This window comes from Marinomonas posidonica IVIA-Po-181 (genome assembly GCF_000214215.1).
Classification (GTDB): Bacteria; Pseudomonadota; Gammaproteobacteria; order Pseudomonadales; family Marinomonadaceae; genus Marinomonas; species Marinomonas posidonica.
Map to the genome: position 1 here is coordinate 1,956,854 of NC_015559.1, position 57,671 is coordinate 2,014,524.

The 57,671-nt window shown below is 43.9% G+C and carries 37 protein-coding genes (2 of these 37 running past the window's edge); 6 read left to right on the plus strand and 31 right to left on the minus strand.

The genetic code is table 11. The features are described 5' to 3' along the window. The 3 genes from MAR181_RS09250 to MAR181_RS09260 all read left to right on the plus strand — a co-directional run. A protein-coding gene (locus tag MAR181_RS09250) for an ABC transporter permease (protein ID WP_013796322.1) crosses the window boundary here: on the plus strand, positions 1-227 show its end. It extends 628 nt beyond the left edge of the window; the window shows 227 of its 855 coding nt (coding positions 629-855); its start codon lies beyond the left edge, outside the window; the stop codon is at positions 225-227. 1 nt (position 228) lies between these two features. Further along, on the plus strand, positions 229-1,047 hold the full coding sequence (locus tag MAR181_RS09255) for an ABC transporter permease (RefSeq protein ID WP_013796323.1): 819 nt from the start codon (positions 229-231) through the stop codon (positions 1,045-1,047). 64 nt (positions 1,048-1,111) lie between these two features. Further along, positions 1,112-1,822, plus strand: a complete 711-nt coding sequence (locus MAR181_RS09260) for an aspartate/glutamate racemase family protein (RefSeq protein WP_041651709.1) — start codon at positions 1,112-1,114, stop codon at positions 1,820-1,822. Positions 1,823-2,075: 253 nt separating this feature from the next. Here MAR181_RS09260 and MAR181_RS09265 read toward each other — a convergent pair whose 3' ends face one another. The 15 genes from MAR181_RS09265 to MAR181_RS09335 form a co-directional block, all read right to left on the minus strand. Next, entirely contained in the window at positions 2,076-2,543 is a 468-nt protein-coding gene (locus tag MAR181_RS09265; protein ID WP_013796325.1) for a YehS family protein, read from the minus strand. Between the two features lie 732 nt (positions 2,544-3,275). Beyond that, a complete protein-coding gene (locus MAR181_RS09270) occupies positions 3,276-8,648 on the minus strand; it encodes a two-partner secretion domain-containing protein (RefSeq protein ID WP_013796326.1) in 5,373 nt (1,790 codons plus the stop codon). A gap of 912 nt (positions 8,649-9,560) precedes the next feature. Continuing rightward, on the minus strand, positions 9,561-9,920 hold the full coding sequence (locus MAR181_RS09275) for a hypothetical protein (RefSeq protein ID WP_013796328.1): 360 nt from the start codon (positions 9,918-9,920) through the stop codon (positions 9,561-9,563). Continuing rightward, positions 9,920-11,251, minus strand: a complete 1,332-nt coding sequence (locus MAR181_RS09280; RefSeq protein ID WP_171810314.1) for a hypothetical protein — start codon at positions 11,249-11,251, stop codon at positions 9,920-9,922. Before MAR181_RS09280 ends, MAR181_RS09275 begins: the two co-directional genes overlap by 1 nt. Further along, a complete protein-coding gene (locus MAR181_RS09285) occupies positions 11,140-11,538 on the minus strand; it encodes a hypothetical protein (RefSeq protein WP_013796330.1) in 399 nt (132 codons plus the stop codon). The genes MAR181_RS09280 and MAR181_RS09285 overlap by 112 nt, the downstream gene beginning before the upstream one ends. 632 nt (positions 11,539-12,170) lie before the next feature. Continuing rightward, positions 12,171-12,992, minus strand: a complete 822-nt coding sequence (locus MAR181_RS18080; protein WP_013796331.1) for an Imm49 family immunity protein — start codon at positions 12,990-12,992, stop codon at positions 12,171-12,173. Positions 12,993-13,010: 18 nt separating this feature from the next. Further along, entirely contained in the window at positions 13,011-28,943 is a 15,933-nt protein-coding gene (locus MAR181_RS09295; protein WP_013796332.1) for a two-partner secretion domain-containing protein, read from the minus strand. Between the two features lie 69 nt (positions 28,944-29,012). Continuing rightward, a complete protein-coding gene (locus tag MAR181_RS09300; RefSeq protein WP_013796333.1) occupies positions 29,013-30,692 on the minus strand; it encodes a ShlB/FhaC/HecB family hemolysin secretion/activation protein in 1,680 nt (559 codons plus the stop codon). A 265-nt stretch (positions 30,693-30,957) separates the two neighbouring features. Continuing rightward, positions 30,958-32,430 (minus strand): coiled-coil domain-containing protein, encoded by a 1,473-nt coding sequence (locus tag MAR181_RS09305; protein ID WP_013796334.1) that lies wholly within the window; start codon positions 32,428-32,430, stop codon positions 30,958-30,960. 157 nt (positions 32,431-32,587) lie between these two features. Beyond that, positions 32,588-35,221 (minus strand): aminopeptidase N, encoded by a 2,634-nt coding sequence (pepN, locus tag MAR181_RS09310; protein ID WP_013796335.1) that lies wholly within the window; start codon positions 35,219-35,221, stop codon positions 32,588-32,590. Between the two features lie 9 nt (positions 35,222-35,230). Further along, the gene (locus MAR181_RS09315; RefSeq protein ID WP_013796336.1) at positions 35,231-36,055 is read right to left on the minus strand and encodes a DUF2797 domain-containing protein; all 825 of its coding nucleotides are present in this window, start codon (positions 36,053-36,055) and stop codon (positions 35,231-35,233) included. Then, a complete protein-coding gene (locus MAR181_RS09320) occupies positions 36,055-36,336 on the minus strand; it encodes a YeaC family protein (RefSeq protein WP_013796337.1) in 282 nt (93 codons plus the stop codon). Before MAR181_RS09320 ends, MAR181_RS09315 begins: the two co-directional genes overlap by 1 nt. A gap of 35 nt (positions 36,337-36,371) precedes the next feature. Further along, positions 36,372-37,256 (minus strand): rhomboid family intramembrane serine protease, encoded by an 885-nt coding sequence (locus MAR181_RS09325; RefSeq protein WP_013796338.1) that lies wholly within the window; start codon positions 37,254-37,256, stop codon positions 36,372-36,374. Between the two features lie 56 nt (positions 37,257-37,312). After that, positions 37,313-38,194, minus strand: a complete 882-nt coding sequence (locus MAR181_RS09330; RefSeq protein WP_013796339.1) for an NAD(+) kinase — start codon at positions 38,192-38,194, stop codon at positions 37,313-37,315. 153 nt (positions 38,195-38,347) lie between these two features. Then, positions 38,348-39,277 carry a 1-aminocyclopropane-1-carboxylate deaminase/D-cysteine desulfhydrase gene (locus MAR181_RS09335; RefSeq protein WP_013796340.1) on the minus strand — a complete coding sequence of 310 codons (930 nt, stop codon included), beginning with the start codon at positions 39,275-39,277 and terminating at the stop codon, positions 38,348-38,350. Between the two features lie 190 nt (positions 39,278-39,467). On the opposite strand from MAR181_RS09335, the gene MAR181_RS09340 reads away from it, so the two are divergent. Continuing rightward, positions 39,468-40,208 (plus strand): spermidine synthase, encoded by a 741-nt coding sequence (locus MAR181_RS09340; protein WP_013796341.1) that lies wholly within the window; start codon positions 39,468-39,470, stop codon positions 40,206-40,208. A 57-nt stretch (positions 40,209-40,265) separates the two neighbouring features. Here the strand turns inward: MAR181_RS09340 and pgm are convergent, their stop codons facing one another. Then, complete coding sequence (gene pgm, locus MAR181_RS09345) at positions 40,266-41,906, minus strand: phosphoglucomutase (alpha-D-glucose-1,6-bisphosphate-dependent) (protein ID WP_013796342.1); 1,641 nt, start codon at positions 41,904-41,906, stop codon at positions 40,266-40,268. A 186-nt stretch (positions 41,907-42,092) separates the two neighbouring features. Beyond that, positions 42,093-43,217 (minus strand): beta-ketoacyl-ACP synthase III, encoded by a 1,125-nt coding sequence (locus MAR181_RS09350; RefSeq protein WP_013796343.1) that lies wholly within the window; start codon positions 43,215-43,217, stop codon positions 42,093-42,095. Positions 43,218-43,423: 206 nt separating this feature from the next. Here MAR181_RS09350 and MAR181_RS09355 point away from each other — a divergent pair, with 206 nt between their 5' ends. Beyond that, positions 43,424-44,566: a patatin-like phospholipase family protein gene (locus MAR181_RS09355; RefSeq protein ID WP_013796344.1), complete on the plus strand. Its 1,143-nt coding sequence runs from the start codon at positions 43,424-43,426 to the stop codon at positions 44,564-44,566. 1 nt (position 44,567) lies between these two features. Here the strand turns inward: MAR181_RS09355 and murI are convergent, their stop codons facing one another. From murI to MAR181_RS09395, 8 genes are read right to left on the minus strand one after another with little or no spacing between them, the layout of a single operon-like run. Next, positions 44,568-45,371: a glutamate racemase gene (gene murI / locus MAR181_RS09360; RefSeq protein WP_013796345.1), complete on the minus strand. Its 804-nt coding sequence runs from the start codon at positions 45,369-45,371 to the stop codon at positions 44,568-44,570. Continuing rightward, positions 45,368-46,450 carry a UDP-N-acetylmuramate dehydrogenase gene (gene murB, locus MAR181_RS09365; protein ID WP_013796346.1) on the minus strand — a complete coding sequence of 361 codons (1,083 nt, stop codon included), beginning with the start codon at positions 46,448-46,450 and terminating at the stop codon, positions 45,368-45,370. The genes murI and murB overlap by 4 nt, the downstream gene beginning before the upstream one ends. Before the next feature lie 25 nt (positions 46,451-46,475). Next, a complete protein-coding gene (locus tag MAR181_RS09370) occupies positions 46,476-46,943 on the minus strand; it encodes a low molecular weight protein-tyrosine-phosphatase (protein ID WP_013796347.1) in 468 nt (155 codons plus the stop codon). Then, on the minus strand, positions 46,940-47,137 hold the full coding sequence (locus tag MAR181_RS09375; RefSeq protein ID WP_013796348.1) for a Trm112 family protein: 198 nt from the start codon (positions 47,135-47,137) through the stop codon (positions 46,940-46,942). The genes MAR181_RS09370 and MAR181_RS09375 overlap by 4 nt, the downstream gene beginning before the upstream one ends. Beyond that, complete coding sequence (gene lpxK / locus MAR181_RS09380; RefSeq protein ID WP_013796349.1) at positions 47,130-48,167, minus strand: tetraacyldisaccharide 4'-kinase; 1,038 nt, start codon at positions 48,165-48,167, stop codon at positions 47,130-47,132. Before lpxK ends, MAR181_RS09375 begins: the two co-directional genes overlap by 8 nt. Continuing rightward, complete coding sequence (locus MAR181_RS09385) at positions 48,164-48,586, minus strand: ExbD/TolR family protein (protein ID WP_013796350.1); 423 nt, start codon at positions 48,584-48,586, stop codon at positions 48,164-48,166. The genes lpxK and MAR181_RS09385 overlap by 4 nt, the downstream gene beginning before the upstream one ends. After that, the gene (locus MAR181_RS09390) at positions 48,583-49,209 is read right to left on the minus strand and encodes a MotA/TolQ/ExbB proton channel family protein (protein WP_013796351.1); all 627 of its coding nucleotides are present in this window, start codon (positions 49,207-49,209) and stop codon (positions 48,583-48,585) included. Before MAR181_RS09390 ends, MAR181_RS09385 begins: the two co-directional genes overlap by 4 nt. A gap of 26 nt (positions 49,210-49,235) precedes the next feature. Further along, positions 49,236-51,152 (minus strand): ComEC/Rec2 family competence protein, encoded by a 1,917-nt coding sequence (locus MAR181_RS09395; protein WP_013796352.1) that lies wholly within the window; start codon positions 51,150-51,152, stop codon positions 49,236-49,238. A 26-nt stretch (positions 51,153-51,178) separates the two neighbouring features. Between MAR181_RS09395 and MAR181_RS09400 the strand changes: the two genes are divergently transcribed. Beyond that, positions 51,179-51,706 (plus strand): DUF2062 domain-containing protein, encoded by a 528-nt coding sequence (locus tag MAR181_RS09400; RefSeq protein WP_013796353.1) that lies wholly within the window; start codon positions 51,179-51,181, stop codon positions 51,704-51,706. 204 nt (positions 51,707-51,910) lie between these two features. Here the strand turns inward: MAR181_RS09400 and MAR181_RS09405 are convergent, their stop codons facing one another. From MAR181_RS09405 to dapA, 6 genes are all read right to left on the minus strand, one after another. Then, a complete protein-coding gene (locus tag MAR181_RS09405; RefSeq protein WP_013796354.1) occupies positions 51,911-52,894 on the minus strand; it encodes a sugar phosphate isomerase/epimerase family protein in 984 nt (327 codons plus the stop codon). 360 nt (positions 52,895-53,254) lie between these two features. Beyond that, a complete protein-coding gene (locus tag MAR181_RS09410; RefSeq protein ID WP_013796355.1) occupies positions 53,255-53,947 on the minus strand; it encodes an ABC transporter ATP-binding protein in 693 nt (230 codons plus the stop codon). Then, positions 53,940-55,184, minus strand: a complete 1,245-nt coding sequence (locus MAR181_RS09415; protein ID WP_013796356.1) for a lipoprotein-releasing ABC transporter permease subunit — start codon at positions 55,182-55,184, stop codon at positions 53,940-53,942. Before MAR181_RS09415 ends, MAR181_RS09410 begins: the two co-directional genes overlap by 8 nt. Before the next feature lie 63 nt (positions 55,185-55,247). Beyond that, positions 55,248-55,964: a phosphoribosylaminoimidazolesuccinocarboxamide synthase gene (gene purC, locus MAR181_RS09420; RefSeq protein ID WP_013796357.1), complete on the minus strand. Its 717-nt coding sequence runs from the start codon at positions 55,962-55,964 to the stop codon at positions 55,248-55,250. Positions 55,965-56,003: 39 nt separating this feature from the next. Continuing rightward, a complete protein-coding gene (locus MAR181_RS09425) occupies positions 56,004-57,086 on the minus strand; it encodes a hypothetical protein (protein ID WP_013796358.1) in 1,083 nt (360 codons plus the stop codon). Further along, on the minus strand, positions 57,083-57,671 hold the 3' portion of the coding sequence (gene dapA, locus MAR181_RS09430; protein ID WP_013796359.1) for a 4-hydroxy-tetrahydrodipicolinate synthase. The gene runs 293 nt beyond the window's last position; the window shows 589 of its 882 coding nt (coding positions 294-882); its start codon lies beyond the right edge, outside the window; the stop codon is at positions 57,083-57,085. Before dapA ends, MAR181_RS09425 begins: the two co-directional genes overlap by 4 nt.

A 57,671-nucleotide genomic window follows, 5' to 3' on the forward strand; every position in this document is an offset into this window, starting at 1 on the left:
GAATTATGGTGGGGAGTATCTTTGTTTTTACACTGGTAATGGGCGATTTTATTACCGTAAAAATTATGGGGGGCGGCATAAAAGCGAATGTGGCGACCTTAATTTATAACGAAATTTCGCTGCTTCAATATCCAGCGGCTGCCGCTGGCGCCATTGTACTTTTGATAACCGTGCTAATGATGCTGATGATTCTATTTAGACTCGTTGATGTACGTAAGGAGCTATAGCATGACTAACAGACCGATGAGTTTCTATTTTCTTGGGGCGTTTTTTATTCTGTTTGTGTTGTTTCTGTACGGCCCCAATATCACGATTGCAATTTTATCATTTCAGGGTGAAAACGGCGGATTGACCTTTCCAATGCGCGGCAGCTCATTACATTGGTATGCTCAACTATTTGAACGTCAAGCGGTTGGGGACTTTTCCAGTGCCCTGTTGCGATCGTTCGTGTTGGGGGTCATGGTCATGATCTGTACGGTTGTGTTTTCATTGCTTGCAGGTCTAGCATTTCGTAAGCATTTTGTTGGAAGCAGTATGGTGTTTTACCTCACATTGGCCAGTCTAATATTACCGTCGATTTTGGTTAGCCTAGGGATTGGATTAATGTTTGACCGCTTTGGCTTCACGCCCAATTGGTTTAGCTCTGGTTTTGGTTCTCACTTGACGTGGACACTGCCGTTCGGTCTGCTCATTATGTTTGCGGTATTTAATCGGTTTAACCCCAGCTATGAAATGGCCTCGGCCGATTTAGGGGCAACGAAGTTACAAACCTTTCGTTTCATTCTTTTACCTTTATTAGCGCCTAGTTTGATGGGCATTGGCTTATTTGGATTCACATTAAGCTACGACGAATTCGCTCGTACCTTAATGACATCGGGGGCATTAAATACCTTGCCTCTAGAGCTGTTCGCGATGACGACCAATGTGACCTCGCCCGTGCTATATGCATTGGGAAGCGTGACGACCTTGGTGTCTCTTTGCGTAATATTACTCACTTTAGTTCTGCTAAAGCAGTTAAACCGAAAACCAAAGCATCAAGGGAAATAACACGTTTCAAAAGCGCAGTGTATTGAGCGAGGCAATGAATGCCCAATATGATAAGGATGAGCCGATGACGATTGCGATTATAAACCCGAATTCATCACACTCCATGACTCAACAAATGCAGGCATCCTGTTTGAGTCTCGCACTTCACAATGAAACTCAATGGTATGAGTGCTCAAATAGCCCTGCAAGTATAGAAGGACACAGTGATGGTGCTCAGGCAGCCTATCATTTGCTTGCAAAGATTCGACAACTCGAAAACTCCGATGCTCCCCCGAAAGCCTATGTGATTGCCTGTTTTGATGACACAGGATTGGATGCAGCCCGCGAAATAACAGCATCCCCAGTCATTGGTATTGGTGAGGCTGCAATGCATGCGGCAAGCTTTGTCAGTCAGAAATTTGTCGTCATGACAACGTTAGAGCGATCTGTTGCGATTCTGGAGCACAATCTTACTCACTATGGATTAGTCAATCGCTGTGGTGGTGTATATGCATCGGGCCTGCCTGTACTGTCTTTGCAAAGTAACCAACAAAGTTACGACCTTGTAAAAAGTGCTGTGAGTAAGGTGCTACAAGAGAACCGAGCAGACGCAATCGTACTTGGCTGTGGTGGCATGAGTCACTGGGTTGAGCGTTTACAACAGGATATCGGCGTGCCGGTTTTGGACGGTGTTCGTATTGCGATTTCCCTTGCAGACAGTTTTATCTCACTTAACCTATCAACGAGCAAGGTGGCTGGCTATGCATGGCCGGAAGCGAAACACCAGCAACAATAAAAGGGTTCAGACTTATATTAACAATCGCATTTATCGTCCATCATTTACGCCATCCTAGCTTGCGTCCGAGTTGACGGTTATTCATCACTTTATGATCAGGTGAATAGGATAATACGCGCCTTTGCCGTTAGGTAAGATAGGATTTAACTTTGCCCCCAGTTATCGGCTAATAATCACCGCCCGCAAAGAGCCATTGCCTAACGATTGGCTATGACTCTTTGCTTAAGTGATACTCTATAAAACTAGAACCGTTTTATAATTGGCTAGGACGATATTTACGCTGAAGGCCCTGCAAGAAATTCCGAAGAATTTGGTCTTTGCACTCTCTATAATGTCTGTTGTCAGGCTTACGAAAAAACGCACTGAGTTCATGCTTGCTTAAATGGAATTCAGCAAGTTTCATAATGTCTAAAATATCTTCCGCTTTTAGGTTCAAAGCGATACGTAGCTTTTGAAATATAACATTATTACTCAAGGTTTCTTCTAACCTAGGCTGCTCGCCTTCACGCTTACCACGTTTTAAATTGATATAACCGTTTAAAAATGCAGCCAACTCTTTGTCGTTCAACTCAACAAAGGAGACATCATCGTCCTTTTTCAACCAGCTGGTGACCTGTTCATCTGTCACATTAAAATCCGCTAGTGCGAAAATCTCTCTCACGACACTGTCTTTTAAATCAAATGTGTAACGTACGCGGCGTAAAATATCATTGTTATTCAAAATGCTTCCTAGTCTTAGGTAAATCCGGCGTTATCAAGGTGATCACCGGCCGATTTGAATTCTATCAGATTTACACCCTAGTCCCTATTCGTTCCAATGAAGAAGATAGGCTTAATCCCCTATCTGAACTGAGCTCTTTAGGAGTTATAAAGCAGGAAACACATCTCAAAAAAGCCACTTCATCATACAAAACCGCTCTACGAAAAAGAAGGACTTATACAGAACAGGTATCTGCTGTTATTTTTTAAAATGAAATTAATCGATTGCAGACAAGATTATTGATTTGGGATAGAGTGATTTTGCTAATACGTGATTAGTGTCGTAAGAAAAACAATGTTCCTTTTGACAAGGACATAGCTTTTAACGCTTGAGTATCAAGACAGCATCTGACCCCAATTGTTCAGATTCTTAGGTATATTTTTAACTGGTTGCCCCCATGCTTTATCAACAGCATCTGACCCATTTCATGCGTCCCTTATTACAGTTATTCTCTACAGCATTTCACTCGCTTGGTCCGCAGCAACCGCATCGCTAGCATCACCTTAAGCAGTGCTGGCAACAGCAATCGAGGCGGCACCAAGAATGTTAGTGAGAGTTTGTTTTAGCAGTCAGATCATTTGGAGTACTGCTTCCATACAACCAGTTGGCTAAGGTGGCGGAGTCTGCTGCCGCGAGACCTGCAGTGGTGGCATCATTGCCCTCTTCTGCAGCCTTAACCTGCTAAATTACTTCCTAATCCGTAATGGTTAAGTTTTCAGTATTGATAGTGCTCTTGGTGATATTAATATCATTGCTAGCTTTTCCATCGTAATCTAGATCCTGAGATAAATCATTTCCACTAAAATCATAAGAAAGACCGACACCAACGCTGACTTCACTAGAACTGGTATGATTATCCAACTCACTTTTACTTAGACTTCCTGTGGTAAGACTATTTAACCCATTGTCTTCACCCCCTTGGGTTGAGGTAATAACGGCCCCCACTAGGTTTGTATGGTTAGCTACTTGAATTTGATAGCCTTGATCTCCAGATATAATTCCGCTTTGCTGAGCAACATTCTGAGAATCAGATTCTGCCTTAGATTGAGTATAACTCAAGCCAATATTTGCACCGCTAGAGGCTAGTCCAGCACTCAAATCTATATTTTCACTGCGGCTTTTGCTGCTAACTTTATCTTTGACACTAACAATATTCAATTTATCTGTATTAATTGATACTTGCTCACCATGTAAAGTCCCTCCCTCGATGTTAAGCTGATCACTGTCACTCACCAATGCCCTAGCTGTTAAGCTGCTGTTTGTAAACTTAGTAGACTGCTGTTGTTTTTCACTCTTACTGGTATTAACACTGCCAGAATAAGAGCCGTTATAACCAAAACTAGCTTTTGCGCTCAAACTTTTAGTTTTAGTATTGGTCTTCTGCTGATGGCTGCTTTCACCTGCTAAGATATTAACTTTATCCGCATCGGCAAGTAAGGTGCCACCTACTGTAACATCAGAGCCTTGTACGGTAAGTGCCTCCCCTCCTTGCATGTTTGCATTGTTGCCCACCTGTATATTTGAACCATTCCATTGGCTCTCTGTTGAACTGGAGTTAGAAACCGTTTCTTTACGAGAATATCCAAAATCATAGGTTGCACTACTCGAAGCAACACTCGCAACCGCATTATCAACTGTTTCACCAACAGAATCACCATCACTGTAAGAAGCGCTAATGCCAAGACTTAAGGTATCTATTTGGGTATTGATTTCTTTTTGTTTCTGAGTGGTGTCTTTACGTCCCGCCACTAAAATACTGGCTGCTTCAATGTTGGCATTTTGTTGAACTCTAGCATCACTAGCAATTACAACCACTTGTTCATTAGCCTTAACATTTAAATCCCCTACATTTAACGAAGAGCCCGTCCAAATATCAGAGGTCTTTTTTGAGGTGTTCGCTTGTTTTACAATGGAGCTTTCTAGCTTAAGCTCGAGATCATGACTGCCTTTTTGTTCTGAATTTTCACCTTTGACATACGCTTTGAGGCTATCTTTTATATTATCGGAAACATTGGAACTTCCCTCACCAGACATCACAGTTGTAGTACTGTTTGACTCTGTCACTATGGTTTGTTCTTTAGCTGCGTCAATGGTGACATCGTTCGCTTGTAAATTAGCAGTACCTCTTGTAGTTAAACCAGCAGCAACTAAACTAATGTTATCTTGTGCAGTGATGTCCAAATCATTAGATGTTAAATTCGATTTTTCATGTGTTATTGAGTCTGTTTGTTTAGAATGTGACTCGCCTATTTTTATTTGAACACCATCACCTCCTGCAATAGAGGCAACAGCCGAACCGACAATAGCGACCCCCTTCGAAATGTCTTTAAATACTCCACGATAGCTTGATGAAGATGACTCCCATTCACTGTTTTGCAAAGCTTGTGTGGACACAGTAACATTACCGGCTTGTTTTCCGTCGGCATTGACATATTGCCCTTGAGCATTTTGAGCCACCGACTCAGTACCAATGGATAAGGTGTCATTGGCCGCTAATGTCGCCCCTTCCAAGGTGATATTACTGCCGCTGTTCATGCTGACGTCTCCACCACCGATGAGCTCGCTGGTCATCGCAGTTTGTTTGACCGAACCTTGGTCTTTGGTTTTAACTTTAATGGTGCCTTTTTTCTGCTGTTGATAACGGTTGGACGTTTGATTGACGGCACTCAGCAGTTGAATGTCGTCACCCGCTTGCAAGCTGATGTCACCTTCGGTAATAGCTTTGGAACCAGACAACACCAGCTCGTTCCCGGTGGCGATGCTTATGTTCCCAGCGGAAGCGAGATTGGTGCCTTGGTTGGTCAGACTCTCAGAACTCGTGGTTGTGGTAGAACGTTTAGAACCAAAAATACCAGACTTTTTCTTCTTCACTTGCTCATAGGATGAGTTGCGCGCCGTCTCCGTGGCCAACACCACATCGCCACCTGCGACTAATGCAATGCCCTCATCACCACTCAAGTTAGAGCCTTTGGAGGTGATGTTGTTCTGACTCACCAGGGTCAAAGCACCACCGGCCTTCAAATCCGTGCCGATGATGCTTTCATTATGACCGCGTTTTTCAGTGGAGTTACCACCACCGCCCACAAAGCTGTGGTTATCCTTAGTGTCTTTTACTGCCTGTAAATCAATGTTGTCAGCGGATAAGGTCAGATCTTCTTGCGCATTCAGCTGAGCGCCTTCACTGGTAAAGGTATTACCCGCGCTGAGTTGAATGTTTGTTGCAGATAAAGAACTTACTTTTTGCTCTGTATTGGATTCATTGAAGTAACTTCCTGCTTTATTATTGTTGGTGACTTCAAGACTAGCAGCTGTAATATCATTACCAGCCTTAGCCAAGAACTGATTATCCGCCTTCACCTCACTGCCGATTAAGTTAATATTATTACCCGCAACTAGCTTGACATTTCCACCTTGAAGCGAAGCAGTTTCCCCAACAAGAGTTTGACTACTTGAGAAAATACCAGATTTGTTTTTAATTTCTTGACTTCGGGTTTGACTAGTAATGCTACCACCTGCAACCAAACTTAGAGTATCGCTAGCCTGTATACTACCAGAATTATTTATGTCTCCAGACGAGATTAATGAAGCTTCCTCACCAGCACTCATATCACCACTGTTAGTAAGACTGTCGCCACTTATAGACAAGTCTGATTTGGCCACAACCGTACCTGAGTTAGTAAGGTCGTTCTCGGCTTTAAGATCAATGTTATTTGCAGCAATCAAAGATCCACTTGAACTTAAGACGAGATCTGATGTATTGGGGAAATACACTTTTGGAACCAATGCTGTCTTGAGGCCATTAGGTGTTTGTACAGTTTCTTCCACCATCCAAACAATCGGTTTTTTTAAATTGGCAAGTTGTGAAGCATCTAAAGACACCCCAACACTCAATTTTAAATCTTTATATTCCTCTAACGCATTATCCATCAAGGTCGAATAAGACGATTCAATATCTACTTCATTTGGTAAGTTTTGATACCCCGTATAAGATAAAATCTGATCTCTCACATGCTGCTGCTCAACATAACCGTCTCCCAATCGAACTGCTTTGTTTAATTGATCATCTACCATAAGCTTATCGAAGAAATAATCCGATGATATAAAGTTTTTATAGTTCGTGAATGCAGAATTTGTCTCGATCAAGTAAAGAGAATCCGGTTGGCCAGAAAATGAGAATAGAGAGTTTTGAATAAATCGATCTACATCAGTATCCTTAAACTTGTCCTTATGAAAATCTGGATCACTGAAAGGCTCTACTTCCTCTTGCTTATTCGTAATGTAGGTTAAGCTTTCTTCTGCCGAATCAGAACTGTCATCAGTTAATGATGTATTTGAAACATCTACAACTTTAACTGCTATACCACCACCCGCACTAATTGTTGCAAAGGCTAACGTTTCTTCTGTTGGTGATACATAATTATAAGATTTGGTCAAACTGCTATATTTGTTCTTACATTTTTTCTTCCCATACCAATTTCTTTTGCACTCCCTCCATGTCTTCTTTAAATACTCTTTACCAACACTTACCTCTTTATTCGTAACAACAGCGCTAGCATTTGTTAAATTTCCTTCCGTTGAGGTTATCTCAATGTTTCCATTTGCACTAATCGTTGAATAAAGATTATCAATATTACCTGTAACATCTATATCGATATCACTACCTGAAAGTATGTAACCTTTTGCAGAATCTGTAGCAATAGAATAATCATAGTGCGTTTTTGTATAATTTCTTTTAGCAGAGTAATATCCACTCTTAGAAAAAGACTCTCCTTTAACCGGTTCATCCACAAAAACGTCTTCTTTCACTGAAAATTCATGCTTTTTATTTATCAGGTTATGAGCTTCTATAGTTAATTTCCCGACAGATTCAATATGAGCAGAGCTGTTCAATAATGCACTTCCTGCAATTAGGGTGGCCGCTCCAAAGCTATAAAACGTACCACCGTTTTCATTGTTAATACTATTACCGCTATCTATATTAAGATCAGATTGGGCTAAAATAAGTGCATTGCTACCCTTATTTACTATATTATCTTCCACATCAAAACTAACAACATCTGCACTAATAGTACCACTGTTAGTGAGGTTACCTTGACTGTCCAACACCATGTCACCAATGGCTTTCAGCTCACCGTCGACATTTACTCCTAAACCTTTTTCGGTACCAATCAAGCGAATGCGGTTGGCGTACATGCCGCCAATGGCCGCCACATCCAACGCGAATTCTTCCCGTTCCCCACTGGATCGAGCGGTGACGGACTTGTCTTGATAGTTAATGCGGTTGTCACCGGTAATGATGGTGACGTTATCGGCCCAGAGTTTGGCATTGAGTTTGACACTGCGCGCCAAGATATCCAATTCGTCGGTGTTGGTATCGTTTAGCCCCTGGCCGGTAATGGCGATGTCGCCACGGGACACATCAAAGCCCGACAAGCCACCCGCACCATCAAACAAGGCTTGCCCTGTGGTCAAGGTGCCACGGGTAGTATTGATGAAACCACAGCCATTACAGGTGATGCCATTTTGGTTGGCGATGATCAGCTCTGCGGACTTCCCTGCGATTTCCATGTAGCCGTTCAAGGCACTGCGACTGTTGCCGGTCACTTCATTGAGAATGATGCTGGCGCTCTTGCCCCCTAAACGGGCATTGCCGTCTATGTAACCAGCGAGTTCGGTTTTGGCGATGTCGGTGGCGTTGTTAAAGATCAGGCCTTTGCTTTCGACATTGAGTGTTTCATATTCGTTACGAGACACACCTTTTGAGGAAGGCGCATTGATGTTGACGATTGGAATGCCGCTGGCTGAAGTATCAAATGCTGGTGCATGTGCGCTGTTTGAGGCAGCAGTCGCACCCTGTGCCAACAAGACACCAGGCGCAGACAAGTAAGCCGACAACATAATCTGAGCGATGTATTTTTGGTTTCGTCGGCAAGGAGACAAAAGTGAAAAATTAGAAGAGGCAGAAGCCAATTTAATGGGCCCTACTAAAGCCACACCTTCAGGCTTTTTTTGCCACGGAATAATATCATAAACACAGCGTTTGATGATTCGCAGTAACGTCAACATAAATCTCTTCCCTAAGAACTCAATAGTTATAAATTACGTCCGTAATATGAACTAACTTGCATCAAAAACAGAATAATCATGCCTTGACTTACATAAATTGACAATATAAAAAGATAAACAACATAGAATTCAAAAGAAACGCCACGGTGCATTAACCCGCCATCCATCTGAGCTTCCCTCGTAATGACTTACAGCTCATTAAAACGGTAATTCACCTGCAAAGAGGAGAAGACGAGCACTGCTAAAAAAATACTATGCACTTGATCAAATGACAAAAATCCGCTTATTCACCTAAAAAGCCAATCACTTAATATGACTGGCTTTAAGAGGTGGGTGGCCTAGTAATTTGGCTATAGAGGTTAATGTCACTCAGTTCTAAGCCAAATTTGTCCTGCGCCAAATGGCCTAATGCCACTACCGATGGCCTTGGTAATTTGGTCTCTTTCAGGAGAAACAAAAAAAGGCTCAATCGCTGAATTGAGCCTTAGAAGAAGTTAAAGGATTCTAACTTATTGAAAAGGTTAAGAACTTAAGGTGGATGTCTTGTTAAATTAAATTGAGCTTGTTCGTCAATGTCTGTGCCACCGACCGTGACATTACCCAGACCAATCGTCGCCTTGGTGGTTTGTTCTTTTTCCGCACCATTAAAAGAAGCGCTATAGGTGGATATCGATGCAGATGGGTGACTGTTGCGGATAATTTATCCAGCACAACCAATAGAAAAACACATTAGCGAATGAAATCCGGAGCATGCCATAGAGAACATAACGAATTATGTTCGCATAAAACCGATCCGAACTTTATCGCACCATTGACACCGGCTGACTTATGGGTGACCCTAATTGTTTGTGCATTTGAATATAGTCAAGAAAACGCTTGCAAAATTTCAATCTTTGTTATGATCCGTACCAGCTAAACTTTCATTCGCTCAATAGAAAGAGCAAACTTTGGCCATGCTGACAATGTAATTTTTTGAATCAAATCTGTTTGCTTCAGTTTAATAAAAATATTTTGGGTACTAGCATCAATAGAGGCTTCTAACAAAAATTCGTCATAAATTTTCACCACCTCAAATTCACCCTGCCATAAAGATAGGCTAAATGAATTGTCTACCAAACCCAAAGTCAGTCTTAGTTTAGAGCCTTCCGAATCTTGAAAAAAGTATTGCTGATAAAGATCAGCATCTATCGAGTAATCACATCCAAAAGTAGAAATGAAATCATCCGAATCAGGAACGCTAATATCATTAGGTTTCAAACATTGGGAAGACATTAACTACCACCCTTAGGAATAATTGTTGACAGAGTTCTCGTACCATCAGCATTAACTTTGAAAGTAGAATTGAACTGTAAAAAGCCACCAGAACCAGAAAACAAAGATTGTCTTGTTTCAAACTTCAGAACTTTACCGTCAACTGTTTTTGTGAATTTATCTGTGATGTTAGAAGGGTCATTAACCACATCATCCAGATGATTCAAGATAACATTTCGGTCTGAAAGTGTATCATGAATACCAACTTTAGCTAGTTCGTCTTTTAGCTGCAAAGATCTAGCTGTGTTATGTGAGCCTGATGTAACCCTACCAAACATATAGTCATATTTACCACTAGCGATTTGGACATTTTTGTTCGTTACTGGAATTACGTTTCGATCAGGAGTAGAAAATTCTCCGTCACCATTAAACGATCCATTATCACCAGAAGCATTCGCTTTGGGTACTTCTTTCTTCGGAATTTGTTTTATTCCAGTACTAACAACTTTACCAGCACCCAATACACTAGTAGCAACTTCAATCCCTAAAACACTCGTCTTGACTTGCCCCTCTCCTTTAAGGACACCGGCTTCATAAAAGTCTCCTGCTCTAGCAGCAAGGTTTGAGGCAATATCTTTCTCTTCAATAGGCTTGACTTTATCTGAAGCATATTGGCCAACATCCGTAATGGCGTCGAACGTTTCGTCTATGATTCCATTGATAACTTGTGGCGCAGTCTCTAATGGATTTGACGTTAATAGATGAATAACACCATCTTTGACATCTTCTGCGGTTTGCTTCGTCTCTTTAAGAATACCCGCTTGACGTCCAAATTCCATTAACGCTTTATCATCGTCCGTTGCACTAATCGGATAGTTTTGATCATAAAACTCTCTTACTACCTGATCACTTCCCGTTTTATCAGATGCCTCCCCAATGAGCGCATCACCACCAATTAGTGAATTATTAAAGGCCAGACTTTGCTTATTCTCGTAATCCTTGACGCCATTGATGACATCTTCAGTACTGTAATTGGGTTCCACAACAGGAAGGTCACCAGTCAAGTAATCATCGCCCTCTAACGACTCAGCCAATACTTCCAATACACTGTCGTCTGGCACAAATCCATTGGCTTTCGCTTTCTCTTGAAAATCCTTATCTACGTAATATCGTAAATTATCGCCTAAGACTTTTTCCGCACGATTTTGCGTAATGCCGGTTTGTTCGGCATAGCCTTTACTCACATCTTTAATCGCAAGAATTTCTGATGCATAAAGCTGCCTGTGATCGACTTCGGCATTGCCAACTTTATTGGCATTATTAGTACCTTGCTGAACGCTGTAGCTGGCCACTTGTCGTTGATTGAAGCACTGCCTCCGGTGCTATCTAAGTCCCCACCCGCGGCTTGGTTGATGCGATCAGCCAGTTGGTTACCAAAGGCATCACCCAAAGCTTCCTGAGTATCTTCGCTATTGCTAAAGAGGATGCCGTTGCCTTTACCCTGAAAATCTTGTGTTTCCAGCACTTCATGACCCAAGGTGTCAATTTGGCTGGTTTTACTTTCTCCGTTCACGTCAAGATACATCTTGCCCGCTTCGCTGCTGTCTGTATCGACAACCACACCACCTTTGACATCCACTAAGCCGGTATCAGCTAAGGAACTACTGGTGGCCTTGGAACTTAAGATGGGTGTCTTGTTAAATTGTTGTCTTAGCTTTTGAGGAGAGTAGTCATAGGAACCTTACCGGCCACCAATGAGGTTCTTAACTTATTGGAAAGGTGAATCTTTTTGGGTGTGTCTTGCTAACTTATTGAAAAAACTAGCTTCTTAAGGTGTGTGTCCCAATAAGCACTCTCACTCACTTTGTAAGCCAACATTGGACGCCAATCTGAGTTATGAAGATAATCCGAGTAGGCTAACAGGACAGGCATGATAAAAACACACGTTTTACTTGGAAAAGTGGTAGAGTAAGCAGATCTATCACATCGATTTCAGAGTAATAGTATTCGACATAGACGCATTTTATCGTTTTCGTATTCAGGAAAACGAGCCATATCAGTAGGCTTAAAAATCACAGCGAAACAATGGCGAGAAGGACTCACACAATGCACAAAAACACTGCGTGAAGCATCGAGTATTTTGACGTGAAATTCGTGGGGATCCCTCAGACTCTGACCCCAATTATTTTTGAAGCAAACTCATCACCTACACCAAGTAGGGTTAACTTTGGTATTTTTGGGAACTCAAAATGAGCATTCTGCGACTATTTGTTATACCTCATACTTTTTCATAAAATCAAATTCATCTTCGTAACATACTAGCCGGTTCACTGGAAGCCACTCTTTAGGTAAATGAGGACTATCAACATTTAACTCATAGCCATATCGGATGGCTAATTTACTGTATTTCAATGCAGATGGCACAACCAAACCTTGCATATAAGCAGAACTGTCCCATCCCTTTCTATGATTCATTTTTCTTGGGCTGACGAGTTCTTTTATGACCGCCTCCATGCCTTGTACATCCCCTTTAGCCAACGCCAAATAAAACTGCTGGTCAATTAAGTAGACTTTTATTCCATTAGTTGGTGGGTTAGAAACAAAACGTTCCGCTCTTTCTCCCAACACATCCAACTGACCTTGCCAAGCTAAAATATTTTGCAACCTTGTAAAAGCTCCTTCTTTTACTATGTCAGTCTTCGCTGGATCTAATTCAATTTCATCCATTCGATGACCAAGCCAATCAATAAGTGGCTCATAGTCGGATAATATAAAAATTGCAGATTCTGAATTTATGTTGTGAGTTTCAAAACTATTATAAGGGGTGTGATTGCCAATATATTTTAATTTAAAAATGTTATAGCAGAGGTTTTTAAAAGTTTCTAGATCACCCCCATGAAACCAATGTGACATGGCTTTGGCTTCAAGGTAACGAGCTAAAAGCCTGAACAAAGCTGGTGAATGCTCTACCCCCTCTTCAATCATTTTACATATTTCTTCTAAACCTTCTGTAGAATTAAAGTCACTATTCACTTCATTATCGCAATGTTGTAAGCGAAACACCATTTTATCGTTTACTACTCTGGGAGTCATTATTAACCTCTTTGCTTATTACTTCGATGTTGTGTCAACTTTCACCGGCACAATTTTCACATCACCGGTCTTTTTATCGACGGCTGTAATCACAGATTTGATTGGAGCTCCATTTTTTATTGCTTGTGTTAGCGCTGTTTTTGCTTCGCCATCTGGTAAGCGACCCGCTGTTGTTTCTAGCCATTGTGAACTTAACTGTATCGTTGGGGCTTCACTATCACCACTTTTACCTAGCTGAGTGCCTCCTGATTTATTGAGTTGTTTTGAATCTACCACAACCATCGTAACACCGTCTTTATCTTGTACAATATGATCTAAACCTTTCTCTCCTGCATATTTATTACCACTTAGCTCTCTATAGCCTGATTGTGCCAAAAGGTCACTGGTTAACGCTTCCGTTTTTACACCACTTTGATCGCCGTTATTAATTATATCTTCTACTAGGGTTTGTTGTGTTTGTGTCTGATCATTCTTCTTAATTGTATTCGCTACTTCGTTAATTTTAGAGGCGTTTACATATCCATTACAGGTAGTTAGAGCACAACTATCGCTATCAAACTTAAAATTGTCTCTTTCAGAATTAATCGCTACTTCGGTCTTTTTCGCAGCTTGCTCTACTACCTCTTTCACAACAACGGCTGGCTTACCTAGATATAATTCTGGCACAAGAGCACCGCTTATCTCGCCAACCTTTCCTATCACCGAAGCATCCGATTGGGCCTGATTGTATCCAGCATTAAAAGCATCTGTACCAAAGATATCTCGTCTATCCAGTTCCGCTTCTATGCTAGCGTCATCGCTATCAGCAAACATTTCTTCTGGATGTTTTAAGGCATTAAGCGTATTCATCATCCCTGATGCCGCTTGTTTTGTTGTCTCTTCTGGGTTGGCAACGAGGGCTACTGCACCTTGAGCAACATCACCGACCAATTCATTGGCACTGTGTAACAGTGATAACGCTTCACCAGACACTTGTTCTGGTAAATCGGTAATAGAAACCGATCTAGGGTTATGTTGATCATAATATTCCCTAACAATTTGATCGTCTCCAGACTGAGATATTGCATCCCCTAAAAGCGGTTCAGCACCAATAGTTCTATCCTCAAACGTATCGGTATAAGTCTCTCCATATTGCTTTATCGCTTCGGTAATCTCATTGTTACTGTAGGAATCCTCATCACTTACAACAGGAACATCATTTAAGTTCGCTATGTAATCATCGCCCTCTAACGACTCAGCCAACACTTCCAATACACTGTCGTCTGGCACAAAACCACTGGCTTTGGCTTTCTCTTGGAAATCCTTATCCACGTAATAACGTAAGTTATCTCCTAAGACTTTTTCGGCATTGTTTTGAGTGATGCCAGCTTGCTCCGCATAGCCTTTACTCACATCTTTAATCGCAAGAATTTCTGATGCATAAAGCTGCCTGTGATCGACTTCGGCATTGCCAACTTTATTCGCATTATTGGTGCCTTGCTGAACGCTGTAGCTGGCCACTTGTCGTTGATTGAAGTCACTGCCTCCGGTGCTATCTAAGTCACCACCCGCGGCTTGGTTGATGCGATCAGCCAGTTGGTTACCAAAGGCATCACCCAAAGCTTCCTGAGTATCTTCGCTATTGCTAAAGAGGATGCCGTTGCCTTTACCCTGAAAATCTTGTGTTTCCAGCACTTCATGACCCAAGGTGTCAATTTGGCTGGTTTTACTTTCTCCGTTCACGTCAAGATACATCTTGCCCGCTTCGCTGCTGTCTGTATCGACAACCACACCACCTTTGACATCCACTAAGCCGGTATCAGCTAAGGAACTACTGGTGGTTTCTTTACCGTCATAGAGATTGATTTCACTTAGCTCTAACCCAAATTTGTCCTGCGCCAAATGCCCTAACGCTACGACGGCTTGGTTGTATTCTTCTTCGTTATCGCTCTTAAGCCCTGCCAGTATCTCGGCATTCTCAGGATTGCGTAACAGGTCGTTTTTAAGCTGTGTACCTTTGGCATTGTTCGCGAGGGTTTCCCCAAGATTTAACAAGCCTAAATCGTCTTTATCGTTGACTGTCGCGAGCGCTCGACCTATGTCTTCACCATGTTCATAGGTATCGGTAAAGTCATTCGCAATCTTCTGACGACCCGATTCCGTCAACATGTTGTTGTCCACCGTAAGGTTGGCGTTTAAGCCACCACGTTCAACGTCTTTAGTGATTTCTTGGCTGTTGATGACGTCTCGATTTAGGTCGGCAAAGGCTGTTTGTTCATCAATGTCTGTGCCACCGACCGTAACATTGCCCAGACCAATGGTCGCCTTGGTGGTTTGGGCTTTTTCATACCCATCGAAGTTAGCCCCAATGCTGGTGCTGTTTTTACTACCAGACAGGCTAATGCCTAAGTTTTTACTCTCATCAATGTCTTCGATATTGGACACTTTTAAGGTGTCAGTGGTCAGTGTCAGCTGGCCATTGTCTTCCCCTTGGGCATTGGTTGAAGCCAATACCGCGCCCGTCAGCTGAGTGTCTTTGGCTTTGATCTTGACTTGGCCACCAGTAATGCCACTTTGTTGAGCGACCCAAGCCCGTTCCGCTGCACTTTGGCTAGCGTTGATGCCAACACTGCTTACACTGCCACCACCGACACCAACATTGCCACCTAGGCTTTTGCTCGAACTACTAGAGGTATCTTGCAGGCTGGTTACAACAAGCTGGTCTGTGGTGATGTCAATACTGCCCGCATCCAGATTACCCCCTTCAATGGTCAGGCTATCACTGTTGCTGACCAAGCTACCAGCAGATAATTGGCTATTGCTGTATTGGATACTTTGGCTGTCACTGCTGCTTTTGCTGGCATTGACACTACCACTGAAGCCGCTGTTGGTACTGTAGCTGGCACTGCTTCCTTCACTGTGGCTTTCCGTACTTTCGGTGTAGGTGTTTTTGCCCGCGGTAATATTGATGTTGCTGGCATTCAGCGCAAGCTGCCCAGCCGTCGCAATGGCAGACCCTTCAACATTCAAGTTGTTATCACTGGTCAGGCTGGTATTACCACCCACCTGAATGCTAGACCCCTGCCATTGACCTTGGCTGGTCGTGGTGGAAGTGGTGTCGGTTTGCGTGGTGACGCCCGCCGTGGCGTAAAAGCCCGTTCCCGCGCTGGTTGCGGCGGCCGCCGCAGCGGCCGCACCGGAAGCCACTACCGCCGTGGTGGCACTGGCCACATTGGCCGTGGCAACGGCTAGGTTGGCTTTGTAGAAATCCAGATCGTTTTTCGGAAGCTTGCCCTCTGCCACTTTTTGTTTGGCTTCTTTATAGGCGGCTTTGGCGTCTTTCACAGCGTCTTTGGCTTGATCCAAGGCTCGCACCGCCAAGTAGATGTCCGCATAAGCGTTTTTCACACCCACGGTTAAGGTCTTGGTTTTGGTGATGCTGTCGTGGGTAGTATCGAGGGTGTCTTCACGACCGCCAACCAAGATATTCTTGCCTTCGATCTTAGCATCGTTCTGTACGCTGACATCACTGGCTATGATGGCGACATTGTTAGTCGCCTGAATGTTCAGGTTACCCGCTTGTAAATTTGAGCCCGCCCAGGTGTTAGCCGTGGTGGTGGTGCGTTCAGTTTGATCTGTTTCGGTCAGGCTGGCCAACGTCAACTCACCTTTTTCCGAAGAGAAGCTGGCGGCCTCACCAGAGACGGTTTGATCCGTGTGAGAAGTGGTAGTAACGCTACGCTCTTGCGCCGCATCAATGGTGACATTTTGTGCCGTTAAGTTGGCAGTATCGGTCACCGCCACCTGTGCTCCGATGAGCGTCAGGTCTTGTTGCGCGGTCAGGTCTAGATCGGTAGCCGCCAAGGTGCTGCTTTGTTGTGTGAGAGTATCCGTACGGGTGGCATCGGATTCACCCACCTTGATTTCCCCATGCACAAGACCCGCTGTCCCGACAGATACCACCGCTGCGATACCTTTGACAATGTCTTTAAACACGCCTCGGAAGCTGGAGGACGATTTACTCCACTCACTGTTTTCTAACGCCTGAGTGGTAATGTTGACGTTACCCGCTTGTTCGCCGTCGGCGTTCACGTATTGCCCTTGGGCGTTCTGCGTCACCGCCTCGGTGCCAATGGACAAGATGTTCTTAGCGGCCAAGATAGCGCCTTCCAAGGTGATGTTGCTGCCGCTGTTTAAGCTGACATTGCCACCGCTAATAAGATCACTGGTGACCGCCGTTTGTTTGATCGCACCTTGGTCTTTGGTTTTGACCTTAAAAGTGCCTTTTTTCTGTTTCTGGTAACGGTTGGACGTTTGGTCCACGGCACTCAGCAGCTGGATATCACCATCTGCTTGCAAGCTAACGTTGCCATCCGCGCTAGCTTTGGAACCCGACAACACCAGATCGTTCCCGCTGGCGATGCTTATGTTCCCACCAGAGGCGAGATTGGTACCTTGGTTGCTCAGACTCTCAGAGGTCGTTGTCGTGGTGGAACGTTTAGAAGACCCCCAGGAGCTTGATGTTTTCTTTTTCACTTGCTCATAGGATGAGTTGTGCGCTGTCTCTGTGGCCAACACCACATCACCGCCTGCGGCTAATGCAATGCCCTCATCACCGCTCAGAGTGGACCCTTTGGAAAAGATGTCGTTCTGGCTCACCAAAGTCAAAGTGCCGCCAGCACTCAAGTCGGTGCCCGTGATACTTTCATTATGAGTGCGGGTTTCAGTGGTGTTACCGCCACGGCCAACAAAGCTGTAGCTATCTTTAGTGTCTTTTGCTGCGAGTAAATCAATGTTGCCAGCGGATAAGGTCAAATCCTCCTGAGCGATAAGCTGAGCGCCCTCACTGGTTAACGTGTTACCCGCGTTGAGCTGAAGATTGTTTGCCGATAATGAGCTAACCTGATGAATTGTGCTAGAATCACTAAAGTAACTTCCCGCCTTGTTGCTATCGGTCACTTCAAGACTTGCAAGGGTAAAGTTGTTTCCGGCCTCGGCAAAAATTTGATCATCAGCATTCAAGTTACTGCCAATTAAACTAATATCGTTACCCGCTACTAGCTTAATATTCCCACCCTGTAATGATGCGGTTTCCCCTACCAAGGTTTGAGTACTTGAAAAGGAGCCAGATTGTGTATTGATAGTTTGACTCTGGGTTTCACTGGTGATGTTGCCACCCGCCACTAAACTTAAGGTGCCGCCCGCCTGCAGATTACCGCTATTATGTATGTCGCCTGTTGTCTTTAGTGAAGCCTCACTGCCTGCACTCATTGAGCCACTGTTAGTGATATTGTCGCCCTGTAAGGATAGGTCAACACTCGCCATCATGGTCCCTGAGTTGGCAATATCACCGTCCACGTCAATATCAATTGTATTGGCCGCAATTAACGATCCATCGGATCTCAGCACCATGTCTGAAACATTCGGAAAATAGACTTTAGGAACTAAGGCTTGCTGCGGCCCGCTGGCCGTTTGAACCGTTTCTTCGACCATCCAGACGATTGGTTGCGTTAACTTGGCAATTTGCCCATAGCCTAACTCAACCCCCGGACTTAACTTAAGGTCTTCATACTCCTCTAGAGCGTTGTCCATTAAGGCCGCATAGGTGGATTCTATGTCCACTTGTTCAGGCAAGTTTTGATAACCTGTGTAGGATAAAATCTGATCTCTTACCAGTTTTTGTTCTAAATAACCATCTCCTAAACGTGAAGCCGTTTTACCGGTTCTGCCCTGATCATCTCCTATCATCTTATTGAGTAGGTAATCGGATGAGATGAAGGTTTTATAATTGGTGAATAATGGATTAGTTTGGACTAGGTAACCTGATTCCGGGTTCTCCGACGCCGAGAAAAGAGCACTTTGAACAAATTCATCGACACTTAGGTCTTTAAATATCTCGTCTCGACGGGATTTAATAATGTTTAAATCCAGCTTATTCACCGATGGTGTATCTTGCTTATCAGCCATTGCCGGTTGAGATTTATCAGAAGACGCAGAGTCTCCAGAGTCCCTTTCTTCGGACATACTTTCATTCAATTGAGTTTGAGCAATGGATGTGTCATCTGACTCGGTTGTGCTTGCCGCCAATTGAGTTTGGGCAATGGATGTGGAATCTGACTCGGTTGTACTTGCATTCAATTTTGCTTGGGCAATGGATGTTCCATCTAACTCGGTCGTGCTTGCATTCAATTCTGTTTGGGTAAGGGACGTGTCATCGGATTTTGTCGTGCTTGCATTCAATTGCGTTTGAGCATGGGTAGTATCACCTGACTCGGTCGCGCTTGCAGCCAATTCTGTTTGGGTAAGGGACGTGTCATCGGATTTTGTCGTGCTTGCATTCAATTGCGTTTGAGCATGGGTAGTATCACCTGACTCGGTCGCGCTTGCAGCCAATTCTGTTTGGGTAAGGGACGTGTCATCGGATTTTGTCGTGCTTGCAGCCAATTCTGTTTGCGCAATGGATGTGGAATCTGAATCATCGATTGAGGCAGTAATAATTTCATCCACTGAGCCAACATTTGATACGTTTCCGGCTTTACCGGTTATCTTTCCGCCAGCAGTAAAAGTAGCAGAGGCCAATGTTTTTGTATTATTTACTGTTTTATTATAACCACGTGTTTTCGTTTCATATTTTCTTTTACATTTTTTCTTGCCGTACCAGTTTCGTTTACATGATTTCCAGGTTCTATAGAGATAATCGGTTCCTTTTTTAACATTTTTATTGGTGACAACTGAGCTAACATTATTGACTTGCCCTGAATTAAAATTCAGATTTCCTACTGCACTAATAGTGGAATACAAGTTATCAATGTACGCATTGATGCTGATATTACCACCGGACAGTATGTAGCCCTGTTTACTATCAGCAGACACAGAATAATTGGTAATGGTTTCGGTATAATTACGTTTTGCATCATAGTATCCACTAGGGGCACTAAAGCTGACATTATTATGATTTTTTGTAGTAACTGTTTTTTTAACGCTAAATAAACGTTTTTTGTTTAGCAATTTTTTCGCGTTAATGATGAGATTCCCACCAGTCTCAATGGTCGAAGAACTGTTTAACAAGGTACTGTTTGTTTTTAAGTTTCCTGTATTAAAGCTATATAGAACACCACCGTTCTCATTATTAATGTTGCCATTGGTAACGATAGATAAGTCATTGCGCCCTAATATTAGTGCATTGCTACCCTTATTCCCCAAAGCATTGGCATGGATAGCAACATTGTTTCCAGCAATCCCACCGGTATTAGACAGACTGGACGAGGCGTCTATGTCTAACGTGCCATTTTTAGCATAAAGTACGCCGTTAGCGTTATTACTGACGCGTTGAGCAACAATCTTAATGTCATTAAGCGATTCAACATTGGCATCAAGATTGTAGAAATTGCCTTTGGTATCAATGGTTAATACATTATTCGCTTTGATCGACGCGCCATTTTCATTTTTTAAATCATTATCTATTTTCAACGTGAGGTCGTTAGTCGATAACAATTCACTGCTGGCCGTATTGTTTAAAAGTGAAGCAGAATTAATTTCCAAATCATGCCCAGAAAGGCGACTCTTATTATCTAAATGCTCCGTTTCAATAATCAATGACTGATTTTGAGCTAAAACTGAACCAGAATTTACAAACTGATGGCTGTTAACCTCAATGCCTTGAACAGCCTCAATATCACTATTCGAATTCGTAAGGTTACCTTCCACATCAAAGGTTAACTGTGTTCCTGCATGAATCAGTGCACCCTCTTTATTCGCCACATCGCCTGTGATGTTGAGATCAAGCTTGTCTGTTGAGTAAACTTTACCGCTCGCCGTGCTGTTGCTCAGTCCTGTCGCATCGATGGTGATGCCTTTGCCCGCCAACGTGCCTTGGTTATCAACTTGGTTGGTTTCAATATTGAGCGCTTTATTTTGCGCAAGGATCGTCCCGGAACTGGTCAGGTTTTGGCTCTTAATATCGACCTGACTCAAGGCTTCAATGGTGGCATCTGTATTGGTTAAATTGCCATCGGCATCCAGAGTCATTTCGCTGTCGGCATGAACTAAAGCACCGTCTGCATTCGTCACGTCGCCTATAATGTTGAGATCAAGCTTGTCTGTTGAGTAGATCTTGCCGCTCGCCGTGCTGTTGCTCAGTCCTGTCGCATCGATGGTGATGCCTTTGCCCGCTAAGGTGCCTTGGTTGGTAACTTGATTGGTGTGTATTGTTAAGCTTTCATTTTGCGCAAGAATCGTCCCGGAGCTGGTCAAATTCTGGCTCTTAATATTAACCTGACTCAAGGCTTCGATGGTGGCATCTGTATTGATTAAATTGCCATCGGCATCCAGAGTCATTTCGCTGTCGGCATGAACTAAAGCTCCATCTGCATTCGTCACATTACCTGTGATGTTGAGATCAAGTTGGTCGGTTGAATAGATTTTCCCGTTTGCGGTACTGTTGGTCAGTTCGGTGGCATTAACCGTGATGCCTTTGCCTGCCAACGTACCTTGGTTGTCAACTTGGTTGGTTTGAATCGTTAGAGCACCATCTTGTGCTAATACCGTACCGGAACTAGTCAGGTTCTGACTCTTAATATCAACCTGATTCAAGGCTTCAATCGTGGCATCTGTATTGGTCAATTCACCCGAGGCGGTGTCATCACCTGCATCCAATGTTAATCCGGTGTTCGCGTGAAGTAACGCTCCGCCAGTATTCGTCACGTCACCTATGATGTTCAGATCAAGTTGGTCTGTTGAGTAGATTTTCCCGTTTGCTGTGCTGTTGGTCAGAGCATTGGCGTTAACAATGATGCCTTTGCCCGCTAAGGTGCCTTGGTTGGTAACTTGATTGGTGTGTATTGTTAAGCTTTCATTTTGCGCAAGAATCGTCCCGGAGCTGGTCAAATTCTGGCTCTTAATATCGACCTGACTCAAGGCTTCAATGGTGGCATCTGTATTGGTTAAATTGCCATCGGCATCCAGAGTCATTTCGCTGTCGGCATGAACTAAAGCACCGTCTGCATTCGTCACGTCGCCTGTAATGTTGAGATCAAGCTTGTCTGTTGAGTAGATTTTCCCGTTTGCTGTGCTGTTGGTCAGAGCATTGGCGTTAACAATGATGCCTTTGCCCGCTAAGGTGCCTTGGTTGGTAACTTGATTGGTGTGTATTGTTAAGCTTTCATTTTGCGCAAGAATCGTCCCGGAGCTGGTCAAATTCTGGCTCTTAATATTAACCTGACTCAAGGCTTCGATGGTGGCATCTGTATTGATTAAATTGCCATCGGCATCCAGAGTCATTTCGCTGTCGGCATGAACTAAAGCTCCATCTGCATTCGTCACATTACCTGTGATGTTGAGATCAAGTTGGTCGGTTGAATAGATTTTCCCGTTTGCGGTACTGTTGGTCAGTTCGGTGGCATTAATCGTGATGCCTTTGCCTGCCAACGTACCTTGGTTGTCAACTTGGTTGGTTTGAATCGTTAGAGCACCATCTTGTGCTAATACCGTACCGGAACTGGTGACGTTTTTCGCGGTGATGTCGATCTCATTAAGCGCTTCAATGGTACTGTCAGTATTCGTGAGGTTGCCATCGGCGTCTAACATTAACGTTGAATCGGCATGAACTAAGGCACTGTCTTGGTTGGTGATATTTCCTTGAATATTCAGATCTACTGCATCGGTTGAGTAAATCTTACCGCTCGCCGTTCTGTTGGTCAGTTCCGTGGCATTAATCGTGATGCCTTTGCCCGCCAACGTACCTTGGTTGTCAACTTGGTTGGTTTGGATGGTTAGGGCACCATCTTGTGCTAGAACAGTACCGGAACTGGTTACATTTTCCGCTGTGATGTCGATTTCATTGAGCGCTTCGATGGTGGAGTCAGTGTTTATCAGATTGCCATCGGCATCCAGAGTCATTTCGCTGTCGGCGTGAACTAAAGCACCGTCTGTATTCGTCACGTCGCCTGTGATGTTGAGATCAAGCTTGTCTGTTGAGTAAACTTTACCGCTCGCCGTGCTGTTACTCAGTCCTGTCGCATCGATGGTGATACCTTTACCCGCCAGCGTGCCTTGGTTGTCAACTTGGTTAGTTTGGATGATTAAAGCACCATCTTGCGCTAAGACGGTACCGGAACTGGTGACGTTTTTCGCGGTGATGTCGATCTCATTAAGCGCTTCAATGGTACTGTCAGTATTCGTGAGGTTGCCATCGGCGTCTAACATTAACGTTGAATCGGCATGAACTAAGGCACTGTCTTGGTTGGTGATATTTCCTTGAATATTCAGATCTACTGCATCGGTTGAGTAAATCTTACCGCTCGCCGTTCTGTTGGTCAGTTCCGTGGCGTTAATTGTGATGCCTTTACCCGCCAGCGTACCTTGGTTGTCAACTTGGTTAGTTTCAATATTGAGCGCTTCATTTTGCGCAAGGATCGTCCCTGAGCTGGTCAGATTCTGACTCTTTATATCAACCTGATTCAAGGCTTCAATCGTGGCATCTGTATTGGTCAATTCACCCGAGGCGGTGTCATCACCTGCATCCAATGTTAATCCGGTGTTCGCGTGGAGTAACGCTCCGCCTGTATTCGTCACGTTTCCAGCGATGTTTAGATCAAGATTTTTTGTTGAGTAAACTTTGCCATTAGCCGTGCTGTTGCTCAGTTCCATGGCGTTAATCGTGATGCCTTTACCCGCTAAGGTGCCTTGGTTGTCAACCTGGTTGGTTTGGATGGTTAGAGCACCATCTTGCGCTAAGACTGTGCCAGAACTGGTTACATTTTCCGCTGTAATGTCGATCTCATTGAGCGCTTCGATGGTGCTGTCAGTATTCGTGAGGTTGCCATCGGCGTCTAACATTAACGTTGAATCGGCATGAACTAAGGCACTGTCTTGGTTGGTGATATTTCCTTGAATATTCAGACCTACTGCATCGGTTGAGTAAATCTTACCGCTCGCCGTTCTGTTGGTCAGTTCCGTGGCATTAATCGTGATGCCTTTACCCGCTAAGGTGCCTTGGTTGTCAACTTGGTTGGTTTGGATGGTTAGGGCACCATCTTGTGCTAGAACAGTACCGGAACTGGTTACATTTTCCGCTGTGATGTCGATTTCATTGAGCGCTTCGATGGTGGAGTCAGTGTTTATCAGGTTTCCATCAGCGTCTAAGGTCATACTGCTGTCGGCGTGAACTAAAGCACCGTCTGCATTCGTCATGTCGCCTGTAATGTTAAAATCAAGCTTGTCGGTTGAATAGAGTTTGCCGTTTGCTGTGCGGTTGGTCAGTCCTGTCGCATCGATGGTGATGCCTTTACCCGCTAAGGTGCCTTGGTTGGTAACTTGATTCGTCTCAATGTTAAGCGCTTTATTTTGCGCAAGGATCGTCCCCGAGCTAGTCAGATTCTGACTCTTAATATCAACCTGACTCAAGGCTTCTATGGTGGAACCTGTATTCGTGACGTTGCCTTCGGCGTCTAAGGCCAAATCAGTATTGGCGTGAACTAAAGCACCGTTTGTATTGGTCACGTCGCCTGTGATGTTGAGATCAAGTTTGTCAGTTGAATAAACTTTACCGCTCGCCGTTCTGTTGGTCAGTTCCGTGGCGTTAATCGTGATGCCTTTACCCGCTAAGGTGCCTTGGTTGTCAACCTGGTTGGTTTGGATGGTTAGAGCACCATCTTGCGCTAAGACTGTGCCAGAACTGGTTACATTTTCTGCTGTAATGTCGATCTCATTGAGCGCTTCGATGGTGCTGTCAGTATTCGTGAGGTTGCCATCGGCGTCTAACATTAACGTTGAATCGGCATGAACTAAGGCACTGTCTTGGTTGGTGATATTTCCTTGAATATTCAGATCTACTGCATCGGTTGAGTAAATTTTGCCGTTTGCTGTGCTGTTGGTCAGAGCATTGGCGTTAACAATGATGCCTTTGCCCGCTAAGGTGCCTTGGTTATTAACTTGGTTGGTTTGGATGGTTAAAGTACCATCTTGCGCTAAAACCGTTCCAGTACTGGTCAGATTCTGACTCTTGATATCGATCTGATCCAAGGCTTCTATGGTGGAACCTGTATTGGTGACGTTGCCTTCGGCGTCTAAGGCCAAATCAGTATTGGCGTGAACTAAAGCACCGTTTGTATTGGTCACGTCGCCTGTGATGTTGAGATCAAGTTTGTCAGTTGAATAAACTTTACCGCTCGCCGTTCTGTTGGTCAGTTCCGTGGCGTTAATCGTGATGCCTTTACCCGCTAAGGTGCCTTGGTTGTCAACCTGGTTGGTTTGGATGGTTAGAGCACCATCTTGCGCTAAGACTGTGCCAGAACTGGTTACATTTTCCGCTGTAATGTCGATCTCATTGAGCGCTTCGATGGTGCTGTCAGTATTCGTGAGGTTGCCATCGGCGTCTAACATTAACGTTGAATCGGCATGAACTAAGGCACTGTCTTGGTTGGTGATATTTCCTTGAATATTCAGATCTACTGCATCGGTTGAGTAAATTTTGCCGTTTGCTGTGCTGTTGGTCAGAGCATTGGCGTTAACAATGATGCCTTTGCCCGCTAAGGTGCCTTGGTTATTAACTTGGTTGGTTTGGATGGTTAAAGTACCATCTTGCGCTAAAACCGTTCCAGTACTGGTCAGATTCTGACTCTTGATATCGATCTGATCCAAGGCTTCTATGGTGGAACCTGTATTGGTGACGTTGCCTTCGGCGTCTAAGGCCAAATCAGTATTAGCGTGTACTAAAGCACCGTTTGTATTGGTCACGTCGCCTGTGATGTTGAGGCCAAGTTGGTCTGTTGAATAGACTTTTCCGTTTGCCGTGCTGTTGCTCAGTCCTGTCGCATCGATGGTGATGCCTTTACCCGCTAAGGTGCCTTGGTTGGTAACTTGATTCGTTTCAATGTTAAGCGCTTCATTTTGCGCAAGGATTGTCCCAGAGCTGGTCAAATTCTGGCTCTTAATATTAACCTGACTCAAGGCTTCGATGGTGGAGTCTGTATTGGTCAATTCACCCGAGGCGGTGTCATCACCTGCATCCAATGTTAATCCGGTGTTCGCGTGAAGTAACGCACCGTCTTGGTTAGTAATATTACCTAAAATGGTTAGATCGAGTTTGTCCGTTGAGTAGACTTTCCCGTTTGCAGTACTGTTGCTCAGTCCTGTCGCATCAATGGTGATGCCTTTGCCCGCCAACGTGCCTTGGTTATCAACTTGGTTGGTTTGGATGGTTAAAGTACCATCTTGCGCTAAAACCGTTCCAGTACTGGTCAGATTCTGACTCTTGATATCGATCTGATCCAAGGCTTCTATGGTGGAACCTGTATTGGTGACGTTGCCTTCGGCGTCTAAGGCCAAATCAGTATTGGCGTGAACTAAAGCACCGTTTGTATTGGTCACGTCGCCTGTGATGTTGAGGCCAAGTTGGTCTGTTGAATAGACTTTTCCGTTTGCCGTGCTGTTGGTCAGTTCGGTGGCATTAATAGTGATCCCTTTGCCTGCCAGCGTGCCTTGGTTATCCACTTGATTCGTCTCAATGTTGAGCGCTTCATTTTGCGCAAGGATCGTCCCTGAACTGGTCAAGTTCTGACTCTTAATATCAACCTGATTCAAGGCTTCAATGGTGGAGTCAGTATTGGTCAATTCACCCGAGGCGGTGTCATCACCTGCATCCAATGTTAATCCGGTGTTCGCGTGAAGTAACGCACCGTCTGCATTCGTCACGTTTCCAGCGATGTTGAGATCAAGCTTGTCGGTTGAATAGAGTTTTCCGTTTGCTGTGCTGTTGGTCAGAGCATTGGCGTTAACAATGATGCCTTTGCCAGCTAAGGTGCCTTGGTTAGTAACTTGATTGGTATCTATTGTTAAGCTTCCATCTTGCGCTAAGACGGTACCGGAACTGGTGACATTTTCCACTGTGATGTCGATCTCATTGAGCGCTTCAATGGTGCTGTCAGTATTCGTGAGGTTGCCTTCGGCGTCTAACGTTAACGTTGAATCGGCATGAACTAAGGCACTGTCTTCGTTAATGAGGGTACCTTCAACATTTAGTATTACGGCATCGGTTGAGTAAATCTTACCGCTTGCCGTGCTGTTGCTCAGTCCTGTCGCATCAATGGTGATGCCTTTGCCTGCCAGCGCGCCTTGGTTAACCAGATCGCCACTATTGATCGTCAAGGCTCCGCTTTGAGCGAGAATAGTGCCGGAAGAAGTGAGGTCTTGACCTGTAATATTGACCTGACTCAAGGCTTCAATGGTGGCATCTGTATTGGTTAAATTACCTTCGACCTCCAAGATCAGATCGGTGTCCGCATGAACTAACGCTCCGTCTTGGTTAGTAATATTACCTAAAATGGTTAGATCGAGTTTATCCGTTGAGTAGATTTTCCCGTTTGCAGTACTGTTAGTCAGTTCGGTGGCATTAATCGTGATGCCTTTGCCCGCTAAGATGCCTTGGTTATCCACTTGCCCTGTCGTGAGAATCAAGGCGTCGTTTTGTGTTGAGAGGCTCCCCGTATTGATGAGGCTTTGTGCTTCGATGTTCAATGTCTCTAAGGACTCAATGGCCCCGGTGAGGTTGGTCAGTTGCCCTTGTGCTGTTATGGTTAATTGATCATCGGACGCGACGGTAGCGCCATCCTGATTGGTTAGGTCCCCCGTGGTGGTGAGCGTCAATTGATCCACAGCAAAAATCTGGCTGCTTTCCCCAGTATTGTTTAGGGTGCTGGTGTCGACCTTAAGTGTCTTCCCTGCGACTGTGCCTTGGTTCTCAAAATGGTGGCTGGTTAGGCCCACGTCTCCGTTTTGACTAAGCAGTTTGGCACCATCAAGATTCTGTAAGGTTTGTGTTTTCAGAGCCATCGCACTGGTGGCTTGGATGGAGGCATCCGCCCCCTTGTTAGTCATTTCTTCTGTACTGTCTATGGTGAGGCGGTTGGCCAGAATGGCCCCTGTGTTCTCGATGTTATTGGCCTGAATCCTAACCGCATCAGCACTTAAGGTGGCACTGTGAACAAGGTTGCCTTGGGTATCCAACACCATGTCGTCGACGGCTTTGACTTCACCGCCCAAATTGACCCCTAAACCTTTTTCGGTACCAATCAAGCGAATGCGGTTGGCGTACATGCCGCCAATGGCCGCCACATCCAACGCGAATTCTTCCCGTTCCCCACTGGATCGAGCGGTGACGGACTTGTCTTGATAGTTAATGCGGTTGTCACCGGTAATGATGGTGACGTTATCGGCCCAGAGTTTGGCATTGAGTTTGACACTGCGCGCCAAGATATCCAATTCGTCGGTGTTGGTATCGTTTAGCCCCTGGCCGGTAATGGCGATGTCGCCACGGGACACATCAAAGCCCGACAAGCCACCCGCACCATCAAACAAGGCTTGCCCTGTGGTCAAGGTGCCACGGGTAGTATTGATGAAACCACAGCCATTACAGGTGATGCCATTTTGGTTGGCGATGATCAGCTCTGCGGACTTCCCTGCGATTTCCATGTAGCCGTTCAAGGCACTGCGACTGTTGCCGGTCACTTCATTGAGAATGATGCTGGCGCTCTTGCCCCCTAAACGGGCATTGCCGTCTATGTAACCAGCGAGTTCGGTTTTGGCGATGTCGGTGGCGTTGTTAAAGATCAGGCCTTTGCTTTCGACATTGAGTGTTTCATATTCGTTACGAGACACGCCTTTTGAAGAAGGCGCATTGATGTTGACGATTGGAATGCCGCTGGCTGAAGTATCAAATGCTGGTGCATGTGCGCTGTTTGAGGCAGCAGTCGCACCCTGTGCCAACAAGACACCAGGCGCAGACAAGTACGCCGACAACATAATCTGAGCGATGTATTTTTGGTTTCGTCGGCAAGGCGACAAGAGTGAAACATGAGAAGAGGATGAAACAAGCTTTAGGGGCTGTATTTTATAAGAAGCACGGCGAACAGGCTTTTTTGGCCATGGAACAATGTCAGAAATGCAATGTTTGATGACTCGCAGTAATGTCAACATAAATCTCTTCCTTAAGTTTATACTTTCTTTCAATACAATATGATTTCAGCAACATTAACCACGTTCTGCTCAAAATTGAGCAGATAACATTGCACTGACTTTATAATCATGCGCTTTAGCGTATGGGCCATATTCAATAAAGGGTTCAGAAACAGAGAGGTCATAATTCATGCCCATCGCCTGCCCTTTCAAACCAAAGGTTAACCCCATTAAGGTACGACTTGTTTCTTCTTCAGCTCCATCACCGGACACTTGTCCAACATCTAACCCTAAATACGGAGAAAACGAGGATTCCATTATCTTCAAAGGCAGCGTGACATCATTTTTTAAGCGCCAACCATGTTCTGCACTTAATGATTCATCGCTATCAAACCCTCTGACTGTGTATCGCCCACCGTTTGAAAACCAGTCTAAGGAGTAAATGGCCGTGTCCGCATACTGAGCAAACAAACGTCCCGTATAACTCATTGACTGACCAAAGACAGTAAACGGGCTACTTAATGAAACTGACAATGAGTAGAAACGATAATCTGGCTGAGCAGTCTCTTCATCGCCATCTGGATCCAGCTTATCTGCTCCCAACCAATCCTCTATTCCTTGGTGAACATCAAGCGAAAAATCAAAGACATTCCGACCAATAAAGTGACGATAACCCAACCCCAAGCTCAATTCTGTCAGGTTACGTCGTTGGGCCTCAATCTCAGCATCCTCAATATAACTTCGCCTTAGTCTGGTTTTTAACGCACTGTTTAAGGTTAGCTTCACCTTATTATTGCGCAGCACAACATAGTCAAGACTTAACTTATCGTCCCGACTGTTACCACTTAACTCAAAGCTTCTAACACTGCCTTCAGTGATTTGTCGGTAATCTGAACGACTGTTTGAATAACCAAAAAGCCCATAACCTAAAGGCACAGTCCAAGAAAAAGACTGGCTATTCGATTCACCCATCGCTCCCTCTTTTGCAGCCGACATAGACACAGTGAAAGCGTCCTGCGCACCGATAAAATTATCAATTGTGGTGTTGATCGACAGTGGATATCTTCCGGTAGACACACTGCCACTGTCGTCTACCGACGCATTCATCGACCAAGGTTTTGTCTGCTTTAACTCTGCCACTAAAATACTGGCGTTTGGATAAGTACCAGGTTGAATTTTAAATTCCACTTCTTGTGATTGGAGACGACTCAACTGCTCAACCGCTTGCTCCATATCGCGTAAATTCAGTACCTTGCCTTCCTCTATGGGCAAAGCATTTTGCCAAAAGAAGCGGTAATTCTCTGGAAACACAATCCGCTCAACAACCCCCTCTTGAATCGTCACACTGACCGTATGAGAAGCAATATTCTGTTCTGGCAACACCGCCCTGGATGTCACATACCCTTCAGCCAACAACTTTTGATTAATCAGTCGGACATAAGCTTTTAAGGTCTGAAAACCAACGCATTCGCCTAGATACTGTTCACCCTGAGCTAATGCCCAATCGGATAGCAAGCCATCAATATTTAAATGATCAATAACAAAACACACTTCCTCTTCCGTTGGCTGCGGCAAACTTTGTACTTGAGGTAGCTGTATAGGAGGGGTCGCTTCTTTTAAACTTTTATCAAATGCTTCTTCAGTGGCTTTATCACGAAGCCGCCAATCAGTTTGATTACGAAGGGATTCTTCTTGTGCAGAAAGGGAAAGGTTAGATAGACAAACAAAATACAATGCCGTTAACCCAGTAATAAAAGTCCGTTTTTGCACCTAAAATCCCACTTAATTCACCTAAACTCACTTAATTACACTTAAACACACTTAAGCGCACTTTGATTTACTTTATTTTACACAAAACAAGAAAGAGAACAATTCATATTCATTTGTTTTTACCAAATGAAAGAAGTTGAAACAGTGAAAATAAAATAATTACTTTAAAAACAAAAATTTAAGCTAGTAAAAATATCAGCAAAAAAAAAGCCAACCCTCTAATGAGAGTTGGCTTTTTCTTAAACTAGCTAGTTACTTATTCGCGCTAACTCACTTTCACAGGAGCTTTGCCTTTGCCAATACGGCCAATTAGGAAACCACCGAGCAGACCCAGTAAGATAGCGATGGTCCAGTAGCCATATTTTTCAAATAAGTTGGTATTGATTAAGGCTAGGCTCTGGTTTTCTTGGTACACCAGCCTAGGTATGGTCTGATTGTTAAAACTCATTTGTTGACGGACTAAGAGGTTCATCTCGGCTTCTGGTTTTTCGTTCAGTCCCGTCAAACGCCAGCGCCATTGTAGCCGCCCAGCTTGCACATTGGCTCTCACTTTAGCATTGCTGATCATTTGAATTTCACTGTCAGTAATTAACTCAGCCTCATAGCTCTGCCCTAACACTGGCTGGGCAACAGAAGCCGTTACCAGGATTTCAAAGGTATTGTTAAGCGCCATTTCATTGGGTAATTGCCAATTCACGGCACGAATACTAGAGGCCAACTGTAAATCCATGGAGTGACTTTCTGCCTGCAAAGAAATGGTATCGTTTTCTAACACTCCAAGATCATTTTTAAGTTTTGCCAAGGCCTCGTTAAGGTCGGTCACTTGTTGATTCTTCTCATTCAGGCTCGCTTGTGCAGTCGCTAATTGCTCAGCCAAACGTGTATTGTTTGCTTGCGCTGTTGCCAATTTTTGGTCCATTGCCAACCATCTCGCCTCCATATCAGCATGACTATCAATGGCACCTTCTAGTGAAATAACTTGAGCCCTGTAATCTTTTAATGCCATTTCTTGCTGACGTATCTTTGCCTGATAGTCCGCAATGCTAGCCTGAAGTGATGAGATTTGTTCTGCTTGCGCCTGTTCACGAGCATTGGATTCAGAGGGCGCAATTGATAATTGGTTATATTGCTTTCTTAGCAACTGATGCTCTTCACGAGCAGCAGCTAACTGGCTAGCGAGAAAGGTGTTTTGCTGACGTAATTGCACCACTTGTTGTTGCAAGCTTTGCTTTTCATCCAGAGCCGATAAATAGTGTTGCTGCCATTCTTCACTTTGACTGGATTCGTTTACCAATTGTGTTATTTTTTCATTAAGGGTGGCGTTTTCAGCGCTTAATTGTTGGATTTGTTCTTGTAGCTGGCTGTTCTCAAACTGTAATGCTTGATAGCGAGACTCTAATGCATCACGCTTGGTTTTTTCTTGCTCAAGGTCCAGTAAGGCTTCCGCACTGGTACCATCCGTTTCTAATTGTGCAATTCGTTGATCTTTCTCATCCAGCAACGAGCTTAAACGGTCAAGTTCAGCCTGGTTCTTTGACAAAGCTTCTTCCAGTGCTTGAACATCAGACGAATCAGCTGCTGTTTGCTCTGGATCAGGTATATCATTTCCTTGGTTAGTCGACATTTCCATGTCTTGTGATGTTTCTCCGCTACCTGAATCTTGACTTGATGTGGTACTACAAGCCGATAGCATTAAGCCTACTGCAACGGGAACCCATAACGCCGTATGTGCTTTCATCGTTCACTCCTTAAAATTTAAGGTTGATCACCCTTATGCCAGAATTAAGTATAGATTGCAAAAACGATGTAAAGATAGTCGTTACAAAAAGTATAAAAAAGCCAGTAAGTTAACTTACTGGCTTAGGGCAACCGCATGGATAAAAGTGTGAGAAAAACTACGCCAGACTCTTCGAAATCACTTCGTATACGTCTTTTGAAAGTTGATCGGCCATTATTCTCTCTAGTTCAGCCTTCATTAGCGTACTGAGACTTGGCGTCATTTTTTTCCAACGGGTTAGAGGCGTACACAAACGCGAGGCAATTTGTGGATTTCGCTTATCCAATACCAAAATCTGATCGGCCAAAAAGCGATAGCCACTGCCGTCGACATGATGGAAAGCCGAAATATTTTGACCAAAACCACCTAAGAGAGATCGAACTTTATTTGGGTTTTTAAGATCAAACGCTTCATGCTCCATTAGTGATTTCATGTTGTCGATAGCATTTTCCTGCTCACGACCGGCACTCAGCATTAACCACTTATTCACCACGAGAGGCTCGTCCTGCCATTGTTGATAGAAAGCATCGAGCATCTGTGTGGCTTGAGGGTGATCAGCATGAACCGCAATGGACAATGCAGCAAACTGATCTGTCATATTATTGGCACTTTCGAATTGCTCAACAACCGCCAACTTGGCTTCTGCACTGTCGGTCTCTAACCAGTAGGACAAGGCCAGATTTTTCAAAGATCGATGCGCGATGTCTTGAGCATCTGGACGGTATTCTCCATCAAGACGATGTGCTTGATAAGTTTGAGCAAACTCACTCTCAAGAGCGTTGGCAATCTGCGCCTTTAAGTATTGACGAGCTTGTTTAATGGCATTCGGATGAATTTCACTCGCTAACTCAGATAAGTAAGCTTGGCTTGGCAGATTCAAAATCAAAGCCACCATAGCAGGATCCAATGAATCATCGACTAATAACGAGTTAAAACCATTTATTAACTGTGATTCTAAACTCAGAGTTTGCCCAGCAACAGCTTGCTCGATCAATTGACTCAACTCATTCACAGCCAATTGCTGGCCAGCACTCCAACGGTTGAAACCATCTTGATCTGCTGACAACAATAACAATAGGTCTGTTGACGAATACTCGTAAGACAATTTCACCGGAGCGGAAAAGCCTCTTAACAAAGAAGGCACTGGCTTAGAGGACACCTGAGTAAATTCAAATACCTGTTCGGCTTGTGACAATTCCAGTAAGTGCTCATTAGCCGATTGACCATCTAGTGAAGCCGATAAGGGATTACCTGCTTGGTCAAGCAAGCCAACACGTACCGGAATGTGCGAAGGCAATTTGGTTGGCTGACCTGGTGTGGCCGGCGTGTCTTGATGTAAGCGCAATGTGTAGCTTTGTTGACTCTCATCATATTCACCAATGACCCGCACTTGCGGTGTTCCTGCTTGTGAATACCAGCGTTTAAATTGAGTCAAATCGACACCCGATGCCGCTTCCATGGCCGCGACAAAGTCATCGCAAGTTACAGCTTGACCATCGTGACGTTCAAAATATAAATCCGAGCCTTTGCGGAAGTTTTCAGCGCCCAATAAGGTATGAATCATGCGCACGATTTCTGCGCCCTTCTCATACACGGTTAGGGTATAAAAGTTGGATATTTCAATAAATGAGGCGGGACGCACAGGATGCGCCATAGGACCTGCGTCTTCAGCAAATTGAGCCGTCTTCAAAAAGGACACATCTTCCACTCGTTTTACCGTTGCCGAATGCATATCCGCTGAAAAAGTCTGATCCCGGAATACGGTAAAACCTTCTTTTAAGCTCAGCTGAAACCAATCACGACAAGTCACGCGATTACCAGACCAATTATGGAAGTATTCGTGCGCGACAATGGCTTCCACTCGCAAATAGCTGTCGTCAGTTGTGGTTTCAGGACTCGCCAGCAAACAAGAAGAGTTAAAAATATTTAAGCCCTTGTTCTCCATTGCACCCATATTGAAGTCATCTACGGCGACTATCATAAAGATGTCCAGATCGTATTCTCGACCATAGACTTCTTCGTCCCAGCGCATGGAGCGTTTTAAAGCTTCCATGGCGTAATCGACTTTATCAATATTGTGGGCTTCGGTGAAAATCTGCAATTTTACTTCACGCTGGCTCTGCGTCACGAAGGTATCGTTTTTGACTTCCAAATTACCTGCCACTAAGGCAAATAAGTACGCTGGTTTAGGGAAAGGGTCATGCCATACGACAGCGGTTTTTCCTTCCTCGGTTTGAGTGCGCTCAATTTCATTGCCGTTTGACAACATCACAGGGTATTGCTCATTGTCTGCAATAATGGTCGTTGTAAAAACGGACATCACATCAGGGCGATCAAGGTAATAGGTAATGTGTCGGAAACCTTCGGCTTCACACTGAGTACAAAACATCGAAGAAGAACGATATAGACCCTCTAACTTAGTGTTGTTTTGAGGCTCAATAAGGGTTTCACAGGTCAATATAAAGTTATCAGCTGTTGCGGTAATAACAAGTTGATTGTCCACCAGCTGATATTCACCTTCTGGTAAAACGTAATCGTCCATGGCCACTGCAATCAACTTAACGTCTTCACCACCATCCAATACTAATGGCGCAGTGTTTTCAGTAGACGTAGGATTTCGACGCATGTGCAGTTTTGATGTCACCACCGTAGTGCTTTCATCCAGCTCAAAAGTCAACTCAGTCTTATCAATTAGAAAAGGAGGCACTTTGTAGTCTTTTAAATATATCGCGGCGGGTTGACTCTCTTTCATAACGCTCTCCTAAAAAGTGACTGTTGCTTGATAGCCGGTGTATTTACGAATGTTGATTACCCCTGTATCAAGGATCCAATATTGGCCCTTAATACCCATTAGTACACCTTCAATTCTCGGTGTTTTCTCAGCATTGATACTGGTTACCTTAGTTGGGTATTCAAGCACAGGATAGTGAAATTCATGGGTTTCATTCTGGTCGGATAAATCTGTAATGGCTTGTAGACCAAACTCTTGCTGCAAGGAGTCCAAGCCTTCGTAAAGCTGACCAATTAACCTTTCTTGCTCAGCTTCCAAGTCCAAAACCAGATCCGAACCTTTGAGCATGTTTCGCCAATTCGTTTTGTCCGCCACTTGAGACTTAAACAAGGTCTCGACCAAACCTGATAAACGGCGATTTTGAACACGAAATAAAGGCCTTGCTTGCGTTGCACCTTGATCAATCCAACGTGTAGGCAGTTGATCACCACGTGTAATCCCGACTTTCAACGCAGAAGAGTTGGCCAAATAAACATAATGACTCTGCATGCAAAATTGTTCCGCCCACTCTGGCTCACGGCAAGTTCCATGGTGGAAATGGCATTTCTCAGGACTCATGATGCAGGTATCGCAGGCGGCCAATTTACGAAAACAATTAAAACAGTAGCCCTGACTAAAGGATTTGTTGGTTTTTTTCTGACAATGAATGCAATGAATATCACCGCTAAAATCCAATGTGATTTTTTTGCCCAAGAAACCGTTGACGAATAATGAGTCATTACCCAAGTTGAGGTGATAGTTAACTTGTCCATCAACAGCCTCAACCTTCATTTTACGTATGTCACCTTGCAGCATTAAGAATTGCCTTCAGCTTTGTCATCAACCCATTTAATGGTTTCATGCTCATTGGTTGAGGTCTTGCTATCACAACCGCTATGAACTTGAGTATCAATGTAACCTACTCGCTGCTGCTCGGATTTATTGCTGTAGTCATAGGTAATGACAGCTTGTAAACAAAGTTCTTTTTGCTCTTCTGTTAAGCGCACGCCATTTGGCCACTTTCCCAGTTCAACGGCTTGCTTCAAGCTGGCGTAAACTTCAGGCGACATATTGTCGATCATTTCTTTAAAATTCATTGTTAGCTCTCTTTAAACCTAGTCAGCTTAAAAACTTAATCGTATTTTTGTTGCTTAACAAAAAACACTTCAAATAACCAAAAACACACACAAAGCGCCAATCCGGAGATTAAGCCAATCGTATGAGCTGTGTTAGCAATGCGCCCTAATCCCATAGTCTCAGGCAATGATGTATAACCAACCACGAGCCAAATCATAAAAAAGATCATTAAGCCTTTATGAATCAACACGGGATAATATGGACGCAGGATCGGCAGTAGCCAAGCAAAACCAATCAAACCATACACCACACCCGATAAGCCGCCAAAAATGGGGTAGCCACTAAAATAGTATTGTAGAACGTTGCTTAACACCGCGGTAATCAACACGCTGAATAGCCAGACAAACTTGCCAACCATCATTTCCAGCTTGCGACCAACATCCCACACCCAAAGACAGTTAAAAACGATGTGAATCACACTAAAATGCAAAAATGCCGGGGTTAACAATCGCCAATATTCACCTTTAGCCATGACATCTGACAATGTCATAAAATAGATATGGCCATTAGACACATTAAACGGGCTAATGGTAAACAAGCTCACTAACGAAAGGTTTTCACCCAATTCGGTGATAATGGCAACAACAAAACTGATTAACAGCACAATCATAGTCAATGGCGATCGTTTGACTTGTGCCATTAGATTCGTCGGTGCGGTGCGTTCGGTTGGTTTGTTGACAAGGGAATTTTGTAAAAGAGACGGATCTTCTTTCCAAATCGCAATCAGTTGTAGGACAGTGGGTTGTTGACTGGCGTCAAGCAACCATAACTCTTTTGCCCCTTGATTCTCAACAATCTGGTGCGCCACTTTATGATGCCATAAAGCGTTGGCCAGCAATTGTGGGTCTTCTGTCGTGTCAAAGCGATATGCAAAATACATGAAATTCTAAAAAATACCTTTTTTAGTCAATACCCGCTTAATCCAATGGGGTGTAATTAAGGACGATAACTCGATTGCCACCCCAATTTGTCACGACAAACATTATAAAAGTCATGATCCTTTGGGTGAATAAGGCGAATGCCACCCTGCTTCTTGGTAATGTGAATTTCGTCACCAGGTGCCGCGGTAATGTTCAATTGCCCATCACAACTTACGCTTGGATAGGTCAAATTGGATTCACATACCACAATTCGAATGTTTGCATTAGCATCAATCACAATAGGACGATTACTTAGCGTATGCGGATGCATGGGAACCAGCACTAAGGCGTCTAATTTCGGTAGCATGATCGGGCCACCAGCCGACAAGGCATACGCAGTTGAACCTGTTGGTGTCGCCACAATCAAACCGTCTGATTTTTGATTCATGACAAACTGGTCATCAATAAAAAGATCAAAACGTATCATTCGAGCCGATTTTCCTGGGTGTAATACCAAATCGTTTAATGCTATTCCGTCACCGCTCGGCCGATTCTGACGCTTGATCTTAGCCTCTATCATAAAGCGCTTCTCTTCATGATAGTCACCCGCCAAAATGGGGTCTAATTCTTCTTGTAGATGTTGTGGGGAAATGTCGGTCAAAAAGCCGAGTGTGCCACGGTTGATCCCCAGCACAGGAATATCATATTGACAAATAGCACGGGCAGCACCTAAGAAGCTACCATCGCCACCAACGACCATAACCATGTCACAGTGATCACCAAGTTCTTTGAGAGGGGCTTTTGCTACTTTAATGCCGGGCATCATCGCCGCCAATTGGCTTTCGAGAACAGGCTGCACCTCTTTATCTTGAAGGTAATCCATTAACTTCTTCACGGTGTCTAAAATTTGCGGTTTGTCTAATCGAGCAATAATGCCAATACGTTTAAAAAGACTCATGCGTCCTTCTCTTTCCTGCTTTCAATGTATACAAATGAACTCATTGCGATCGCTAATGGAGTCTTACATATTTTGTGCCACTTTAACATGAAGCAGGCTGCAATCGCTATGAGTCAAGGCGGATATCCTTCACTTGTTTAGCTTATTTTACCTTCAAAAGGGGTTTTGAGACAAAGAATAACCTCGCCATCCCTGTATTCCACCGGTATGAATGACTAACGTTTTGGCATGCGGCCAGGTTCCATTTTTCATTTTATGCCAAATGGCGAATATTACTTTTGACGTATAAACAGGGTCCAATACAAGGTTAGGATTTGCTTCAGCAAACGCCTTAAGAAAATCCGCTAAAGCGGCAGGAAATTTGGCATAACCACCCTGATGAGCATCATCATAAAACGATAGGCGTTTAACCAAATTCTTTGAAGTGATTTGTTTTCCTGCAATGTTAGCCGCCAATGTAATGATTTCAGCTTGCTGTTCGGCCATCCCTTTTAATGCGCTAAAGACTTCTAACTTAGGGCATGCCTCGCTTGATAACAATCCCGCAGCTGTGGAGCCTGTGCCAGCCGCAACAGCCCAAGCAGAATACTCGCCAGCCATAGTGCCGATCGCTTTGGCCCAATCAGCACAGCCTTGTGCCCCTAATACGCCGCCTCCCCCTTCTGGCACCCAATAGATATCCGGATAAAGATGAGAAATCTGTTTTACCACTTGCGCATCTAATCCCAAGCGAAAATCAAGCCGTTGACTCGGCCAGAGTTCAGCACCATATGCCACAGCATCCCGTAAAGTGGCTGTTAAATTAGCTTGTAATTCACCTCGCACCAATAAAATAGCTTGTTCATTCCGATTCACTAGACTGGCAGCCAAGGCATGCAAATGATTTGAATAAGGCCCACCCAAAGTACCAATGTATCTGGCATTTTGCTGTTCAGCTGCTTTTAAATGATGGCGTAACTTATGCCATTTATTACCTGGCGCTTTAGCATGCTCCAAATCGCCACGATAAAGGTCCAACTGATACGCTTGGTTAAGCGCAGACTGACCTAAAAAATCAAGATTAATGGATTGAATTACAGACACAAAACGCCTAACGAAAGTCGATTAATAATAAAAACGCAATTAGTATACTCGGTGTTACACATTGAAAGATGATATTGATGGTTTTTTTGTTAGAATCCCTCCATTCAATTTGATGAACTTGTATCGTCATCCTAATTAGCCTATGCATTCGGATCTAAAGGTAACGATTGCGATACCAATAAGGATCTCCATGAGCCAACAAAACCTACTGTATGATGCGGCCGATGAATTTGGTCCCATTCGAGTCTTTGATGATGGGCAGTTTCGAATTTTGTCTTTTGCTGACGGTGATGAGCAAAGCCGTATTCGCTTATCCACCCCTCACGTATTACAGCACGAATACACCCAAGCTATGATGCTGGCTTTATTATTTTGTACGCCTAAGCGGGTGTGCATTCTAGGTTTAGGTGGTGGCACCTTGATTCATACCCTATATCACGCCATTCCAAGTGTGCAAATTAGTGCCGTTGAATTAAGAGCCGATGTTTTAGATGCCGCTGAGATGTTTTTCAAACTGCCAAAGGGGAAACGCATTCAGTTAACCTTAGACAATGCTATTGACCATATTGAACAAGGACTCGATAAAAAAGTTGATCTATTAATGACTGACATCTACAACACTCAAGGAATGGACATTCATGTCCTTGCCCCCAGCTTTATTGAGAATTGCGCCAAAAACATTAAAGAAAAGGGCTGGCTGGTGATTAATTGTTGGATAGATCAAAAAAACAATGAAGATTTAACACAACGCCTTAAAGAGCATTTCCGCTCTGTCAGTGCTTTGGACACAGGAAGTGGAAATTGGGTAATATTAGCAGGCAAACAAAAGCCAGATCACAGTGCCAAAGAACTTAAAACCTTGGCGCAAAAACTGAGTAATTCATTAGGCTTTTCCGTCAATAAATGGCTTACCCGCTTGACTGAGCTTTGATACAAAAAAGCCAGCTATGCTCTTAGCTGGCTTTTCCATGTTCAAGTTGCACTGGGTTTAAGCTAAAACCGAATTAACTAAGGCTTTCGCTTCCACTTCAAGAGCCGATAAATGCGCTTCTGAGACAAAACTTTCCAGATAAATTTTATATACATTTTCAGTGCCCGATGGACGTGCAGCAAACCAGCCATTCTCCGTAGACACCTTTAATCCACCAATAGCGGCTTGATTACCTGGGGCATGGGTAAGAATCGACTCAATTTTCTCCCCTGCCAGTTCCGTTTGCTTCACATTATCAGCTTGTAAAGCGCCCAATAAACGCTTTTGTGCAGGCGTCGCCGCAACATCAATTCGCTTGTAAAATGGCTTACCAAATCGAGCTACCTGCTCTTCATATAAACTTTGTGGGTCTTTCCCGGTTACCGCCAATATTTCAGCGGCGAGCAACGCCATAATGATGCCGTCTTTATCCGTCGTCCAAACACTGGCATCTTTTCGCAAAAACGAGGCACCAGCACTCTCTTCTCCACCAAATCCCATAGTACCTGCAAACATACCTTCGACATACCATTTGAATCCGACTGGCACTTCACAAAGCGTTTTTCCTAAATCCTTCACCACTCGGTCAATCATGCCACTGGACACTAAGGTTTTACCAAACATGGTATCCGCTGGCCAATCTGGACGATGTTGTGACAAATACTCAATCGCAACAGCCAAATACGCATTCGGATTCATCAAGCCAGATTTTGCGCAAACGATACCGTGACGGTCATAATCAGGGTCATTGCCAACCGCGATGTCAAAATCGTCTTTTAGCTTAAGTAAGGATTGCATGGAATAAGGCGATGAGCAGTCCATGCGTATGCGACCGTCTTTGTCTAATGGTACAAACCGAAACGTCGGATCCACCTCAGTATTAACAACCGTAATGTCTAAACCATATTTATCCGCAATGGGTTTCCAGTAATGAATGCCGGATCCACCCATTGGATCGACACCAATGCGAATCTTGGCTTTCGCAATGGCTTCCATATCAATAACGTTCGCCAAATCACTAACATAATGTTCTATGTAATCAAATGATTCGATCAAAGGCGATTGCTCTACTTGCTCTAAGCTAAATTGCTTTACACCTTGAAGATGTTGCATTAGTAACTCGTTGGCTCGGTTCGCTACCCAATCCGTAATGTCTTTATCAGCAGGGCCACCCTTAGTCGAATTGTACTTAATTCCACCATCTTCAGGGGGATTATGAGAAGGGGTAATCACAATACCATCACTGACGTCTTGCTGTGTTTGATTGTGCGTCAACACAGCATGTGAAATAACTGGCGTTGGTGTGTATCCACCATCTAGTTGAACGCGTACACGAATACCATTGGCAAGCAACACACTTAGCACTGTCTGAAAAGCGGCTTCCGAAAGTGCATGTGTGTCTTTACCAAGATACAAAGGACCCTCAATGTTTTGTCTCTGACGATACTCCGCCAAAGCCTGTGAAACAGCTAAAATATGATGCTCATTGAATGTTGTATTAAGTGCACTGCCACGATGCCCTGAAGTACCAAAAAGGATTTTTTCATCTGGATTATTAACCACATCAGGCTTTTTTAAATAATAAGCCGTCATTAGTTCAGGAAGTGATACAAGAGAATTGTGTGAAGCAAGCTGTCCAGCTTGTGCGTGAATCGCCATATATTTAGTCCTGTTAATTGCGCTTGCCCAAAGTCTCGCTTAAATCCGCAAAACTTTCAATGAGTTAAGACAGAAATGATTTTCTAGAAAAAGGATAAAGGCCTATCGGGAAGATCAACGAGACATTCGCAGACTCCCCGCATATGTTTTTAACAGGATTGGGTTACCAAGATTGAATTAGCAAGATTAACGTTTTTTCAGAATCAAGCTACCAATTGAATAACCAGCCCCAAATGAACAAATCACACCAATGTCGCCTGGTTGTAAATCGTCGTGGTATTTAGCAAAGGCAATAATAGAACCAGCCGACGCTGTATTGGCATATTCATCTAACACAACAGGGGCTTCTTCTAAGCTGGCGTCCCTTCCGAGTAGGCGCTTGCTAATCAATAAATTCATATTGATATTGGCTTGATGCAACCACCAGCGTTTTAGCTGAGAGACTTGAATGCCTTCGCTGTTGAGATGACTTTCGATGTGATCTGCCGCCATAGGACAAACCTCTTTGAAGACTTTACGACCATTTTGATGGAACAATTTATCCGCGCCATAGGGATCTTCGTCTGTGACACGGGTCAAATAACCAAAATTAGATCGAATATTATTTGAATACGCCGTAACACACTTACTACTCAACACATCAAAAGCATGCTCAGATTGACAGGTATCGCTGCACTCCACCACAGTGGCGGTGGCGACGTCACCAAAAATAAAATGCGAATCACGATCCATATAATTCACTTGCGCTGAGGTAAGCTCTGGGTTGATCACCAATACCCCCTTCGCTGTGCCAGCTTTTACCGCATCGACCGCACGTTGCAAACCAAAAGTCGCTGCAGAGCAGGCTACCAGCATATCAAAGCCAAAGCCTTCGATACCCAGTGCAGATTGCACTTCAATGGCAATGGCGGGATAAGATCGTTGAGTATAAGCGCAAGAGACAATCACCATATCAATGTCGGCAGGGGTTTTATTGGCCGCGGCCAGTGCTTTGTTGGCTGCGGCAATGGCCATTTCAGCCTGATGGGAAACCTCATCATCACTTCGAGTCGGTAACATTGGGCGCATTCGATCAATATCAAGGGCACCTTCTTTTGCATAAACATACCGACTTTTTATACCCGACGCTTTTTCAATAAAGGACGCACTGGATAAGGGTTTTGCCTCAAGTTCACCTTGCTCAATGGCGATGGCATTTTGCGCATTGTATTGTTCGGCCCATGCATTATAGCTTGCCACAAGCTCTTCATTAGAAATGGAATGCGCAGGAGTCCATAACCCGACTCCGCTAATGACAACAGAAGAATTCATTTCACTTGTCCTTATTATTGTTTTTCAATGTTAAGTATAGTGGAGATTGTGAACGACAAAACCGCCTTCGTCTACAAAAATGTAATATCATAAAGCCATACCCATCACTTAAATGCATAACATGATTGGATTTTTTGATTTATCTTCGCCATACTCAATGTCAGTGATAAATTGTTTAGAAGAAACAATAAGCTGGCATAGGTTTTATGAAAAACAATAATGCTTTGATTTTATCAGGTGGTGGCGCAAGAGCGGCCTATCAAGTCGGCGTTTTATCCGCAATGGGCAAAATGCTACCCAAAAAAACCGCTTTGCCTTTTCCGATACTGTGCGGTACTTCGGCTGGTGCGTTGAATGCCACTATGCTGGCGTCTTATGCGGATAATTTTTCCAAAGCGGCTTCCACATTAGCTTTTGTTTGGCGACATTTAAGCCCAGATCAAATCTATACGTTAGGACGATGGCCACTGGCCACGTCTGTGACCAAAACCTTAATGTCGCTGTTTCACCTTCACAATCACGCTGAATCCATTGCTATCATGAACAATGATCCATTGCGGGAATTGCTCAGCAATCATTTGGATTTCACTAGAATTAAACAAGCCATCGATAATGATCTGGTATCGGCCCTCGCGGTGACCGCGATGAGTTACAGTACAGGTGAATCAACGACATTTTTTGAAGGGCGAGAGACATTTCAAAATTGGCAAGGTAAACGCCGTAAAGGTGTGAGAGCCAAATTAGGGGTTGACCACCTACTGGCTTCCAGTGCCATCCCGGCGATTTTTCCCGCTCATAAAATCAACCAACACTATTATGGTGACGGTGCGATCCGTCAAAAGTCCGCCATCTACCCCGCATTACAATTAGGCGCAGAGAAGTTATTTATTATTGGGGTGAGCGGCAACCGCAGTCCAAAGAAGTGGTTACCGTCAGAGGAAAAAAATGAAATAAGTGCCCCGAGTATGGCACAGATCTTAGGGCAACTATTAAACAGTGCTTTTATCGATAATCTAGAAGACGATATTAATCAACTTGAGCTGATGAATTCGTTACTTCGAGACCTGCCAGCCGAGAAGCGACAAAATTACCCCCTCTTACCAACTGAAACGCTCATTATTTCCCCTTCTGAGGAATTAAACGAAATTGCCCATCATTATCTGCATACACTGCCAAAAAATATTCGAGTTTTATTGAAATCTGCAGGCGGGTCGTCCACTGAGAAAGTCAGTTCAGCGGCCAGTTATCTGCTGTTTACGCCGCAGTATTGTCGTGCTTTGATGGAATTAGGCTATCAAGACGCCATGTGGGAAAAAGATAAAATTTTAGCCTTTATCAATCCACTCTAACCTAAATAGACACCACACGTTTTTCTATGACTCGTTCAGGTTGACATAGCCAATTCAATAATCGCTCTAACTTATCTTCTGATGAACTCGTGCATAAATCAATCTGGCCTAATTTAGAAGAAGAGATGGCTAAACTCATTTGTTCTGGATAAGCGGCTTCTAACCGCCTTTTTAATTGTGCAGACACCCCTTCACTGGGCTCAACAATGTCGCACTCTTTGCCTAGATACTCGACAAAATACGACTTCACTAAAGGGTAATGTGTGCAGGCAAGTACCAAGGTATCCACGTCATCAAGCTTCATCTGTTCACACAATGACTCAATGGTCTGACGAATCTGCTCTTGGCTTTTAGGCCAAGCATCAATGTCGTAGGCTAGACTAGCGCTCGACATAATGCGCACTTGGCTGTCTGCTTGCCACAATTCAATCAATTGATTTAAGCGATAACTTTGAGCGGTTACCGGTGTTGCTAATACAGCCACCCTACGCTGTTTACCCAATCGAAAAGCGGGTTTTACCGCTGGTTCAACCCCGATAACAGGCAAATAAGTCGTGGCGCGCAAAGTATCTATCGCAGCAACCGTTGCGGTATTACACGCCACCACAATGGCCGCCACCTTTTCCCGTTCAAAAAACTGACCAATGGCCTCCAAGCGTTGCTGAAGTTGTTCCCTTGTCTTATCACCGTAAGGCGCAAAACCATCATCGGCCAGATACAGCAAATCCAGATAGGCTTGTTTCTTATGGATGGCATTTAAGATGGTTAAACCGCCCGCTCCAGAATCAATTACCCCTACTTTCAAAGCGGAATCTCCTGATTCAATTTCCCACTTAGTCCGGGCAATTGCACAGGCTCACGTTCAAGCTCAACGCCGTATAAGTCAAATACACTGGCTTTTATGCTGGCTTCAAGCTCCAATAATGATTCGGCTTTTGATGCTTGATGATTGATCAGAACCAAAGCCTGTTTTTCATAAACCCCCACGCCCTGCTGAACTTTGCCTTTCCAACCAGCCTGATCGATTAGCCAACCCGCCGCCAGTTTAAACTCCTTACCATGAGGGAAAGACACCAAGGACGGAAACGATTCTTTTAGCTGACTATGCTGTGCAACACTTACGATAGGGTTTTTGAAAAAACTGCCGGCATTGGCCAGTTCATTTGGGTCTGGCAGTTTACTGCTGCGAACCTGACAAACCGCTTGAAACACTTTTTGTAGACTTGGCTCACCGTCAATTTGATTGGCTAGACCACCATAACTGAGCATTAAATCGGCACGTTTTTTTAAACTCAACTCGATGGCGGTAATAAAATATTTCTCTTTCCACTGTCCTTTAAAATGACTATCACGGTAAGCAAAACCGCAATCATGAGCATTGATCCAATAGACATCCAAGCTGACTCGGTCCAAAACCTGTACACGCGCTAATGAATCCTTTACTTCAACGCCGTAAGCACCAATATTTTGAACTGGCGCCGCCCCTGCAGTACCCGGAATCAACGCAAGGTTCTCAATACCAAACCAGTTATTTTGCACGGTAAATTCGACAATCTTATGCCAATTTTCTCCAGCTCCCACAACCAAGCTAAGATGATTGCCTTTTTCTTCCTTGGCGCTGCAACCTTTAAGGCGGTTGATAATCACCAAGCCTGGAATGTCCGCACTGATTAGAAGATTGCTTCCCCCCCCCAACATGGTGACGGATAGATGCTGTTGTCGTGCCCAACCTAATAAGGATTTGAGTGTCTCTAAATTATCAACAATGGCAAAAAACTCCGCCTGATAATCAAACTGAAAGGTATTGTATTGTTGAAGTGAAACCTTTCTTTCAACCGCAGGAGGCAAAGTCGTAGAGTCAGTAAGGTGATGAGTCGAGTCCATGAATGCAAGCTTATGGTTAATTAAGTTAATCGGAGGCGATATGATCTAAAAAGCGTTTGGCTATCTCACTAAGATGATGTCGCATTTGAGTAAAACCTTCATCACCACCATAGTAAGGGTCATCAACTTCACCTAATGACACATGATCAGCAAATTCACCAAACATCACTAACTTAGCATGCGACGAAGTCGGCTGAAGCCGTTTTAAATGCTGATAATTCGCCTGATCCATTGCTAAGATCCAATCAAACGTTTGAAAATCGTCTTCGGTTACTTGGCGTGCTCGCTGACCGGTAATGTCGATACCCACTTGTTTCAGTGTGTCTATAGAACGGGAATCTGGCAGTTTGCCAATATGGTAAGCCGCCGTCCCAGCCGAATCCAGAGAAAGGTTAAGACCTTTAAGCTCAGCCTCATGCTGCAAAATACCTTGTGCCGCAGGTGAGCGACAGATATTGCCCAAGCAAACCGTGAGTACCCGTATTGACGTCATTTCGAAGAACCAGAATCCAAACGTTCATCTGCGGTTAAAGTACGCGCTTCGGTCTCCAATAAAACCGGAATGCCATCGCGAATTGGGTAAGCCATGCCGCCTATTTTACTGATTAATTCCGTGCCGTCTTTGCTCAAAGTCAAACCAGATTTGGTCACTGGGCAGACTAAAATATCTAATAATGATTTATTCATGAGTCACTTCTACTTTTATCGAATTAAGTTTGGCTAAAAAAGCCTTTTTAAAGTCATCTGGTAATTTCAGTGAAATAGGAAGATACCAGATGTCTGGATTGTTAAGCATTAAGGCCTGACATTTTACCGCGTCTTTTTCTGTCATGATAACGACTTTATCATCAGGAATGTCCGTCGCTTTAAACCCATGATGATCAGAAAACCACTGATATGTGCTGGTTGCTTCATTCAAGCCTTTCTCCATTAGGGTTTGTTTAAACCGTTGAGGATTGCCTATGCCTGCCATCACGTGCCATTCTTGGCCATCTGAAAAAGCCGTTTCACAAGCAAGCTGTCGTTTACCATCTAGTGAATACATATAATCAGAGGTTAAAGACATTATACGCACCGTTTGATTTATGCGCTGTAAAGAGGCAGTTTGCTGCTGCGCAATACTCACTATAAAGTCCACCTCATCGAGGCGACTTTTTGGCTCTCTTAAAGGCCCAACCGGTAATAATTGTTCATTGCCTAAGCCTCGCTGAGCATCAATCATGGCAATTTCAATATCGCGATCTAAGGCATAATGCTGCATACCATCGTCACTAATGATGACATCCAGCGCATGCTCTTCTAATAAAAATTCAATCGCTTGTTGGCGCTTAGGAAACACCACCATTGGACACAGTGTTCGGCGAGCCAGCATAACAGGTTCATCACCTACTATTTCTGCTAGACTATCTGCGGTCACCTTCTCCGGCTTGGACAATGTCACACCATGACCACGGGAAATGATGCCGACTTTGAATCCGCTTGATGTGAGTAATTCACACAAAGCGACCACCATAGGTGACTTACCTGTTCCACCAACGCTAATGTTACCAACCACCACTACAGGCACTGGTGCACGATAGCTTGGCGTTTTTCCTTGTAAATATCCTTGTCGTTTTTTCGCAACAAGATGGCGTACTAAAGGCTGAATGGGTTGAAACACATGGGTCCAGCCAAACTTTCGATACCAAGCACGTGTAAAACAAGACTCAATGGTCACGGATTAGGCTCTTTTTGTGCCGTATGAGCCAGTTTGCTGATGCCCAATTTAGCCGCCGCATCATACACTCTCAACACCATTTCATAAGATGACTGAGCATCGGCTGTGATGATCAAAGGTCGAGTATTATCCCCTTGTGTGACTTCCCTTAATCCTTGCACTAATGTCGCCACTTTTTCATTGATCAGGGTTTGGCCATTAATCACATATTGACCATCTGCTGTAATGACCAACTCAACGGTTTTATCTCTATCACTAGCCGGCGCATCTGAGGTGGCCGTTGGTAGATCAATGGTCAGTTCGGTACTTTGGTTAAAGGTGGTACTGACCATAAAAAAGATTAACAGCAAAAAAACCACATCGATTAACGGCGTCAGGTTAATTTGCACGTCATCTATTTTTTGACGGCGAAATTTCACTGGGCCACTCCTGCTTTTTCTCTATCACCATGAATGGCATCAACCAACTTGGTTGATTGTTGTTCCATGGTCACAACAAGCTCATCAATACGGCGGCTAAAGAAACGATGAAAAATCAATGCTGGAATGGCAACGCCTAAGCCTGCAGCCGTTGTCAGCAAGGCTTCTGAAATACCACCCGCTAATAAAGCCGTATTGCCCGCTCCATTTTCCATCAGTACGGCAAAGACCTTAATCATACCAACCACGGTTCCCAACAACCCCAATAAAGGCGAGATGGCAGCGATGGTTCCTAAGGTATTCATGAAACGTTCTAGTTCATGAATAACATGACTTGCAGCTTCTTGCACACTTTCTTTCATCGCACCGCGGCCATGCTTAGAAGACACTAAGCCTGCGGCAAAAATGGAAGCCAACCCCGTTTTCGACTGCATGCCACGAATATAATCTAGCGTCATTTTATCGTCCCGCAGACGCATCATCACATCGCTCAACAAACCTTTTGGTGCCACACTATTTTTTCGCAATGTCCAAAATCGTTCGAGAATGATGGCTAATGTTAAAATTGAACAAGCCAATAATGGCCACATAAAGAAACCACCAGTTTGAATAAAGCTTAGCAAGGTCACTCTCCATTTAAAGTTTGATGCTAATTTAACACACTCTCTAACTTTTCTGCACGCTTGCAAGTGTCAGATTTAAAGAGAAAAAATGAATATCGACAATGGCTATGCTTGAGTCTGATGCCATCATCACGAAAATAAAAAGACAACGACTCGGATTGTTCAATATTCAACCAATCAATCGAGAGTGCCGCGAGGATCACTTTATTAAAGTGATCCTCGTCATTGGCAAGAATAAGCCAATCTGGATTCACTTTTAACAAGGTTAACGGGGAAAATATATCGAGTTTATTCGGCGCCAACATAATAGAGGCTGTGTTGGTATTCTTGGTTAAGAAAGTATCCAGCATTAAACCTGTAGAAGACGGAAGCCAATCATTTACCCATTGCTCTTCGCCCTTCTCTAATAGCAACTTGCCTTGATGATTCCTCAACACCATATCAGCCTTAGGCTCAAAGATCAGTGAATTTGAGAACAACGACATCCAGATAATTAAAAGAGCTATTCCGCCCCGTTTCAAGGGAGTTTGAAACACCCAAAACAACAACCATAATAGCAAAAGAAGTTTAGGCAAGGTGGAAGTAACACGATCAAATGTCAGTAATGACCATTCAAATACAAGCCATTCCAGCAATGCAATGACATGAATTAACCCCCAATCCAAAACATAATAGACAAACTGGGTTTGCAACAATAAAGCCTCTAAGCAAGCCAGCATACCAACCGGAAACCACACTGTAGCGGCAAACGGTATCATAAATAGATTAACCGCAATGGACGCGATTGAAATGACATCCTGCCAACCTAGAATTAACACCATGGAGGCCGAGCTCAACATGACTTGAGTCGAGATCATTCGTCGCCACTGCCATTGCGTTAATGGATAAAACCCAATTAACAAATACACCATACTAAACGACAGCCATAACCCTGGGCTTAATACACTTCTAGGATTAACAAACAGTACCAGCCATAAGGTAAATCCAATTATTTGAAAGGCACTTAGCTTTACCATCAGCACTCGACTGAGCAGATACACACTGAGCATGATGGATGCTCTGACCACAGGTTCACCCCAATCAGTGATGAAGCCATAGGTAACCAATAAAGGCACCACCAAAGCACACTCTAATTGCCAACGAGTAAAACCGGCTAATAACAACTGGGCTGGTAACATCCACCAAACAAGTCGAGCTAATACGAAACCAATGACGGCCATAAACCCGGTATGTAACCCTGAGACCACAAATAAATGAGCAAGCCCCAAGGTTCTAATCATCCAAGTATCTCTTTGACTCCATAAATCATCCGCACCGAGTAACAAAGCTTTAGAAAAGCGCCATGATTCAAATGACTTAAACCTCTCATCCAGCTGATTCAATACGACCTGCCTGCCTCCTAGTGGCAATTGCTTCAGCCACTCATGTTGAACACTAAAGACCAGTTGAGCCGCTTGTCTTTCTATGTATAGATTTTTTAACCACCAAGGACCTTCTTTATCCGCTAAAGCATATCGAACCAATTTAACCGCTTGATAATGAGGGGGGATTTGAGTGGTTAACGAAAGTTCAAAATCATTAAACTCCATTACCCTTGAGTGGCTTAATGGTTGATCTGGTGGCACCTGAAATCTCACCCGAATCTGACTGGCCAACCTAATAGGATCAACCTGAGCCAAAGCCTTGTCCGTCAGCAGTATGACTTGTTTGTCCTCAAAGCCAACGAAATAAGCACTGTCTTTACTTAGGGTTACAGCAAGCTCGCCCTCCGTTTCAGAATTGATCACAGAGAAAAGTGAAATTATCGTTAAAAACAAAACTAATACGCGCTTTGTGTAGATTAGGTAGAGACAGAGAAAGGTGATATGAGTAGAATACAGCCACAAATAAGCACTCGGCACCAAAATGGCGCCCATCAAAGTGGACAAACTACTTAGTAACATAAGACCTCCATGTCTTAGATTGCTAAATGACTTTTAATCTGATTATGCCTAAGAATTATCTAAAGAAGTTCATCCCAGATCCAGAGAAGTTAAGAAAAAACAAAGCTCTCGCAATTCTGGGATCACAAATTTACGAAGCAAACTTATGGCATCTAAACCGTCGATCCGTTGCGCGTGCTTTTTTCAATGGCTTGTTTTGGGCTTTCATTCCCATGCCCTTTCAAATGCTGGCCGCCGCTTTATTGTCTGTCCCACTTAGAGCCAACATACCACTTTCTATTGCGCTTGTGTGGATCACCAATCCCATCACCATGCCTTTTGTATTTTATTTCAATTACAAAGTTGGCACTCTCATCCTAGGCACACATCACAATAAGGAGTTCAAACTCTCTGTTGAATGGATCTGGGATAAAATGGAGCATATCTGGCTACCCTTATATACAGGCTCTATCGTCTCAGGTTTGGTTGTCGGTGCAATCAGCTACATTGGCATTACCATCTTGTGGCGACTACATGTGGTTAAACGCTGGAAAGAACGCAAAATGCGCAAATAAGTCGCCAGTAATCCATTCAAAAAAAGACTCACTTTGAATTGGCTGACGTTTAAAATACGATGAATGATCCTAAAGAAACCATCATTTGATTTGCCTCAAATGATGGTTTCCAGATATATAAAGAGCGCTTTTCTACGGACTTCCTTGCCCACTCTTCCCCTTAGTAAGGTTTATCTTCTTTTATTTTAAAATAAGCAATACTTCTTACAGCAGTCCAAACAGAGCCTCTCTTGCGATGTTGATCGCTGCAACCGCATCCTGTTGTTTCTGTGCTTCTTTCAACCCATCCCAGTCCATTCTATCCAAAGCGCTATCAATATGTTTTAGAAAAGAAATGGCACTATTGGCTGCGGCAACACAATCCTCTCTGAAAGGAAATTGATCAAGCTGCCATACACCGTGCCAATTATTTTTTCTTAGTACGTAAAAAAATTCCATCAACTCAATAGGATGAACTGAGCCTGCAATCATATCGTCATCCCAGCTTCTCAGATTATCATTCACATCCATACCGAATAATCGGCCATAATCAATTGCCAGTTGTGCTGAGTCAGCCGGAGATTCTCCGCCATAAAGTGCATGTCCGAAATCCAGTAACACTCCAATGTTGGGTAAGTTAATTTTCTCCAACGCCAACAGAGTGCGAGTCATACTGTCATAACTCATATGGTTTCTTGGTTCTCGTGGTTTATATTCAACGACAAACTTTAAGTCTGGATTTTGCTTCGCAACATTTGTCAAACCCGCCATAGAGAGATGCCAGAGTTCGTGATGGTCAACTTGAAATGGATAGTCCCAACCATCTTGACCAGGCCAAAGTTTCACATACTCAGCCCCCAGCTCTCTTACCATGTCGGCTGCTTCATTGATCAAATCTTCAGCCAGTTTACGAACAGCAGGATCAGGATTCGTAAAAGCACCTTTGGAGAATTGACGAGTATAGATTTCAGGTGTGATACCGATGACACTTAGATTATTTTTCGTCAGAGCCGCTTTCACTTCTGCGACGGACACATTCCCCCCGGGGAAAGGGTAATTAATGTCGACCACAGAAAGATCGTCCACTTGACCGGCCAAATCAATCATTTCCAATAAAGATCGTTTAGGACCATAACCATCCGTCGCGTATCGATCTACGTAGGTTGCAAAGTGCCAAATCCCAGCACCGAATTTTAGATTACTAGACATACCCTACCTCATTGTTTTATTAATTTTATTTTTACAAGACAATGCATAGGAACCTCTCACTAGGACGTTTTGTCGCTTGGAGTAGATAATCACCATGGCGTCTAGTCTATTTATAAATCGATATGAATATTATGTCAACATGGAATAATTATTCATATCATACAATCTAAAGCAGAATCTTTGCCGCACCCTTGATGCCATAAATTCCTTTGATACAAAAAAGATAAGACTCAAACTGAGTACTAAAATCAGCCCTCATTTAAGGGAATATTGAAAGGTGTTAGTTCACATGTTTTGAATCAAGAAGAGGAAAATATTCACACCAATTTTAGTGACATTGGTGTGAATATGGAGATGACATTAACTGTCAGCTTTAATCTGGCTGAGCTTACCTTGAGAAAGTCGATAAGCTGAATCCATCCAATTTAGCATTTTTTCGTCATGAGTCACGATGAGAAACGCCATGTCGTATTTTGCTTTCAGCTCATTGATGAGATGTTGGACTTCCAATGAAGTGGTTTCATCAAGATTGCCTGTTGGTTCATCCATTAATACGCAAGCCGGACGATTGGCTAAGGCTCTCGCAATGGCAACACGTTGACGTTCACCACCCGATAGCTGTGAAGGCTTGTGATTCAATCGCTCCCCTAGCCCGACCTGAGTTAATAACTCGGTCCCTCTTTCTGTCGCTTCAGATTTATTCATGCCAGCAATCCACATTGGCATTAAGACATTTTCAAGAGCTGAGAATTCAGGCAGCAAATGGTGGAACTGGTACACAAAGCCCATTTCTTGATTGCGAATTTTGGCGCGCTTCGCATCACTAAGGCTAGACCAAGACACTTGTGTTAACTTTACGTCACCTGAACTGGCTAAATCCAACCCTGCAAGTAGATTTAACAAGGTGGTTTTCCCCGAACCGGAAGCGCCGACAATCGCACAGGCTTGACCTTTCTTTAGCGCAAAATCAATCGACTGAAACACCTCAACGATTTGTTTTCCATCTTGATATTGTTTCGATAGCGCTTGGCACTCTAATACTAGATCACTCATATCTTAGCGCCTCCGCTGGCTCCACTTTCGACGCTCGCCACGCTGGGTAAATCGTCGCCACAACCGTCATAATAAAAGCGGATGTGACAATCAATTCCACATCAGACCACTCCAATTGTGAAGGCAAATAATTGATAAAATAGACGTCGGCACTAAGGAACTGCACACCTAATAAAGTCTGTACAGCTGCAATGATATCGCTTACGTTCAATGCCAAACTCACACCAAGGATGACACCGATCAGCGTTCCTAACATACCAATAAACATACCTTGTACAATAAACACCCACATAACTTGAGTTGATGTCAGTCCCATTGTCCTTAAGATGGCAATGTCATTTCGTTTATCGGTCACCACCATGACTAAGGTAGAGACAATGTTAAACGCAGCGACGGCCACAATCAGCAGTAACAACAGGCCTATCATGGTCTTTTCCATCTTGATCGCTTGAAATAAATTTCCGTGGGTGCGCGTCCAATCGCTAACACGATTTTGACCCGGAACCGCTCTGGCGATGTCCCAAATTTCGGTTGGTGCCACAAAGAGATCATTAAAAGAGATGCGTAATGCTTCGACACTACCAGCTTGATAGCGTTTTAGCTTTGCCGCATCCGTTATGTTGATGTATGCCAAACTGCTGTCTAATTCCGCCCCAACTTCAAAGGTTCCCACTAAGGTAAAACGCTTTAATACAGGTGCTACGCCAGCAATGGAAACACTCGCTTTAGGGAGAATGGCCGTGACTTTGTCGCCAATAGAAACCCGCAGTTGCCTTGCTAACTGCGCTCCCAAGACAATACCAAAGCGTTGATCTTTGAGCGCATCAAGAGAGCCGGACGCCATGTTATCATCAATGATAGACACCTTCTTTTCCATATCAGGGTTAATGCCATTCAAAATGGCACCGTGGACACTGTCCCCCGATTGAAACATCACTTGTGCTTGAATATGAGGGGCAACGGCCACTACATTCGGCATTTTTTCAACTAGCTTAGCCGTTTCCTGCCAGTCATCCAAAATCGGATTACCCCACAGCGTTGCATGAGGAACCATCCCCAATATTCGCTCTCTGAGTTCACGATCAAAGCCATTCATAACCGATAGAACCGTGATCAGCACCATCACACCAAGCGCTAATCCGGCAATTGAAGAAAAGCTAATAAATGAAATGAAATGATTGGAACGCTTCGCCCTGGCGTAGCGTAACCCTATGGTAACTGGAAGGAAGTTAATCAAAATATACCCTTACATGGCAAAATGGAGGACTAAGCCTCCATCAATACAAATTGCCAAAACGAATTAAGCGTCAAAGTCGATGCCAATTCGTCGGCCAATGTCTTCGTACGACTCAATCACGTTACCTAAACCTTGACGGAAGCGATCTTTATCTAGTTTTTCTTTGGTGTCAGCATCCCATAGTCGGCAACCGTCTGGTGAAAATTCGTCGCCTAACACAACCTCACCTTTGAAAAGACCAAATTCCAACTTGTAATCCACCAGAATCATTCCGCCTTGAGCAAAGAGTTCTTTTAGGACGTGATTCACCTTATAAGTTAAGTCTTTCGCTTTGGCCAAATCGTCCGCTTTGGCCCAACCAAAAGATTCAACATGAGACTCGTTGATCATAGGATCGCCCAGTTCATCGTTCTTTAAAAATAATTCAAACGTAGGTGGTGTTAATGTCGTACCCTCTTCAACGCCCAAACGACGACATAGGCTACCAGCCGCCACATTACGAACCACACATTCTACTGGCATCATATCGAGGCATTTCACTAAGCACTCAGTGTCACTAAGCAATTTTTCGAAGTGCGTCGGAATACCTGCTTCTTGTAACTTGGTCATGATGAAAGCATTAAACTTGTTATTGACCATGCCTTTACGGTCTAACTGCTCAATTTTTTTACCATCAAAAGCTGAGGTATCATCACGAAATACTAGAACCATCTTGTCAGGATCATCTGTACGAAATACAGATTTTGCCTTACCTGCATATAGCTCTTGTCGTTTTTCCATTGGAGAGTCTCCGGTTTAATTACGAGGGGTTAATCTTAATTATTTTACAAATCGTTGTGCAATTCTAAAGGAAGCAATTTCTGGATTCTCAAGTGCAGAAACGTCTACCACTAAGAAATCACCCGCTTTTTGATGCGTTATTTGATAAGAATATTCCCTTTCCTGCCAACTAACATCGTCCAAATCACGACGATATACATTAAAGAGCTTCTGTTCTTGACCATCAGCACCTAATGGCAAAGTAAAATCAATAATGTCACCAACACGCGCCACTTTGTCAGCGGGTACTGGTGCCAATCGCTTTTCATCACCTGGCATTAAATACATTCCTGATGCTTTCAGTTTTGCCTCAAACTCAGCGTCAGATAAATTTTCACCTAGGTAAATAGCATACATGCCCTGATGATCAACCCAAACTGGGAAGGCGTCCACACCGTCTTTGCTATTCGAAAGATAAGCAGAAGATTGATTTAGTTGACGACCAAACGTCCCCCATAGACGAACCGCGACCGATTCGGCATCTGGATTCGTCATAGGCGATTGCCAATCAAGCGTTTGTTCATCATCCTGCTCAACCTCTCGGTATTGCAAGGTAACGGTGGTCGCACCTTCTAACTCATCAAACTGAAACGAGAAGGCGGTTTTCGCTGGATGTATTCGAGTAATATCGCTCCATAATGACGCCCACCAGCCCTGCGGATGGAAATCGAACGGAATCGACATGATGGTGTTTTCTGTTTGAGACGCCACAGACTGACCCGCGCCATGCAGAGCAGTTAGAAAATCGGCGACGATTTGTTTCGCGTCTGCCGCTTTAGTGTTCAGCCTATAGGTTACTGAGGTATCTTGCTCGGAAAACGCCACCTTATCCATAGGGTAATAAACAAACGGAGCACGAGGGGTTTCGAAAGGTTTTGGATCATTTAAATCAGCAATGTCGTTTTCGTTTGGAATAACCAAAGCATCTTTTGATTCTACCGAACCTGCAGGTACCTCTAAGGTAGGATGGCTACCAACTTCCTGCTGATAATCATTTGAATGATCGGTAAAAAAACTACTACAAGCAGTTAGGGTCAATGCCACACTTGTTGTACCAACAACTTGAATCAAACGTTTACTCATACTAATAACACTCCTGCTTCAACCATAGCCTGTCTTACCGCTGCATGATATTGCTCCGACAGTGGCGTCAAGGGCAAACGAATACCGTCATGACACAAACCAAGCTGACTGGCAGCCCATTTTACGGGAATTGGATTGGATTCTAAAAATAGCTTCTTATGCAAAGGCGAAACCGAGCGGTCCAAACTGTGAGCTTTTTCAGCCTCCCCAGCAATGGCATACTCAGCGGCTTGAGCAACCGCTTTAGGCGCCACATTGGCGGTAACAGAAATATTACCTTTCCCACCCAATAACATAAGCGCAACGGCGGTTGGATCATCACCTGAATAGACCGCAAAATCAGCCGGAACCGCTTCTAGCAAAGCCTGTCCACGCTCTAGGTCACCTGTGGCATCTTTGATTCCAACAATGTTGCTCACACTGGCTAGACGCAAAACGGTATCATTCTGCATGTCGCAACCTGTACGACCTGGCACGTTATAAAGAATTTGAGGGATGTTTACAGCTTCAGCAATGGCTTTAAAATGCTGATAAAGGCCTTCTTGTGTTGGCTTATTGTAGTAAGGCGTGACTAACAAACAAGCA

Excerpts from the sequence above, each read along its gene's own strand:
- MAR181_RS09350 (WP_013796343.1), bottom strand. The coding sequence starts at position 43,217 with ATGAATTCTTCTGTTGTCATTAGCGGAGTCGGGTTATGGACTCCTGCG.
- MAR181_RS09275 (WP_013796328.1), bottom strand. The coding sequence starts at position 9,920 with ATGTCTTCCCAATGTTTGAAACCTAATGATATTAGCGTTCCTGATTCG.
- MAR181_RS09270 (WP_013796326.1), bottom strand. The coding sequence starts at position 8,648 with ATGTTGACGTTACTGCGAATCATCAAACGCTGTGTTTATGATATTATT.
- MAR181_RS09355 (WP_013796344.1), top strand. The coding sequence starts at position 43,424 with ATGAAAAACAATAATGCTTTGATTTTATCAGGTGGTGGCGCAAGAGCG.
- MAR181_RS09325 (WP_013796338.1), bottom strand. The coding sequence starts at position 37,256 with ATGTATTTTGCATATCGCTTTGACACGACAGAAGACCCACAATTGCTG.
- MAR181_RS09410 (WP_013796355.1), bottom strand. The coding sequence starts at position 53,947 with ATGAGTGATCTAGTATTAGAGTGCCAAGCGCTATCGAAACAATATCAA.
- MAR181_RS09425 (WP_013796358.1), bottom strand. The coding sequence starts at position 57,086 with ATGAGTAAACGTTTGATTCAAGTTGTTGGTACAACAAGTGTGGCATTG.
- MAR181_RS09405 (WP_013796354.1), bottom strand. The coding sequence starts at position 52,894 with ATGTCTAGTAATCTAAAATTCGGTGCTGGGATTTGGCACTTTGCAACC.
- MAR181_RS09330 (WP_013796339.1), bottom strand. The coding sequence starts at position 38,194 with ATGAGTCTTTTTAAACGTATTGGCATTATTGCTCGATTAGACAAACCG.
- MAR181_RS09305 (WP_013796334.1), bottom strand. The coding sequence starts at position 32,430 with ATGAAAGCACATACGGCGTTATGGGTTCCCGTTGCAGTAGGCTTAATG.
- MAR181_RS09400 (WP_013796353.1), top strand. The coding sequence starts at position 51,179 with ATGACTTTTAATCTGATTATGCCTAAGAATTATCTAAAGAAGTTCATC.
- purC (WP_013796357.1), bottom strand. The coding sequence starts at position 55,964 with ATGGAAAAACGACAAGAGCTATATGCAGGTAAGGCAAAATCTGTATTT.
- MAR181_RS09255 (WP_013796323.1), top strand. The coding sequence starts at position 229 with ATGACTAACAGACCGATGAGTTTCTATTTTCTTGGGGCGTTTTTTATT.
- MAR181_RS09320 (WP_013796337.1), bottom strand. The coding sequence starts at position 36,336 with ATGAATTTTAAAGAAATGATCGACAATATGTCGCCTGAAGTTTACGCC.
- MAR181_RS09395 (WP_013796352.1), bottom strand. The coding sequence starts at position 51,152 with ATGTTACTAAGTAGTTTGTCCACTTTGATGGGCGCCATTTTGGTGCCG.
- MAR181_RS09340 (WP_013796341.1), top strand. The coding sequence starts at position 39,468 with ATGAGCCAACAAAACCTACTGTATGATGCGGCCGATGAATTTGGTCCC.
- MAR181_RS09375 (WP_013796348.1), bottom strand. The coding sequence starts at position 47,137 with ATGAATAAATCATTATTAGATATTTTAGTCTGCCCAGTGACCAAATCT.
- murB (WP_013796346.1), bottom strand. The coding sequence starts at position 46,450 with ATGGACTCGACTCATCACCTTACTGACTCTACGACTTTGCCTCCTGCG.
- MAR181_RS09315 (WP_013796336.1), bottom strand. The coding sequence starts at position 36,055 with ATGCTGCAAGGTGACATACGTAAAATGAAGGTTGAGGCTGTTGATGGA.
- MAR181_RS09260 (WP_041651709.1), top strand. The coding sequence starts at position 1,112 with ATGACGATTGCGATTATAAACCCGAATTCATCACACTCCATGACTCAA.
- MAR181_RS09295 (WP_013796332.1), bottom strand. The coding sequence starts at position 28,943 with ATGTTGACATTACTGCGAGTCATCAAACATTGCATTTCTGACATTGTT.
- pepN (WP_013796335.1), bottom strand. The coding sequence starts at position 35,221 with ATGAAAGAGAGTCAACCCGCCGCGATATATTTAAAAGACTACAAAGTG.
- MAR181_RS09370 (WP_013796347.1), bottom strand. The coding sequence starts at position 46,943 with ATGACGTCAATACGGGTACTCACGGTTTGCTTGGGCAATATCTGTCGC.
- pgm (WP_013796342.1), bottom strand. The coding sequence starts at position 41,906 with ATGGCGATTCACGCACAAGCTGGACAGCTTGCTTCACACAATTCTCTT.
- MAR181_RS18080 (WP_013796331.1), bottom strand. The coding sequence starts at position 12,992 with ATGACTCCCAGAGTAGTAAACGATAAAATGGTGTTTCGCTTACAACAT.